Source organism: Pedobacter psychrotolerans (assembly GCF_004340665.1).
Taxonomy (GTDB): domain Bacteria; phylum Bacteroidota; class Bacteroidia; order Sphingobacteriales; family Sphingobacteriaceae; genus Pedobacter; species Pedobacter psychrotolerans.
Window position 1 is genome coordinate 115,344 of the sequence record NZ_SLWO01000003.1, and the last position, 57,671, is coordinate 173,014.

Annotated in this window: 53 protein-coding genes and 1 tRNA gene (2 of these 54 cut by a window edge); 14 read left to right on the forward strand and 40 right to left on the reverse strand. The window is 36.8% G+C overall.

The window, feature by feature from the left end:
• From pckA to EV200_RS07915, 3 genes are all read right to left on the reverse strand, one after another.
• A protein-coding gene (gene pckA, locus EV200_RS07905) for a phosphoenolpyruvate carboxykinase (ATP) (protein WP_132530908.1) crosses the window boundary here: on the reverse strand, nt 1-957 show its 5' portion. Its footprint begins 639 nt before the window's first position; only the first 957 of its 1,596 coding nucleotides appear in the window; it begins with the start codon at nt 955-957; the stop codon falls past the left edge of the window.
• 202 nt (nt 958-1,159) lie between these two features.
• Complete coding sequence (locus EV200_RS07910) at nt 1,160-1,513, reverse strand: translation initiation factor (protein ID WP_373287849.1); 354 nt, start codon at nt 1,511-1,513, stop codon at nt 1,160-1,162.
• Nucleotides 1,514-1,551: 38 nt separating this feature from the next.
• Entirely contained in the window at nt 1,552-2,433 is an 882-nt protein-coding gene (locus EV200_RS07915; protein ID WP_229676805.1) for a diacylglycerol/lipid kinase family protein, read from the reverse strand.
• Nucleotides 2,434-2,657: 224 nt separating this feature from the next.
• Between EV200_RS07915 and metK the strand changes: the two genes are divergently transcribed.
• The gene (metK, locus tag EV200_RS07920; protein WP_132530912.1) at nt 2,658-3,908 is read left to right on the forward strand and encodes a methionine adenosyltransferase; all 1,251 of its coding nucleotides are present in this window, start codon (nt 2,658-2,660) and stop codon (nt 3,906-3,908) included.
• Nucleotides 3,909-3,968: 60 nt separating this feature from the next.
• Here the strand turns inward: metK and EV200_RS07925 are convergent, their stop codons facing one another.
• Together EV200_RS07925 and EV200_RS07930 are read right to left on the reverse strand one after the other, a co-directional pair.
• Nucleotides 3,969-4,499 carry an ExbD/TolR family protein gene (locus EV200_RS07925; RefSeq protein WP_132530914.1) on the reverse strand — a complete coding sequence of 177 codons (531 nt, stop codon included), beginning with the start codon at nt 4,497-4,499 and terminating at the stop codon, nt 3,969-3,971.
• A gap of 96 nt (nt 4,500-4,595) precedes the next feature.
• A complete protein-coding gene (locus EV200_RS07930) occupies nt 4,596-5,132 on the reverse strand; it encodes a superoxide dismutase family protein (protein ID WP_132530916.1) in 537 nt (178 codons plus the stop codon).
• 115 nt (nt 5,133-5,247) lie between these two features.
• Between EV200_RS07930 and EV200_RS07935 the strand changes: the two genes are divergently transcribed.
• Nucleotides 5,248-5,595 carry a hypothetical protein gene (locus tag EV200_RS07935; RefSeq protein ID WP_132530918.1) on the forward strand — a complete coding sequence of 116 codons (348 nt, stop codon included), beginning with the start codon at nt 5,248-5,250 and terminating at the stop codon, nt 5,593-5,595.
• Between the two features lie 133 nt (nt 5,596-5,728).
• On the forward strand, nt 5,729-6,604 hold the full coding sequence (locus EV200_RS07940) for an EamA family transporter (RefSeq protein WP_132530920.1): 876 nt from the start codon (nt 5,729-5,731) through the stop codon (nt 6,602-6,604).
• Nucleotides 6,605-6,651: 47 nt separating this feature from the next.
• Here EV200_RS07940 and EV200_RS07945 read toward each other — a convergent pair whose 3' ends face one another.
• The 24 genes from EV200_RS07945 to tssO (EV200_RS08055) form a co-directional block, all read right to left on the reverse strand.
• On the reverse strand, nt 6,652-7,242 hold the full coding sequence (locus tag EV200_RS07945) for a hypothetical protein (protein ID WP_132530922.1): 591 nt from the start codon (nt 7,240-7,242) through the stop codon (nt 6,652-6,654).
• Nucleotides 7,243-7,244: 2 nt separating this feature from the next.
• The gene (locus EV200_RS07950) at nt 7,245-7,955 is read right to left on the reverse strand and encodes a hypothetical protein (RefSeq protein ID WP_132530924.1); all 711 of its coding nucleotides are present in this window, start codon (nt 7,953-7,955) and stop codon (nt 7,245-7,247) included.
• A gap of 271 nt (nt 7,956-8,226) precedes the next feature.
• Nucleotides 8,227-8,622: a type VI secretion system tube protein TssD gene (tssD, locus tag EV200_RS07955; protein WP_132530926.1), complete on the reverse strand. Its 396-nt coding sequence runs from the start codon at nt 8,620-8,622 to the stop codon at nt 8,227-8,229.
• 236 nt (nt 8,623-8,858) lie between these two features.
• Nucleotides 8,859-9,254 (reverse strand): type VI secretion system tube protein TssD, encoded by a 396-nt coding sequence (tssD, locus tag EV200_RS07960; RefSeq protein ID WP_029288480.1) that lies wholly within the window; start codon nt 9,252-9,254, stop codon nt 8,859-8,861.
• A gap of 520 nt (nt 9,255-9,774) precedes the next feature.
• Nucleotides 9,775-10,515, reverse strand: a complete 741-nt coding sequence (locus EV200_RS07965) for a hypothetical protein (RefSeq protein ID WP_132530928.1) — start codon at nt 10,513-10,515, stop codon at nt 9,775-9,777.
• Between the two features lie 95 nt (nt 10,516-10,610).
• Nucleotides 10,611-11,279, reverse strand: a complete 669-nt coding sequence (locus EV200_RS07970; protein ID WP_132530930.1) for a hypothetical protein — start codon at nt 11,277-11,279, stop codon at nt 10,611-10,613.
• A 70-nt stretch (nt 11,280-11,349) separates the two neighbouring features.
• Complete coding sequence (locus EV200_RS07975; protein WP_132530932.1) at nt 11,350-12,297, reverse strand: hypothetical protein; 948 nt, start codon at nt 12,295-12,297, stop codon at nt 11,350-11,352.
• Nucleotides 12,298-14,973, reverse strand: coding sequence for a hypothetical protein (locus EV200_RS07980; protein WP_132530934.1), 2,676 nt, complete (start codon nt 14,971-14,973; stop codon nt 12,298-12,300). It abuts the gene before it with no gap.
• A 2-nt stretch (nt 14,974-14,975) separates the two neighbouring features.
• Nucleotides 14,976-15,461 carry a DUF4280 domain-containing protein gene (locus EV200_RS07985; protein WP_132530936.1) on the reverse strand — a complete coding sequence of 162 codons (486 nt, stop codon included), beginning with the start codon at nt 15,459-15,461 and terminating at the stop codon, nt 14,976-14,978.
• Between the two features lie 18 nt (nt 15,462-15,479).
• Entirely contained in the window at nt 15,480-16,463 is a 984-nt protein-coding gene (locus tag EV200_RS07990) for a hypothetical protein (RefSeq protein WP_132530938.1), read from the reverse strand.
• An 11-nt stretch (nt 16,464-16,474) separates the two neighbouring features.
• Nucleotides 16,475-17,848 carry a T6SS phospholipase effector Tle1-like catalytic domain-containing protein gene (locus EV200_RS07995; protein WP_132530940.1) on the reverse strand — a complete coding sequence of 458 codons (1,374 nt, stop codon included), beginning with the start codon at nt 17,846-17,848 and terminating at the stop codon, nt 16,475-16,477.
• A gap of 1 nt (nt 17,849) precedes the next feature.
• Nucleotides 17,850-18,815: a DUF2931 family protein gene (locus tag EV200_RS08000; protein ID WP_229676806.1), complete on the reverse strand. Its 966-nt coding sequence runs from the start codon at nt 18,813-18,815 to the stop codon at nt 17,850-17,852.
• Nucleotides 18,816-18,886: 71 nt separating this feature from the next.
• Nucleotides 18,887-19,060, reverse strand: a complete 174-nt coding sequence (locus EV200_RS21740) for a hypothetical protein (protein WP_165877891.1) — start codon at nt 19,058-19,060, stop codon at nt 18,887-18,889.
• A gap of 2 nt (nt 19,061-19,062) precedes the next feature.
• Complete coding sequence (locus EV200_RS08005; RefSeq protein ID WP_132530944.1) at nt 19,063-20,901, reverse strand: type VI secretion system Vgr family protein; 1,839 nt, start codon at nt 20,899-20,901, stop codon at nt 19,063-19,065.
• Nucleotides 20,902-21,216: 315 nt separating this feature from the next.
• A complete protein-coding gene (gene tssD, locus EV200_RS08010; RefSeq protein ID WP_029281980.1) occupies nt 21,217-21,612 on the reverse strand; it encodes a type VI secretion system tube protein TssD in 396 nt (131 codons plus the stop codon).
• Nucleotides 21,613-21,735: 123 nt separating this feature from the next.
• On the reverse strand, nt 21,736-22,131 hold the full coding sequence (gene tssD, locus EV200_RS08015; protein WP_132530946.1) for a type VI secretion system tube protein TssD: 396 nt from the start codon (nt 22,129-22,131) through the stop codon (nt 21,736-21,738).
• A 303-nt stretch (nt 22,132-22,434) separates the two neighbouring features.
• A complete protein-coding gene (locus EV200_RS08020; protein ID WP_132530948.1) occupies nt 22,435-23,007 on the reverse strand; it encodes an NAD(P)H-dependent oxidoreductase in 573 nt (190 codons plus the stop codon).
• A gap of 208 nt (nt 23,008-23,215) precedes the next feature.
• Nucleotides 23,216-24,610, reverse strand: a complete 1,395-nt coding sequence (locus EV200_RS08025) for a DUF5458 family protein (protein ID WP_132530950.1) — start codon at nt 24,608-24,610, stop codon at nt 23,216-23,218.
• A gap of 19 nt (nt 24,611-24,629) precedes the next feature.
• Nucleotides 24,630-25,076: a hypothetical protein gene (locus EV200_RS08030; protein ID WP_132530952.1), complete on the reverse strand. Its 447-nt coding sequence runs from the start codon at nt 25,074-25,076 to the stop codon at nt 24,630-24,632.
• 55 nt (nt 25,077-25,131) lie between these two features.
• The gene (locus tag EV200_RS08035) at nt 25,132-27,648 is read right to left on the reverse strand and encodes an ATP-dependent Clp protease ATP-binding subunit (RefSeq protein ID WP_132530954.1); all 2,517 of its coding nucleotides are present in this window, start codon (nt 27,646-27,648) and stop codon (nt 25,132-25,134) included.
• 5 nt (nt 27,649-27,653) lie between these two features.
• Nucleotides 27,654-30,029 carry a type VI secretion system protein TssR domain-containing protein gene (tssR, locus tag EV200_RS08040; RefSeq protein WP_132530956.1) on the reverse strand — a complete coding sequence of 792 codons (2,376 nt, stop codon included), beginning with the start codon at nt 30,027-30,029 and terminating at the stop codon, nt 27,654-27,656.
• 38 nt (nt 30,030-30,067) lie between these two features.
• Complete coding sequence (locus EV200_RS08045) at nt 30,068-31,051, reverse strand: PKD domain-containing protein (protein WP_132530958.1); 984 nt, start codon at nt 31,049-31,051, stop codon at nt 30,068-30,070.
• Between the two features lie 35 nt (nt 31,052-31,086).
• Complete coding sequence (gene tssO, locus EV200_RS08050) at nt 31,087-31,572, reverse strand: type VI secretion system TssO (RefSeq protein ID WP_132530960.1); 486 nt, start codon at nt 31,570-31,572, stop codon at nt 31,087-31,089.
• Between the two features lie 9 nt (nt 31,573-31,581).
• Nucleotides 31,582-32,103, reverse strand: a complete 522-nt coding sequence (gene tssO, locus EV200_RS08055) for a type VI secretion system TssO (RefSeq protein WP_132530962.1) — start codon at nt 32,101-32,103, stop codon at nt 31,582-31,584.
• 177 nt (nt 32,104-32,280) lie between these two features.
• On the opposite strand from tssO (EV200_RS08055), the gene EV200_RS08060 reads away from it, so the two are divergent.
• Entirely contained in the window at nt 32,281-32,715 is a 435-nt protein-coding gene (locus tag EV200_RS08060; RefSeq protein WP_132530964.1) for a GPW/gp25 family protein, read from the forward strand.
• A gap of 27 nt (nt 32,716-32,742) precedes the next feature.
• Nucleotides 32,743-34,608: a type VI secretion system baseplate subunit TssF gene (locus tag EV200_RS08065; RefSeq protein WP_132530966.1), complete on the forward strand. Its 1,866-nt coding sequence runs from the start codon at nt 32,743-32,745 to the stop codon at nt 34,606-34,608.
• Nucleotides 34,609-34,627: 19 nt separating this feature from the next.
• Here EV200_RS08065 and EV200_RS08070 read toward each other — a convergent pair whose 3' ends face one another.
• Entirely contained in the window at nt 34,628-35,566 is a 939-nt protein-coding gene (locus tag EV200_RS08070; RefSeq protein WP_132530968.1) for a type VI secretion system baseplate subunit TssG, read from the reverse strand.
• Between the two features lie 115 nt (nt 35,567-35,681).
• Here EV200_RS08070 and EV200_RS08075 point away from each other — a divergent pair, with 115 nt between their 5' ends.
• From EV200_RS08075 to EV200_RS08090, 4 genes are all read left to right on the forward strand, one after another.
• Nucleotides 35,682-36,575: a TssN family type VI secretion system protein gene (locus EV200_RS08075; RefSeq protein WP_132530970.1), complete on the forward strand. Its 894-nt coding sequence runs from the start codon at nt 35,682-35,684 to the stop codon at nt 36,573-36,575.
• Nucleotides 36,576-36,593: 18 nt separating this feature from the next.
• Nucleotides 36,594-37,733 (forward strand): hypothetical protein, encoded by a 1,140-nt coding sequence (locus EV200_RS08080; protein ID WP_132530972.1) that lies wholly within the window; start codon nt 36,594-36,596, stop codon nt 37,731-37,733.
• Between the two features lie 936 nt (nt 37,734-38,669).
• Nucleotides 38,670-39,497: a glycoside hydrolase family 16 protein gene (locus EV200_RS08085; RefSeq protein WP_132530974.1), complete on the forward strand. Its 828-nt coding sequence runs from the start codon at nt 38,670-38,672 to the stop codon at nt 39,495-39,497.
• Nucleotides 39,498-39,616: 119 nt separating this feature from the next.
• The gene (locus EV200_RS08090; RefSeq protein ID WP_132530976.1) at nt 39,617-40,090 is read left to right on the forward strand and encodes a CAP domain-containing protein; all 474 of its coding nucleotides are present in this window, start codon (nt 39,617-39,619) and stop codon (nt 40,088-40,090) included.
• A 5-nt stretch (nt 40,091-40,095) separates the two neighbouring features.
• Here EV200_RS08090 and EV200_RS08095 read toward each other — a convergent pair whose 3' ends face one another.
• On the reverse strand, nt 40,096-40,380 hold the full coding sequence (locus EV200_RS08095) for a putative quinol monooxygenase (protein WP_132530978.1): 285 nt from the start codon (nt 40,378-40,380) through the stop codon (nt 40,096-40,098).
• Nucleotides 40,352-40,981, reverse strand: coding sequence for an NAD(P)H-dependent oxidoreductase (locus tag EV200_RS08100; RefSeq protein ID WP_132530980.1), 630 nt, complete (start codon nt 40,979-40,981; stop codon nt 40,352-40,354). Before EV200_RS08100 ends, EV200_RS08095 begins: the two co-directional genes overlap by 29 nt.
• Nucleotides 40,982-41,074: 93 nt before the next feature.
• Between EV200_RS08100 and EV200_RS08105 the strand changes: the two genes are divergently transcribed.
• Complete coding sequence (locus EV200_RS08105; RefSeq protein WP_132530982.1) at nt 41,075-41,977, forward strand: LysR family transcriptional regulator; 903 nt, start codon at nt 41,075-41,077, stop codon at nt 41,975-41,977.
• Nucleotides 41,978-42,035: 58 nt separating this feature from the next.
• On the opposite strand, the gene EV200_RS08110 is transcribed toward EV200_RS08105, so the two are convergent.
• From EV200_RS08110 to EV200_RS08120, 3 genes are all read right to left on the reverse strand, one after another.
• Nucleotides 42,036-42,109, reverse strand: a tRNA-Asp gene (locus EV200_RS08110).
• A 106-nt stretch (nt 42,110-42,215) separates the two neighbouring features.
• On the reverse strand, nt 42,216-43,289 hold the full coding sequence (prfA, locus tag EV200_RS08115) for a peptide chain release factor 1 (RefSeq protein WP_029281893.1): 1,074 nt from the start codon (nt 43,287-43,289) through the stop codon (nt 42,216-42,218).
• Between the two features lie 135 nt (nt 43,290-43,424).
• Entirely contained in the window at nt 43,425-44,174 is a 750-nt protein-coding gene (locus EV200_RS08120) for a UDP-2,3-diacylglucosamine diphosphatase (protein ID WP_132530984.1), read from the reverse strand.
• A 154-nt stretch (nt 44,175-44,328) separates the two neighbouring features.
• On the opposite strand from EV200_RS08120, the gene EV200_RS08125 reads away from it, so the two are divergent.
• From EV200_RS08125 to EV200_RS08135, 3 genes are all read left to right on the forward strand, one after another.
• A complete protein-coding gene (locus tag EV200_RS08125; protein WP_132530986.1) occupies nt 44,329-46,455 on the forward strand; it encodes a prolyl oligopeptidase family serine peptidase in 2,127 nt (708 codons plus the stop codon).
• Between the two features lie 420 nt (nt 46,456-46,875).
• The gene (locus tag EV200_RS08130; RefSeq protein ID WP_132530988.1) at nt 46,876-47,886 is read left to right on the forward strand and encodes an NAD(P)/FAD-dependent oxidoreductase; all 1,011 of its coding nucleotides are present in this window, start codon (nt 46,876-46,878) and stop codon (nt 47,884-47,886) included.
• 68 nt (nt 47,887-47,954) lie between these two features.
• Complete coding sequence (locus tag EV200_RS08135) at nt 47,955-48,272, forward strand: 2Fe-2S iron-sulfur cluster-binding protein (protein WP_132530990.1); 318 nt, start codon at nt 47,955-47,957, stop codon at nt 48,270-48,272.
• 327 nt (nt 48,273-48,599) lie between these two features.
• On the opposite strand, the gene EV200_RS08140 is transcribed toward EV200_RS08135, so the two are convergent.
• The 5 genes from EV200_RS08140 to EV200_RS08160 all read right to left on the reverse strand — a co-directional run bounded on the left by EV200_RS08140 (nt 48,600) and on the right by EV200_RS08160 (nt 57,119).
• Nucleotides 48,600-51,206 carry a glycosyl hydrolase 2 galactose-binding domain-containing protein gene (locus EV200_RS08140; protein ID WP_132530992.1) on the reverse strand — a complete coding sequence of 869 codons (2,607 nt, stop codon included), beginning with the start codon at nt 51,204-51,206 and terminating at the stop codon, nt 48,600-48,602.
• 76 nt (nt 51,207-51,282) lie between these two features.
• A complete protein-coding gene (locus EV200_RS08145; protein ID WP_132530994.1) occupies nt 51,283-53,541 on the reverse strand; it encodes a GH92 family glycosyl hydrolase in 2,259 nt (752 codons plus the stop codon).
• A gap of 112 nt (nt 53,542-53,653) precedes the next feature.
• Nucleotides 53,654-54,982 carry an alpha-L-fucosidase gene (locus tag EV200_RS08150; protein WP_132530996.1) on the reverse strand — a complete coding sequence of 443 codons (1,329 nt, stop codon included), beginning with the start codon at nt 54,980-54,982 and terminating at the stop codon, nt 53,654-53,656.
• Nucleotides 54,983-55,001: 19 nt separating this feature from the next.
• Entirely contained in the window at nt 55,002-56,693 is a 1,692-nt protein-coding gene (locus tag EV200_RS08155; RefSeq protein ID WP_132530998.1) for a S41 family peptidase, read from the reverse strand.
• Between the two features lie 210 nt (nt 56,694-56,903).
• Nucleotides 56,904-57,119 carry a hypothetical protein gene (locus EV200_RS08160; protein ID WP_132531000.1) on the reverse strand — a complete coding sequence of 72 codons (216 nt, stop codon included), beginning with the start codon at nt 57,117-57,119 and terminating at the stop codon, nt 56,904-56,906.
• Nucleotides 57,120-57,279: 160 nt separating this feature from the next.
• On the opposite strand from EV200_RS08160, the gene EV200_RS08165 reads away from it, so the two are divergent.
• On the forward strand, nt 57,280-57,671 hold the 5' portion of the coding sequence (locus tag EV200_RS08165) for a porin family protein (protein WP_132531002.1). 211 nt of this gene lie beyond the right edge of the window; 392 of the gene's 603 nt are visible here — the first part of the coding sequence; its start codon is at nt 57,280-57,282; its stop codon lies off the right edge, out of view.

Genomic DNA, 57,671 nt, shown 5'->3' on the forward strand with positions numbered 1-57,671 from the left:
ATTTTCAGTTTTTTCAATATTACTATAGTCTACTTGTTGCGTGCCAGGTAAGAAATTAACATTCTCCAGCAATGCTCCAAATTTGATTGCCTTATAAATTTGTGGCTCCTTTTCTTCAGTTAAGTCTACACATTTGGCATAACAACCTCCCTCAAAGTTAAATACGGAAGCTTCTCCCCAGCCATGTTCATCATCTCCAATTAATCTTCTTTCAGGATCTGCAGATAATGTTGTTTTGCCTGTGCCTGATAAACCAAAAAAGATTGCAGTGTCTCCATCTTTACCAACATTGACTGAACAATGCATAGGTAGCACTTTTTTATAAACAGGTAATATAAAATTCAATACGGAGAAAATGCCTTTTTTAATTTCACCAGTATATCCTGTCCCACCTATCAGAATCATTTTCTTTGAAAAATTAATAACCGAAAAATTTTCCTGACGTATTCCATCAGTGAGCGGATATGCTAGAAATCTGGGCGCTGCAATAATGGTCCATTCCGGACGCTCTCCTAAACTATCGTGTTCAGGGCGAAGAAAAAGATTATGGGCAAAAAGATTTTGATAGGCCGTTTCTGTAATTATCCGAATTGAAATGGCATCATCAGGATTGGCGCAGGCTGTAGCATCACGAACATAAATTTTACGATTATGCAAATAGCTTGTTATTTTATCAAAAAGCTGATCGAAATGTGACGGACTAATTTTAATATTTACATCGCCCCACCATACGGTATCTTCCGTTAGACTGTCATTTACAATAAACCTGTCTTTTGGAGAACGTCCTGTAAATTTACCCGTATCTACAGCTAAGGCGCCTGATGATGCCAATTGACCTTCCTTATTCACTAAGGCCTCATCAATGAGTTCCATTGGGGATAACTGATACTTTACAGCAATATTTTTGCCGAGATTTAAATAGCCTAAATCTGGCATTTGCAGTTTCTTTTTGCTCATAAACAATAAGTTGGTTAGGGCAGCAAAGATAAATAGTTATCTAGCAGAAAAACTAGCAATTAGGAGTAAATAATTACATATTGTAGCAATTACACTAACAATAAAACAACTGATCTACAGGATATTATATGATATTTTGAAGGTTAAAAAAAATAAGAAAAATACACTAAGACAGATTAAAAATGGATGATATAAGAGCAGATTAACCGCCGGCTTTTTTAACTTTATAGCCATCTTTCTGAAGAATGGCCATTACTTTATCTCTTACATCGCCCTGAATCATAATCTCTCCATCTTTAACCGAGCCACCAACGCCACATTTAGTTTTGAGCATTTTACCTAAAACATCAAGATCCTCCATACGACCATTAAATCCGGTAATTAATGTAACCGCTTTTCCACCACGATTTTTTTTATCCAACATCACACGCAAATCTTGCTTATTATTAGGCATAGTAGTTTGATCATCTACTTCTTCCTGGTATTCAAAGTCAGGATTGGTAGAAAACATAATTCCTCCAAGATCGCTCAAACTATTTTTTTTAGGTTTCATCATGCAAATGTAAGTGGGTAAATGATATAATAAAGAATCAACTAAGGAACAATGACTTTTAAAGACAGGGGATCGATTTTAGCTTCTATTTCTTTTCCCATTTGTAACGGTTCACCATCTACATGCACGGCACCATCAGCTTCTCTGCTAATCTGAATATGTTTCCCTTTAATAATTTCAATCATTTCTGAATTTTCGGCTTTACCTTTCAGCATCACATACCCCAAAAGCGGTAACTTGATTAAAGGAAAGGGCTTAATGATACAAATATCCAATAGACCATCTTTAATAGATGCGCCTGGGGAAATGAAAACATCATTACCATACTGAGAAGAATTGGCAATGCTGATTGCAAATGCATCCCTGATGTATTCAGTCCCATCGATGTTGATCTTATATTTCTGTGCACGATAACCAAAAACCTCCTGCAAGCCGAGTTTTACATAACCGGCTAGTCCTCTTTTTTTATCGTTTGAAAAAACAGAACTTAGGTGAGCATCGAAACCTATTCCAGCTAGATTAAAGAATTTTTTATTATTAAATGTAGCTGTATCAATCTGTTCAATTTTTAAGTGGTTAATGGCTAAGATTGCATAACGGAGATTTTTTGGAATCCCAAGAAATCTAGCCAGTCCATTTCCCGATCCTAAAGGTAAGATACCGAGAATCTTTTTATATTGAAGCACTTTGGTCGCCACTTCATTTATAGTTCCATCGCCTCCGGCCGCAATAAGAATATCGAAATTCTTATTTGCTGCTTCTTCGGCCAGCTCGGCTGCATGGCCGATGTATTCCGTAAATACAAAATTTGCGTTAAACTTCTCCTTATCGAGATATTTATCTATAAAATCAGGAATACGCAGCTTCCCCTTCCCACCGGAAATTGGGTTGATGATAAAAAGTATATTGTGCTTTGTGTGCAAAACGTAAAGAATGAGGGTACAAAATAATCTATAATTTTTGAAATAAAGAAAATATGCTAATTTTGTCGCATAATATAGTGGACTGATTTGCTATTTCGAAGAGATTCGGGACGGATTGCAACCACTTAAAAAAAAGTGCTAATACCTCCTTCAATCATGTAGAACCTGTTTCCAGGGGTCGTTGGCGCTTTTACAAATGTTTATTTATCATTAAAATTTAATAGATGTCGTATTTATTTACATCAGAATCTGTATCTGAAGGCCACCCAGATAAAATTGCCGATCAAATTTCGGATGCATTAATTGATAATTTTCTGGCTTTCGATCCAGAATCAAAAGTTGCCTGTGAAACTTTAGTGACTACCGGGCAGGTTATTTTAGCTGGTGAGGTTAAATCTAAAACTTATTTAGACGTACAGCAAATCGCCCGTGATGTGATCAAGAAAATTGGTTATACCAAAAGCGAATATATGTTTGAAGCCAACTCTTGTGGAATTTTATCTGCCATACACGAACAATCTCAGGATATTAACCAGGGGGTAGATAGAAGTAGCAAAGAGGAACAGGGTGCAGGTGACCAGGGAATGATGTTTGGTTATGCCACAAATGAAACAAAAGATTATATGCCACTGGCATTAAACCTTTCGCATAAATTATTGCAGGAGCTTGCTGTATTAAGACGCGAGAACGATGAAATTAAATACTTGCGTCCGGATGCAAAAAGCCAGGTAACACTTGAATATGACGATCACAATAAACCTGTTCGTATTGATGCGATCGTGATTTCTACTCAACATGACGATTTTGATGAAGAAGCTACAATGCTGGCTAAAATCAAATCTGATTTAGTGGGTATTTTAATTCCAAGAATTATTAAAAGCAATCCTCAGTATGCTCATTTGTTTAATGATCAAATTGAATACCATATTAACCCAACTGGTAAATTTGTGATCGGCGGACCACATGGCGACACAGGTTTAACGGGTAGAAAAATTATTGTTGATACCTACGGTGGTAAAGGTGCGCATGGTGGTGGTGCTTTCTCTGGTAAAGATCCAAGCAAGGTAGATAGAAGTGCGGCTTATGCCACACGTCACATTGCTAAAAACCTGGTTGCGGCGGGTATTGCTGACGAAATTTTAGTTCAAGTATCATATGCAATTGGCGTTGCAAAACCAATGGGAATTTACATCAACACTTATGGCACGGGCAAAATTGGTAAAACTGATGGTGAAATCGCGAAGATTGTGGAATCAGTTTTTGACATGCGTCCTTACTTTATCGAGCAACGCTTAAAACTACGAAACCCAATTTACAGTGAAACGGCTGCTTATGGCCACATGGGTAGAACACCAGAAACTGTTACTAAAACCTTCAGAACTCCAAATGGTGAAGAGAAAACAGTTACTGTTGAATTGTTTACCTGGGAAAAATTAGACTATGTAGATCAGGTTAAAGCTGCCTTTGGCCTTTAAAAGAATAAACGTAAATGAAAAGTCCCGATTTTCATCGGGACTTTTTCATTTTAATACTTTTTATAAATCATTCGTATCGATAGCCTTTGTTTCTAGTGGGTTGAAATGCTGATCATCAATGCTATAAGACTTAATGTCTGCAATTTTCATTTCGTCTATTACATCAACAAAATCCTGGAATTGAGCATTTTTGCCAGGTTTTATGATAACAAGCATATGTTTACCTTTATCATTATGATGGGCCTTAGCTACTGCTAATTTATTTTTCATGATTTGTTTATCAATTTCTCTTACAGGCATTAATTTCATATCGGCACCTTCTGGCGTGCCCAAAAAACTAATTGCCATATTATTATTACCGAGTAAAATGGTCATTGTTCTGGATGCAGGATAATCCGTAGTACAATCATTACAGGGATCAGGCTTAGCTACGTCTGCAGCATTTAAGGTGCCCAGAGAAGTAGTTAGCATAAAAAAGGTGGTTAACAGAAACATGAGGTCAACCATTGCAGTTAAATCCACACGAGGAGCTGTTTTTCTGGTTTTTCCTTTATGGGTCTTGCCCCGAGGAGATTCATTTAAAGTAGCCATATCTTATCTTTTTCATGATGATGACAGGCTTGTTAAAATTGCATAAAAAAAGCGATTAAAATTTTAATCGCTTTTCTGATGTAGCTTAATTATAGGTTACTTCTTGACTGCTTCAATAACGCCACAACCCACTCTCGGGCCTGAGTTACCAGTTGGCTGTGTTTTATAATCATCAGTTCCTCCATGAACAATAATGCCTCGTCCGATGATATTTTTTACATCTCCATCCTGCACACTCCATCGGTCTGTAGTAATTGATATTTCACCTTCTCCCTTTGAATCTAGCTTGATGTTACCTATATCGCCACTGTGGTATTCTCCAGACCCCCATTTTCCATGATCTTCTTTAGTAGGGTTCCAATGTCCATGTGTATTTTCACCCATGTCGCCACAATCACCATGCTCATGAAAATGTACCGCAACATTGCTATCAGCTCTTGATGCAAATTTTAATTTTAAATCCATTTTGATTTTGCCATCGCTTAATCCATAAAACTTCACTGTTCCAATACTTTTAGAAGGATCGGCAGTTTCTGAAAGATTAGCAGAAGCAAGTTCTGTTTCTTTTTGCGAGCAGGCACTTATTAATGCCATACTGGCAATGGCTAAGCCTAAAAAATAGTTTTTCATCATATTAAAATTTAGTTTTATATCAAACACATTGACAGTCATTTAGTTTCGGATTTAAAATTCGATTATAAAACCATTTACATTACATAGTGTTTATTAGGTATAAAATCATGTAACTATGGAACAGCCATTTGAAATGAACACTTTGAGTCAAATTTTAGAGAAATTGAGGCTGAAAGGAAGAGATAACGAGTTAAAAATGACCGATCACGGTAAGATGCAAAGTAAATCACTGAGTAAGATTTACAAGCCAGAAGACTTAACGATTGTTAAAACATATCGATTTGAAGGACCCTCAGACCCTGCAGACAATTCAGTACTTTATTTAGTTGAAGATTCGGAAAAAAATATTGGTTATATGCTAGATGCTTATGGCATTTATTCTGATAATATTGGCTCTGGATTCGACGACTTTTTAAAGAAAATCCCTACAGAGAATAGAGATGAACAGGAATTATTCTGCTAACTGAACCTAAAGTAATTTTAAAGGCATGGATTTGATCCATGCCTTTTTTGTTTTATAACAGAACCGACATAATTAATATTCGACTTATATTGTTTGCTATAAATATGTAATTTCGCCGCTCTTTAAATTTTTAATGAAAAGCAAATTTAATATTCCGCCTATTCCTGCAGTAATTATAGCCATCATAAGCGTTCAGTGTGGTGCCGCTATTGCTAAAGGACTTTTCCCGGAAATAGGTGCAGCCGCTACGGCATCACTTAGAATTGGATTATCGGCAGCCATCCTTTTAATTACTTTTCGCCCTAATTTTTTTAAATTTAACATCAAACAATGGAAATATCTTCTGCTTTATGGTGGTTCACTAGGCCTGATGAATATGATATTTTATTCAGCAATCGAACGTATTCCAATAGGCTTAGGTGTTACACTGGAGTTTGTAGGCCCTTTATTACTTGCAATTTTTGGATCTAAAAAAGCAATAGACTTTATCTGGGTTATATTATCTATCATTGGAATTGCTTTAATCGCACCCTGGACGAGTAACGGGTTAAATGTTTCAGGAGTTTTATTGGCCTTACTTGCAGGTGGATTTTGGGCTGCCTATATTGTATTGGGAGGTAAAATCTCTAAAATAATGAAAGGTGGAGAGGCGGTATCTATAGGTATGTTAATCGCTACGATCATCATTTTACCTTTCGGCATTTTTAGTGGAGGTTTGTATCATTTAACCCCCAAATTATTAGGACTTGGTACAGCACTTGCGTTACTATCAAGCGCTATTCCTTTTACTCTTGAAATTAGCGCGCTAAAACAGTTACCAGCCAAAACATTTAGTATATTAATGAGTCTGGAGCCTGCAATGGCATCATTGGCTGCATTTGTATTTTTAAAAGAGCACCTTTCTCTTACAGAATGTGCAGCCGTTACATGTGTCGTAATTGCATCCGCAGGCTCTTCATTAACGGCAAGAAAAACCAAACAATTAGATCTGAAGGTCAGTGAGGTTTAATGAATTATTTTTAAAATGTGCCGTCTTAATTATTTCAAATACATTAACTATTTGATGGGCCATTTTGCATAGGTTGACAGCATTTTAAACTGACCATTAACTTTACCAAAGATGAAGCTAAAATAACTTTCGGCTTGTGTATTGCTTTCCGGATACTGCATATAGACCTCATACATTTTACTGCCAGTATCTGTTAATTTTTTTAATGAACGATAATAAACCTCATCTGTTTTTTCATCAATTTCTGACAAATTATCCTCTTTACATAATGGTAGAATTCGCATCACATCCGCATTAAAAATTGCCGACTTATAGCTATCAAATTCTTTCAAACTAATCGGATCTGCAGGTATCCCTATTCCATTGGGTACTTCCTTATGACTGGTATAAAACGGATAATTTAATAAAGATGATATCTTTTTTAAATTCTTCTGCTTAAGTGTCTCTTTTAAGTTTTCGAGGGTTTTTCTAAATTCCTGTTCGTCAGTTAAACTTACCAAAGGTGTTTTCTGCGATGATTGATGCAATTTTTGATCTGCATTTTTATCCACTGTTTGCTGCCCCTGTCCGTTTTCTGGGGTGCAGCAGATTAAAAAGGGCAAAACAATCGCAATCATTAAAGTTTTAATCTTCATCATATTTAGTGCCTTGGAATGTATATTAATGCACGCTGCTCCATCCTTTTTAATATTACCGCAGCCCCCATTTGTTTGGAAACGGCTTCCGCATCAAACTTTCCATCGGCAACGTATTTTCCTTTCGCATATTGATTGGAATAACTCCATAAATAAGGAGAATTGATACTATGGTATTTAAAATATCCAAAACCATTATATGCTTCGAGTTTGCGTAATACTGTTGGAAGACTCCAATTAGAGATTTCATTTAGTTTCATGAACTTTAAGGCATCAACAGCACTCTCTTCAAAAGTAAAGGGTGGTCCATGTCCGACTTTTGGCCTATTTGCTGGTACTCTAACGGTATAACCTGAGAGTGGATCTCCATTATGTAAGTGCTTTTTAAAATCGAATGTACATTCAAGATAGTGTGCACAGGCAATGAAATACCATGGAATTTTAGATGAACCTACAACAAAATTCTTTAATGATTCTTCAAAAGTGTTTTTATGAAAAGCAGCAAAAGAGCCATCTATAGGCTTGGATAGATCTAAAGCATTAACTGGCTGAAACAAAGTACTAGGTGTTAATACGGATGTAAATGGCTTTATTACGTTACCAGCCACCTGATCAGATATGTCTGTATATCGATTTCTGTTGGCACTGACTTGCTCGTCTATAGCCTTATCAATCGTACCTATTTTTGTTGCATCAATCACGCAGTCATCGAACATTTTTATATATTCTAGATCTGTAGGTTGAGACGGCTTAACTATTTTTATTGCTTTTGTCTTTTTCATAGGTAAAACAACGCTTTAGGGGAACAATATGAATACTTAAACAGGCCTCTGAAAATTAAATTCAGGAATTGGCTAAAGAATAAGAGGTTTAGGGGTGAGCTATGTATAAACTTCTAACCCCTAAACTAATTTTAACTAGTTAGTTATATTGTAAGATTTCTAAATCTAAACTTATAAATCTTAAATTAAACTAATCCACAGTTTTTTATGCTTTTGGCCAATCGTTTTCATGTTCAGCATTACCCAATTTGAGCTTGCGTGCTGATACCACGAAAGTAAGAGTCATTGGCGTACTATCATTTACCGCAATGCCTTCGCTGTATTGGATAATGTAGCCATCCTCGAAAGTTAATTCTTTCATTTTTGCATCCTCTTCGCCTTTTTTGAAGATGATAGTTCCTGATTGAGGTTTATACTGGTTGTTTACCATTGATTCGATTACTGAAGTATCTTCTGTAGATTCGATTTCAATGTTGATGGTTCCACCGTATACCCCTGATGATGGACGACCCTTAGCGTCTACATCTCTGTTTAATGAAAAGCTGCACTGTAAAACATCAAATTCTTTTGAACCTAATGTTAATCTGGTTTTAAATGCCATTTTAATAAGTTTTAAATGTTTTTGAAAAATGAATTGTAATTAAGATGGGTTAAGTGTTTAGGCGGTTAGTTGGTAAGAACCTGAAAATGTTTAGATGGGTTATAAGGTTAGATGGGTTAGACTAATATTAAAACTTAACAACACTAACGCTAAACCATACTAAACCCTAAACTATACTAAACGAATCTAAGTTACTATACCAATTCAAAGTCCTTAACCCTAAACAATCACCCCGTCTACGCTTTAGGCCAATCGTTTAAATGCTCTGCATTTCCAAGTTTCAGCTTTCTGGCTGAGATCTGGAATTTCAGTGTCATCGGGTGATCACCCACAATGTTGATTCCTTCGGAATACTTCACAATGTAGCCATCTTCAAAATCAACTTCTTTCATTTTGGCATCTTCTTCAGATTTTTTAATTAGAAGGGTTCCGGTAATGGGTTTGTACTGGTTATTTACCATCGCTTCGATAATTGAGGTGTCTTCGGTTGACTCGATCTCAATATCGATGGTACCGCCGTAAACTCCGGAAGAAGGTCTTCCTTTAGCATCTACATCGCGGTTTAACGCATAGGCGCAATGAAGTACATCATACTCCTTGCCCGAAAAATTTAATCTAGCTTTGAAAGCCATAAGTTCTAAATTTAAGGTTAAATAATTTGGTTATCTCAGCATTTGCTGTTCTTAATTTACGCACCAAATACCAAGCCAAACTCAATGTATCTCACTCATACATAATGGCTAACAAGTGTATTTATTTAATAAAATTTAATTTAGAGCTTGTAGAACGAAGATTTTCTATTTGGTGATCAATGTGTTTTTTTTGAAAATAGCCGAAGTCTGATTTTTACTACATTGGATAGATCAAAAAATTGTAGCATTTTTGGACAAAGTGTTACTTTTGGCTACAGAATTATTACTATTCATTTGAGCTATATTAGATTCGTTAATGAGACTTCTCTGCTTGTAAAATTTTCTATAAATAGTTGCCCTTCTCAAATTCCTCGATTTTCAAAATTACTTCAGCTATAGCAGGAAATGCTTTACATTGTAGTAACACCTCTGTCATCTATTAATAATTCATAAATTGGTTTTGTAGCCATTAAGTTTTTATTAGTTACTGACATTTAGTTTAAAATTCATCGGTATAATCTTAATTTCCAAATTCCTTTAAATATCCTTTAGTGTCAGGATTTATGTAGGCAATCTTTAAGGTAAACGAATTTAAATCATCAGCTTTAGAAAAATACAGTTGTATTACTTTCTCCTCTGTAGTCCAACTATAGCTTGGAATTCCGTTTGATTGAGGATCCATCTTAATTTTTGCTTTCTTATTCTGCTTTTTTAATACCTCTAATAAAGTATTATATTCCTTCTCACCCGAATTATGCAAATTATTGGTTTCAAGAATTACCCTAATCAATTTGTTAGCTGGTGTAGAACTCATATACAAGCGACTAAACATAATTTCCTTCGAAGTCCAGTACCCGAAACTTCTTAAATCTGGATCTTTCATTCCAATTAATGGAGATTTTCTTTCTACAAAATCTAAATCACCATACATCTCTCCCTTTTTTATTATATAATTCTCAACATCTTTGTATTGATTTAATAGTCGTTGATCAGTGATATTATATAGTGTGAACCATTCAATACTTAGCACTTCATTTCGGCTATTTGTATGCTTATTAGCACCCATTTTATTTTCTTTTACATAAGCTAGTTTAGCAAAAAAATTATCTGGATTAAGTTTTTGAAAATCGACTTGAGCAAGATCAACCGGCTTGCCTCTTTCCAAGACAGGGGTGATTCTGTCACTTTTACAGCTGCTCATGCTTATTAAGCATAAAACGGAGCATAAAAATATTTTTAGCTTATTTTGTCTTTTTTTCATCTTGATTTGTATAAATTTTTTCTCTCCATATATTCGTTTTCTAGATATCTTCGGTCGGTTCTTTCCATAACTCACTATATAGGACTAATTTCCTTTTAGTTTACGCCTTTATTTCCTAGATAGCCTTTAATATTCAGAAATAGAAAAGAAAGATTAAATGCCAAACAAATTATGATCAATGCATCAGTCTTCATATCCAATAGAATCGAAATTAAATACAGAAATGCCGAAATCGGAACCGTTAACATAAACGCGAACAAAAAGCTGAAAAACTGGGTTTTTGCATGATCGAAAGCATTTTTAAAATCGTAATAAAAACCCAGCATATTAAGGCCTAAAAAAACCATAGCCATTATGAGTAAGCCTGTATTTTCAACGATATACTGGTTGGCTCCGGTAAGGATATCAAAAACACCTGCTAAAGCACTCTTAAATATCATGAACGGAATTCCAAAAACAACAAGTAGCACTCCAAAATATACGGTCCAAAAAAAAGCCTTTTTTGAAAGTTTTTTAGGTTCATCCACACGGTAACTTTTAATAATTGTTTTATTAAAGCGCGATGGCCGGAAACCGTAAATGACGATCAGGAAAAAATAAAACTCTAACTGGAAAATGGTGAGCTGAAAACCATCATTTGTTTTTCTGATCAGGTTTTCGTTAGATGCCTGAATGATGAAGGAATAAAATAAAGCACATACAACATAGAGCCTAAAAAAAAGGAAATAGCAAAATAGTGCAATTGAAATTCTTTTGGCTATCATAGCTTGTTCATAAAAAAGAACTACCTGTTCAGTTCTTTTTTAATTAACATAAATTTAGTCATAATATTTACTACCAAACCTGCAGTCCTTCAGCATTTTTTGGCAGGTACAGAAAAATCGGATCTCCAGCTTCAAATGACTTCGCTTCTGAGCCTTCTTTAGAGGAAGCAACTTCACCTTTTAAGTGTAAAATAGGGTGATGGTTTTTTTGCCATAAAGCTACTATTTTTCCGTTTGCATAATACTGAACCGAATAGTTCTGGATGGGCGTAAACGATCTTTTCTTTACCTGCGGATCAACAAGGGCAAGCAAATCACCAGAAGTTTCCTTTTCTTCGATCTGCTCCTTACTTGTGTATGTTGTATTGTAAACTAAGGCTGAAGAGTGCACCAAATATTTATTGTAAGCCAATGAATCAAAGTTTTCGCAGGCATTGCGTATCTCATTATATTTTTGTACTACTTTTTGTTCAATATTGGGAACAGTTTTTAGGTCTTTTGCTTCGGCCAGTTCTTTACTGTAATCAAAAGGTACCGTGGCCGCAAACTGGATCTTAGTTTCGTAATAAGGAAGTTTTTTTTCCTCCAGTCCAGAAGGAAGTTCAAATTCTGTTATTTTTTTATACTCAGACAACCTGCTGTTTTTATTGGGTGCGTGATAAAAAGTCAGTTTAACATGTGCATATTTAGATATAAATTCGTCCCCATCTTTTGGATAAATTTTAACAATGGCCGTTTGTGGACCGCTCTTGGTAATCATTGCATTAAGGGGCAACATCATACTTTCGCCATTGTTCTCCACCATCCTGTAATCTACGTTATCCTGCATTTCCAACACCATTTTGCAACCCTGTTTATTCATCTGAACAGTATAAACAGGTGTTTCGCTATGTGTTTTTACCTGGGATTTGATATCGCTAATAATTTGTTCCATTGTTTTTTTATCATTTTGTGCCTGACATCCAATATTCAAGAATTGAATTAAAATGGCGATGCCGAGTATAATTTTTTTGCTCATTTATTTGTTTTTAATATAGTAATAACGTCCTTTAAGCATATCTGGTTTAGGCTCTACCAATTCGTGGGCTTCATTGTCGACCCCAACCTTTGCCCTCCATATTTTTGCCTTTGCAGTTACATAAACCAAAAGTCCTCCAAATCCTATGCCAGCTTCAACATACATGCCTTCGTTGCTTGCACCGGTTTTACCAGAAAAGATAAGAGAGGTTTCGCCTCTTGCAGAGGCTTCGAATTCGACGCCCAGACCTTCACCCGAAGGACGTGAGTTAAAACTGATCTTTGGGACATCAGCTGCCGCTTTGATCCCTAATTCAGCCCCGATACCCACCGTAGTACTGGCCTCTAAGGGTTCCATACCATACTCTTGTCCCAATGTAATATTTGCCTTTAAATCTATCTGTCCAAACGCAAGGAGGTTAAACCAGATTTCTATTCCTGCAACATCGGCAGCGGTACGTATTGCTTTGATGACCTGCCCGGCAGCAGGAATAAATTCGGAACATGCGATTAAATCAAGTTTACCTGTTCCTTTTATCAATGGGGTAAAACCAAGGGATATGGCCCCTGTTCTCCTTACATTATATATTTTTTCCTTGTCCGGTTCAAGTTTCCAGGTTCCGGCAATCGATATTACGGGGTAATCCATCTGGAAAGTAATGGGCAACATTTTTATCGGCAGTTTTGAAGCCAGTTTTGCCGCCATTCCATTTTTGGCTTTGGTGACACCGGTTATATCATCCAATGTTTCTTTTACCTTGATTAAAGCCCTTAAAAAAGGTTCTATTTTTGCCGCATACCCGCCTGATATCTCCCTAGTAAAATCACCTGATTTTGCCTTAATAGCGAGATCGAATGATACTTCACCATTTAAAAATCTGCGGTTGTTGGAAGCGGCCAAAGTTTTTATCCTGTTCTGCCTTGAAGTAACACCGGTAGGCATATTTGTGTGCGAATAAACCTCTGGTGTATCGGAAGATAGCTTTAAACTAAACTCCCACTCCATATCTGGATACACGTTTATTTTTGCAATCTGGTTCGGGTATCTGCAAGTGCTCACTGGGAGATAATAACTTTGCGCCAACGAATCGCTCAACCAGAAATAGTTGAACATCCACATAAATTCAGAAGCTGCGTTATCCCCCAAACTCCTTTCCAGCCAAACTTTATTATAAATATAATTGAGCTTTAAAACAATCTGGTTATCACCTTTAAATTCACTTTGCAAAACCTGTACTTCCGATACGTCCTCAGAAGGCGCCTTGTTTTTATCCGGAATTACATCGGTATCATTCTCTTGCGTAGGATCTTTAATAGTAGTATAGCCTTTATCTGTTTTTTCTGCCGCAATGGCCCTATCCAATAAGAAAACATGGTTAGGGGAATCATGCTTTTGTCCGCTTGGAAGTAGTAGGCCATTACACGGTACATTTTTATTATGCAGGTTTTCTACCGTAATGGATACATCTTTTCTCTTTTCTCCGGCAATGATGGAAAACGGCTGACCAGTTTTGTCGCCCCCTGTGGTTAAAAGGTCTTCATCAAAGCAGGTAAAAGCACTTCTTTCTTTATCTCCATCATCTTTGATCACGATTTTTGAATAACCGCAGGGATCGAATTCCTTTTTGGTATACCTGATATCACCAATGTACTGGATCTGATTTACTTTTTTTGTTTCAATCCTGTCCAAAAAGTCGGTCATCAACTCTTCAGATACGATAAAGCGGCTTGAAATAGACGATTTATTGTCGATATCCTTTAGCCCTAATACTTTAGCATCATATGTAACCAGATCGGTGGTAGGCTCATCGGCAAAGTTCCTAAAAACTACCCGTTCTTCTTTTTCATTTGTACCGTATATTAATCCGGGTTCGGTGTGATATTTATATATTTCGAGTACTACGGTAAAATTTTTCTTTGCTTTTTGTTCCTTTTTCCAGGCAATTTCTATCGGAAAAGAAATTTTATGATAGCTGTTGCAATTGCTTGAACTTCCAGCATCCTGAGATATAGCAAAAACCTTTGGTTCTTTCCACAGGTTATTTTTTTTAAAATCATCTGTACCGATTAAACCTTTCGCTATATCTTCTTCCAATAGGTATACTTTTCCGCGATATTTGTTTTTCTTATCCAGGTTATAGCCGTGCAGCATGATTTCGAGGTTTGCAAAATCGCCATAACGCTTTACATCTTCACTTTTATTAAAGTAGGCATAACAGATGTTTGATTTGGTTACCGGTATCACATAAAAATAAAAGCCTGTACCCGGACTTTCGCTGAAAAGTTCTACTCTTTGTTTAAAGCCGTAATAATAGCTATAACCCGAAGGATTAAATAAAAAAGTGCTGCCAACTTTATATTTAAGACCCAATCCGTATTTACTTACCGGGATTTTTCCGTCGCTTAATGGCCCCCAGAGATTATCGGTAATTTCACCGGATTTTGCTTTTTCCAGGCTTTGAAAAAACACATCATATATGAACGCCCATCTGGCATTTTCAATGGTGTGTTTAGGATTGGTGGTTTTTCCGCCTACACACCTTTCATCAACTACAAATTCATTTTTATTTTCGGTATTTAGGTAAATTCCCATCCCCTTATCAAGCGAATAAAGTTTGCCGTTTTCCCTGAAATAACAATGCTGCAATCCTCTTGTATCTTCTATTTTATCTGGCATGACTATTCAGCGTTTAAAAATTCGTATAAACCGGCCTTATCCAGCTCCTTCATATTCACCAATGGATTAATCTGGGATTGTTGTTCCTCATCAGCATTATCGATATTCTGCTGCGAAGGCTGCCCTTTCTGCCCGGTTTTGGCAAAAAATATACAGGGCGAACCGCTAATGGTGCAAACACCTTTGCTATCTTCTACCAAAACCTGTCCACTGTTAATTAATACCATGTCTTTATACATGGCCTTCCATTCAGTTAGTGCAGGCACACAGGGTTTAAAACCACCTGGGGTTGGCTGAAGTTTACATTGTCCAAAGGTGTTTTTTTCAAAAGTCATCCCGATATCTACATGAGAGGCAATTAATTTTTGTGCACCATCTTTATCATTCACATAATGCTTTTGTTGTGTGAGTACTTTAAGCTTATCGGTTGTGGTACCAAACTGGCATTGGCAGGTGGCACCTTGTACAATGATTTCTTTCTGTGACATTTCTCTCCTGTTTTTACATTAACCTAATAAGCTCGCCCAAAATCCTTTTTTCTTTTTACTAGCAACGTTATCTGCTTCTATTTGAATCAATGCTTCCTGATCTGTTTTTGGAATGCTATTTTCAATTTCGTAGGCAGAGAATACAATACGTTTCGCACTCATTTCTTCGCCGTTTTCTTTTTTATACAAATTCCAATCAACACGGGCATGTTTAAGCAAACCTCCATTCTGATCTAAATCAAAGGCGGCATTTAATTTCATTTTTAAAGCCCCTTTTTGCTCCATCTGTATTTTTTGCTCTTCAGTAAGCTCACTTTCTGAAAAAAAATTCACTTTGAATGTTCCATAATCGGTGTAGTTGGGTTCAACAGACTGAATACCTTCGAAAGCCACGTTTTTATAAGCGATAACGGGAAAAAATAATGTGCTTTGCCGGGATAATGAACCATCATATTTTAGGTATTGGGGATGAAAAAATACATTCCAGAACATATCTGCCTTTAGTGCATATTCGAGCTCAAACCTATCCGATATCTTTTTCTCCATCTTTTCTAAATATAGCTCCGCATATCTACCTTCATATTTATCAGAGATTTTTTCGGCTACCTGTTTCCAGCGGTTTAGGATTTCTCCGTGATTAACAATCCCTCTAAATATTTCGTTCCTGGAATTCACATCAACCTTTAGGGGATATATTGCACCCATGCCCATGTTGGCCAGTTGTTCACCAACAAAATCAGGCTCATGCCTGTCTATAAAAAGGTCCGTTTTATCAAAGCATAACTGCCAAACTTTATTTTCATCTCTAAATTGGTTCACTTTGAGGTGGATCTGGTAATCTAATCTTTTTGCCACTTCTGTTTTTCCATCGTTATAGTATTTAATGGTAATGCCATAATTCCTTGTAGAACGGGGTTTGGGTGCAAAATCAATCGCATGGTCGATATTGAGCTTAATTTTGTCCTGAGCTGCAGAATTTGAAAGGCTACTTACTTTTTCCATAACCGAACGTATTAATAAGTAACCCTTTTGCCATCAGCATTTGGCGTCATAGGCTGTATGATGCCGTAAGAACTTTTTCTATCTGCCGACCAATGCAAATACTGGTTTCTCAATTTGCGCAGGTCTTCCTGCTGTTGCCGCTGCCCGGGATCCTTGGGTAATTCTGCAGAAAAAACATATTGTGATCCATTAGCCATTACATAATCTCTAAGCCTAGCTTTGACCTTAAGTAGCAAAGGATTGCCATTGATGGTGTATTTTGTTTCAGTTTTACTTTTAGCAAGCGGCAAACCATGATTCTGACTATGCTCTGCCATATACTGTAAGGGGATATAACTGTATTCTTTGTAAATAAACCTTCTTCCCTCAAGGGCCCAGTACATATTGCCACCAGTAACTTTCAATTGATCTTCCTTATACCAGGCTTCTTTTATAAGTTTTGCTTTAAAGGTATCAAGATTGCCTTTAAGGGTCCACGAGGTAGCCAATTCGGATACTACTTCCGTATCTGTTTCGTAACTTCCTCCAATATCACTGTGTACACCCGGAAAAACCCGTTCCCTCCCAACATTTGTATGTGTTAAAGAAAAATTCTTACGGTGCTCATTTTCAGCTATAAAATGGACAACATTTTGCGCACGACCAATCTGATTGAGGTGTAATTCTTCAACATCGTTGAAATTAGGAGATGCACTAAAATATTTTGAGTACGACGATACGGTATCAAAAATGCCCAAAAACCTAACCTTAATTTGGTTAGGAGCTATTTTAAGTCCCGCAGCGCTAAACATTTCGCCTAAACGGCCGCAGGCTGGCATTACTTCTAAACTTGTTGCTTCCCCATCCGAATCATATCTCGATACGATTCCTGTATGTGGGTCTGCAGTCATCCTAGACCGGTATTCATTTTTACTGATCTCATAAACAAAATTTCTTGCTGCCGCAGCCCCCCGACTAAAACCAAATACGTCGAAAGTAATACTTCTTAATTTCTTTTTTCCGCTGCTCTTTATCGCACTTTTCAGTTTATCTGTAAAAATTTTTTCACATGCCTTTCTCACTTTTCCCCTTATTCCTGTGCTTCCGGTACCGAAGGCATAACCCATTTGACTATCTTTTTGCCCATCTTCAGTACCAATACCCTCTAAATAAATACTTTTACTCTTATCGTAAATATCCCAAAGTCTGGCAACGTTCGACCAATCGTTCTGATAACTGCTATCGCTATCTGTTCCGTTACGCTGGTAGGTAGGTGTATTGGCTCTACGCTCTTCAGAGTTATTCATATTGTTTTTTGTTCCATCAAAAAACACACCTACAAAAAGATCTAAATACTCTACTTTATCGTTTGGCGGTACATAACTGCCCAATTTAACGCTCGTCATACTAATCCACTTTACTGATATCGATTTTCGCCCTGTTGAGCTGAATTTCTTCTGTACTATTTTTTAGCGATATTTTTGCTCCTTTCCCGTCAGCATTTAGCGATACAACGAGGTCTATCTCACCGGATTTTCCGAGTTTCTCAAAAGCAGCGATTGTTTCCTTTTCGTCAAAAGGTTTTATTTCAAGCCCATATTTTGTTCCGTTTTCCTTTTTCCAAACCAAAGTGATGTATTTCGGTACGGCCCTGGAAACGTATGGATTAGCTGTAAGATCTTCTCCAAACCGATTTTCTTCTTCACCGTTAAGGAAGTTGTAATAGCATAATATCAACTGATCTCCAACGGGTAAATGAACTTCTGGATGCCAAGGATATTTTTTGCGGTAAAGTTCATAAACAGCTGGATCTGGCATGCCTTCAGCTTTAATGCGTTCTAAAATTTCCGGCTTCATAATCATTTTATCTTCCAGTGTAAGTGTGATAAAATTCGGCTCCAGCATGTACTTTGCATTGGGATAAGCCTGTTCTTTTGAAATAGTTATTTCATTGGCCTCAAAAGCACCCACTTCCGTCTGGAAACCTGGGCCGCTAAGCCAGACCACTACCTTACCTTTTGGCGCCAGGCCAATTTTGATCAACGTGTAGTTATCTTTTTTATTGGTCATGTTATCCTTAAATCCGTCATGGAATAACTGGGCAATGCGGGCCTTATCTAATTTCCATTTACCGGTATAAAATTTCTTTTCCATTAGCGATAGCCAGGTAAAACTTAACGAATCCGGTGCTTCCATTTGTTTGGTCGTTACGCTCATCACGCCGCCGTCGTTTCCCCATCCAGTATTCTGCGTTCCCCAGATGGCATCAAAACTATAGGTAAAATCGTTAGCAATTAAAGCACCCTTGTATACTTCCATCGGATACTCTTCCGGAGCCGAGACTGTTCCCGTCCACTCAAATTTTTCTTCCATTTTTTGCCCTTTGCAACTTATTATAGCTAACATCGTTAGGATAAGCAATAAGTATTTGTTTATTTTTAAACTCATGTTTTGTTACCGCTTGAAACAATTTTTTTGTTGCTGGCGAGTGATAAATTTTGAGCAGTAGCTTCCACATTCATTATCTGCGCAATCTTTTCCAATTTAACGCCAACACGCAATTCGTATTTTTGGATAACCTCAATACTGATATTTTTTGCCTGCTTTATAATTGCCATACTTAGAAAAGATTAGATTTTTCTGCGCTGTTAAGCTCTACAATTTTACCGCTTTGCATAGTCATGTTTTCTTTTGCACTGAACATGCTTATTTCGCTTGCTATTTCGTTTGAAGTATCAGCTGTTCTTTTAAAATCTTTCGTAGCAAGCTCTGTTCTATTGTTTGAAGTTTCTGATACATCGCCAACTGCACTTAAGGAATAGTTATTTCCGGCGGTTGTTGCGATATCTTTGCCAGCATTTGTGGATTGATTTTGACCTACCTGAACATCCATATTCTCCCCTACGTTAATCTGCATATTCTTGCAATTCAGCGTCATGTTTTCTAAAGCTGTTATGGTAATATTATTCCCTTTGGTATCAATGTGGATAATGTTTTGGTGGATATCTGTAATCTTAATCCCCTGTGTATTGGCATCATCATCAAACTCTACCAAATGGCCACTTCTGGTGATGATACTTTTTAAGTGGTTTTTAATCAGCGGGCTGCTATCTACACTCGAGCTGTGGTAAACACTACCCATCACCACTGGCCGGGCGATATTTCCTTCTTCAAAGGCAATCATTACCTGATCATCAATTTCCGGAATGGCAAAGTAACCGCGGTTATTTCCACGTTCACCAACACCAGCACTTGGTGTAACCACGCGCAACCATTCGGTTACATCATTGGTTAAACATTCCCATTTAAATTTAACTTTAATCCGTCCTTGTCCTTTTGGGTCATTGTTATCAATCACATCTGCCAATTGCATATCTGGCTGTGGCTTATGGAAGTTTTTAACTAAAAGGCGTTCAGTTGTAGAGATTTTTCCCTCAAAAGTATTGTGGTATTTTCCATTTTCATTAATATGGTGATTAATGCTGGTGATCAAGAATTTACCCAAACTCTCTGAAACAAATTCCAGTTCTTTACGGAGGCTCATGGTGATTTCAGCTATACATCCAATGCTTAATTCTGCATTATCACCTTTAGCGGTAATCTTTAAAAGTTCACTGGTATTGGCCTTCTCTTCGTTTTCGACGAGGTTTTTAATATCATTCCCATTATCTACCCTAATTAATGATGGTTGATTAAAAGTTTTGCTATAAGTAAGGTTTGAAGCTTTAATGGCATGAGATAAATCGGGTGTACCATCTACTCTTCCCGTACTCTCGCCCTGAAGCATCTCATTCTGACCCGGATTATAGGAGAAGCGTTTATTTTTTATCGGCCCAATTTCCATTGCATATTGCATTTCCTGCACATCTCTTCCATAAAATAAAGAGACTTCATGCTGCACATTTGGCTTTCCAAAATTCAGTTGTTTACCATCATAGAAAAACCACTCATGGTATTCTGCCGAAAGCCGGTTAAGAAACTCAAAGTCGCTTTCTTTATATTGAATGATGTAATCAATTGATGAACTTCTGGCCGCATTGGCTACCACTTTTAAATCATTGGCGGGCGTATCTTTGGTGGCCAGTTTTACAATATCATTTAAATCTTTATCCAAGTAAGAACCCAGATCCGGACCCCTGTCAATTAGAATAGTAGGACTATAACCACTTACGATTAAAACGCCATGATAACCATGACTTTGAGAAAGTTCAACTTTGGATACCAGGCCTAGAAAATTTTGCATTCCTTCCTGTGAGTGCCCGAAAGAAGCAGTAAGGGTTTTGCCCACAAAATCACGACTGTCATCTAATGTGATCAGGCCGGGAGCGCCCATGTGATCATGATTAAAACGAAGCTCAAAATGATGATGATCATTAAAAGCCTGTTTTAAGCTGAAAGATGCGAAATGTGTAATTTCTTTTCCTTCTATATTTATTTCTGCAATGAGTTTCTTTTCCATATTGACGATAAATCAGTGGATCAACAATTACTTGAAACTTATTCAGAAAGGCATGCGGTGTTCATAATGAACAAAATCAATTCACGTACCGTGCTTGGTTTAAATAAGTGTTGACTTATACTAATTGTGCTCAATTATAAACATTCAAAAACTTTAGTATGTTAAATTCACAATAACATAAAAAAACTTAATTACACCATAATGAGGTATTTTATGATGTCTAGTAGATGAGCGTGTTCGATTTAAATAAAATCTGATATACAAAAGCGATTGGAATTCACCAATCGCTTTTACTCTTTTATATTGAAATACGAATTAAGCCTTAGGCCAATCGTTTTCGTGTTCTGCGTTACCTAATTTCAGTTTTCTAGCTGATACTACGAAAGTAAGTGTCATTGGTGTATTGTCGTTTACCGCAATACCTTCGCTATATTGAACAATGTAACCATCTTCGAAAGTTAGTTCTTTCATTTTAGCATCTTCTTCGCCTTTTTTGAAAGTAATGGTTCCTGACTGTGGTTTATATTGATTATTCACCATTGATTCAATTACTGAAGTATCTTCGGTAGATTCAATTTCAATATTAATAGTTCCACCATATACACCTGATGAAGGACGACCTTTTGCGTCTACATCTCTGTTTAATGAAAAGCTGCACTGTAATACATCAAATTCCTTTGAACCTAATGTTAATCTGGTTTTAAATGCCATGGTAATAATTTTTTAAATGTTTTTGGAAATTAATGGTTAGATGGATAAGGTGTTTAGCTGGTAATTGAATATTTGATGATGCAACATTCTAACTATACTAAACCCTAAACAATATAACCTCTTCTAAACTTTAGGCCAATCGTTTAAATGCTCTGCGTTACCAAGTTTCAGCTTTCTAGCTGAGATCTGGAATTTAAGTGTCATAGGATGATCGCCAACAATGTTGATTCCTTCGGAATACTTAACAATGTAGCCATCTTCAAAATCAACTTCTTTCATTTTAGCATCTTCTTCAGTTTTTTTGATCAGAAGTGTTCCTGTAATAGGTTTGTACTGGTTGTTTACCATCGCTTCGATAATTGAGGTGTCTTCAGTTGACTCGATCTCAATATCGATGGTTCCGCCATAAACTCCGGAAGAAGGTCTTCCTTTAGCATCTACATCACGGTTTAAGGCATAGGCGCAATGAAGTACATCGTACTCCTTGCCCGAAAAATTCAATCTAGCTTTGAAAGCCATAGGGTCTAAATTTAATGGTTAAGATTTGTTAATGTAGCTTAAGCTACGTTATCAAACCACACCCAAATATCAAGCCAGCAATAAGTTAAATTTTGGATTAGGATGAAAAGATTTAATAATAAAATTGCAAAAATGTTACATAAATCCCTTTCTTAAATACATCAGCACAGATTTATTTAATCACAAAAATTACAAAAAAATAATTTATTTCCGGTACGAACTTATCATTTGACTTACAAAAGTGTAGTTATTTTCCACAACATGTAGCACTTTAGGGCATACTCATATTGTAAATGGCTCGTGTTAGATTAACTGAGATCCGAATTTCTCCATTTTTGCAACCCATTTTTGACTATAATGGTTTTCTAAAGAATGTAATTCACCGATAGTATTGGTTAATACAGGACTCATTTTGCACTTTTCAAATACCGCTTTTTTGATGGATAGATAGGTTGTTTTCTTATTTGCTTTCCATTCTTTAAAAGTTGCTTCGTCTAAAATAGATACAATTCTTGCTGAACGGCCATTAAAGTTATTGTTGATATTTTGATGCTGCGCCATAAAAATCTGATCTGGCATAAATAGGCGATCAAAAAAGCCTTTGATTTTTGCCGGGATATGGTCTACGTAAACAGGACAAAAAAGAACCACATGATTACTCTGTCTGATCGCATTTAAAGCCTTTTGTAAATCAGGTTCAAGTTCAGCAATCTGCCTGTTATTAAAAAGCTTATTGGAATTAAAGATCAGATCAATAATGGCAATTTCCCTGATTGTTGCACCAGCACTTTCAGCACCTTTTTTATAGGCATTGATCAAAAAATCTGTGGATACCGTCTTCTCTATATCCCCATTCAGGATAAGTACTTGCTTCATTTATATATTGATATTTAGCTTTCGAGGCGGTAGATGTTACAAAACTATAAAGATTTTGTTAACCTATTGCATTAAAAACAAAAAAACCTGATCAGATTGATCAGGTTTCCATCTTAATTAAGAATATATTTCAAACATAAAGTTAAAACTGATTAATATTAGTTAGAATACCCTTAATATTATATCAGTATAGCTTTATATAAATGCTTTATTGTTGTTGATTATATTCAGATGCCCAGGTAGTACTTTCATCTTCACCTTTATGTCCATCTAATTTTACTACGAAGCTCTTCGCAGGAAAATATGGTGTAATGTGAATATCCAAATGGATTCTGTCTTTTTGTTGCTCATCGCGTTCAAAACGCATAATTTTAAACCTTTCAATTAATCGATCAGCACCTTGAATACCATCTAAAAACTTCACAATCTGACCACGTAAATCTTGTTCAGTTTTCGAAGTCCAGTTTTCAAATGCTCTTCTGTTTAAGAAATCGAACAACACTTTAGTAATGTAATCGAATACCCTTACAACAGAATAGGTTTGTAAACCGATGTTATCACCATTAAACAAAGTTTTAGCAGAGAATGCCATTACTTTTCCATATTCATTAACCATTGGCACTAATCCTACTCTTTCCAAATGTGAAATTTCACTTTTCTTCAAGTCGAATTTAACACCATCTACTTCATTAATGGCACCATGTTTTTTACCTGCAGTAACCTGAGACATTAAAGTATAGTACATTTTTCCCGCTAAGGCAGCAGAACCCGGAACTGTTAAATCATCTTCCTCACCAACTTCGGCAACTTTACCTCTACCTACCAACCAGTTACAAGTCATGATTACATTTGAACGGAATGCATCAGCGCCAGTGAAATTTGCAGCAGTGAATAAATCCAAAACATCATCAGGTTGATCTAAATCGGCAAAATCGGTTACCAGCATGGCTTTGTTGCTGTGTGCAATTTTACCCCAACGCTCTAGTACTTTATTTGATCCCATATAACCGGGAACAACCATTAATGAATAATTTTTTCGTAAATCTAAACGATCGTAATTTTGCTTTAATTCATCATCAACATAATCGATAAAACGTGGATTATCTAAATCCTTAATCTGATCCATGGATGCATTAAGCAACACTACATTTTTAAGTTTATCAGCTTCTGTATTTTTATAAAATAAGTGTACAGATCTGTAGGCTTGTTCCAGTTCTCTTGAACTTTCTAAAGCTGTACCAATATTTTTATTCAAATTTTCTTCTGCAGCGTTTAATTTTTCAGTGCTTTTTTCTACCATATCTGCAACAGAAGTAGAAGATTCAAGTACATCGATCCAAAGCTGAATTTTCTTTTTCAGTTCTTCACGTTCTTTTCTTTTCTCGTCTCCTGTTAAAAAGATTTGCTTTCTTGCTTTTCTTTCAGGGTTTAAATTCTGTAAGCCATCAACAGTAGTTTCCAACAAATCAAAACCGCCTACTCTGGCCAGTTTTTCTAAGTTATCTTTAAGTGATGTTTTCTCTGCGGTCTTACCCTCTGCTGGTCTGAAGCCTGCTTCCTGGGATATATTTTGGTCTGCGTTTAATTCTTGAGGATTTGACATGTTTTCTTAGCGTTTTAGATTATTTATTTTGCTCCAGTTCATCTACAAAATTTTTCAAAGCATTAATGAAAGCATTTTTAGTTTCTTCATCATCAAGGGTAGCTTTTAAGGTTTTGTTTGATTTTAATTGTTTGATCACATTGAGAGACATTTCCCTTTCAATGTTCACATTGGTAAGGTAGTTACTTTGGTTAATGATATTTTTCACACCAAAATCGCTCATATCATTAAAGTTGATCGTTTCACCAACGGTTGATCCGTCTTGCTTTTCAAAAGCCACTTTAACATTAGGCTTATAGTGATCAAATACTTCTTTAACCGTTTTTAAACCTTCAACCTTTTCAGGCTTGATAGGCTCGTTATCCGTTAATTTCTGTACAAAAAGTGTTTTATTAAAGGCAATTTCTGCGAATGCTTCTGATGTATCGATTTTCCGTTCGTTTCCACCAATTTCATAGTTAAACATAGTATGTTGTTTTAGGTTTAAGGTTCAATTTTATAAAGATATAGTAATTAACATTTTAACTCAATTTTTGTTCCAATATTGATGCTTCAGGCTGAATTATATTCCACTCCAACTGATCTTCTTCCGGATGTTTACTCACAACGATCTTTGAGCCTTTTTTAAGTTCACCGGAAATGATGTATTTTGAAATTGGGCGACGTAAAAGATTTCTAATAACCGCTGATAGCTGTCTGGCACCATATTTAGGTGTAAAACCATCTAAGGCAATCATTTTCTTAGCATCTTCTGCAATTTCAAATTCGATGCCCATTTTATTCAGTGATTGAATAAGGCTATTGAGTTGGATCTCAAAAATACGTACCACATTGCTTTCATTAATTGGGGCAAAAGGCACAATTTCTGAAATTCTGGCTAAAAACTCCGGGCGGAAATGGCCAGCCATTACTTCCATCAGCTGATTTGAAGCAGGAATAACGCCTTTACCGATTTGCTCCGCAATCCATTCGCTGCCAATGTTTGAAGTAAACAAGATAAGTGAATTGCTAAAATCTCCCTCCTTGCCCAATCGATCATGCATATGGCCTTCATCTAAGATCTGTAAAAACGTATCAAAAACGGAAGGATGTGCCTTTTCAATCTCATCAAATAACAATACTGAATACGGCTGTTGTCTGATTTTATTTACCAGCAAACCACCTTCTTCATAACCAACATATCCCGGAGGCGCTCCATATAATAAGGCGGCACTATGTTCTTCCTTAAATTCAGACATATCAAACCTGATCATCGCCTTTTCATCATTAAACAAAAATTCGGCTATTGATTTAGCAAGTTCAGTTTTACCTGTTCCCGTTGGCCCCAATAAAAAGAATGATCCGATGGGCTGTCCTTTTTTATTTAACCCACTTCTGGATTCCAATATGGCATTTGAAACTGCTTTAAGTGCCTGATCTTGTCCCACCACACGTTTTTTAAGGTATTGCTCCATATTCAGCAATTTTTCCTTTTCTCCAGCTTGTAGTTTACCCATTGGGATACCCGTTTTATAAGCTACAATTGAAGCAATATCCTGTTTAGTGATCCGGTCGCTTTTTTCTGCAGCGTATTTCTTTAATTCCTGAAGACTGCTATTGATATATCCCTGATATTCTTCAGCTGTTTCAAAAGCGTCTGTTTGAGTTTCATCGGTTAAGCGACCTAATAAAACAGGACTTAATTTATTCTGAAGCAATGAAAATAGCCATTTATAATCTGCAAACTGATCCGCTTCCGATTTTTCTTCATCAGCATTTAGCGCTTCTAAATCTGCTTCTAAACTGGTGATGACCTGATCGGAGGTATCATTCATCATCTTCATGGCAGCCATGGTTCTATCCAGCAAATCAAATGCAGAATCAGGCAACCTTCTATCTTTCATATAACGCTTGGCCAACCGAACACATTCTCCTAAGGCATCAGGTTCGATACTTAAGTTATGATGCTCTTCATATTTTACCGCCAGTTTCTGCAACATTTTGATGGTACTTTCTTCATTTGGTTCATTCACCTGAAGAACTTCAAAACGTCTGCTAAAAGCTTGCTCTGGTTCAATAATTTTACGGTATTCATCAATCGTTGTAGCACCAATTACCGTAATTTCTCCACGGGCCAATTCTGGTTTTAATAAATTGCCAATTCCGGCACCCAATGGGCCTTTGCTATCTAATAAAGTATGAATTTCATCAATGAAGAGTACTGCTTTTTCAAACTGTTTTACCTCTTTAATGATGTTTTTTAACCTATCTTCTATTTCTCCTTTGTATGATGCTCCAGCAATAAGGGATCCCAAATCAAGCTCAAAAAGCTGAACCGGTTTTAAACTATCTGGCACATTCTGATTGACGATATCGATCGCAAATCCATCAACTAATGCTGTTTTACCTACCCCTGCATCTCCTGTAAGAATCACATTGGGTTTGGTTCTGCGGCAAAGAATCTCCATCATCATCCGGGTTTCCTTATCTCTACCAATGATTGGGTCAGTTTTAGCATCCCGAACCATTTGTAACCGATCTATGCAGTACTTATACAAAGCATTACCTGTACTTTTATTTTCAGCTCCTGCAGCGGTTTTATCCGGAGAAACTACTCTTGAAATTTCCTCGTCTTTTACGTAAAGATCTAAGATCTCACGCTCTTTAATCGGAAATGATTTTAATTGATCTGGCTGAAAACCAATCCCAGGCTTTGCCAATGCGGTTAATACACAAACTGGTGTGATTAAATCCAGCCCTAGCTTAATGCGTACATTATCTGCCTCTTCAAAAATTACTGCAATTTCTGGTGCACCACTAACGGTATCGCTAAGACCTGCAGATTTTGCAAGCTCTTCAATCCGAACTTCTGCCCATTCGCTGATATATTCTTCATCCTTCCCTATTGAAGTAATAAAAGATCTTAAACCAACATCTTTATGCATTAAACCTTTGAGCAGATGCGCAGCGGTAAATACTTCATTTCTGTACTCTTTCGCCAGCGACTGTGCAATGTGCAAGGCTGTTTTTACTGACTCGCTTAAATTTGTAATTGCCATATCCCTTAGTTGGTTACTGGCAAAACTGCCGGATTAAAATTATTTTCAGTAATGTAGTAATATATTTTGCCGTTAGATAGAAACTGCTGTTCTATCTGCGTAGCTCTCTTAATTTGCTGAACGGATTGATTTAATAATTTGATATAATTTTCAAACTGATCCAATGGCATTTTAGAAGTGCTCTTCAAATCATTCACTTTATATTTAGCTAAAAAATCGTTATTCAGTGGCAATCCTGTTACCAATTTCACGTAGTCTGCAAGTGTCATCGCTTTTATTTCGCCTGAAGAGACCTTCATGCCCAATAATTGCTTTGGCATTCTAACATAATTCCTAACCAGCTTACTTCTAAAAGAAGATTGATCGGCTTGCAGGTTTTCGCCCAACATAATTGAAAAAACATCAAGAATCTGTTTGTATTCCATGTTATTTAACACAATTGCATATTGCAAAGCTGATCGGTTATTTTTGACCACATCAGCAGATAAGTTTGCCGTACTATAATATTTAAAGGCATTATGCGGCATTCTGTCGGCCACTTCAGCACCAACTAGTGGAGGCAATAAGCCTTCTACGTCAGCAGAGAGGTTTTTACGTGAAATGCCTGTTAAACGAAACGCACTATCCAATGAACTGATCTGATTTTCAATATCCATGCTGGTTTCTTTTACAAAACGGCGTAGGGCAATTGTCATGCTTTGATTTGAATTTACCGACCCTTTAGTTGGGAAAACCACTCCACCCTGAATCAAACTATTTTTAGGATAATCCAAATAATAAGAGATCGAATCCTGAAGGCTGGTGTTATATGGCTGGAAGCTTTTTAAGCCTTCACCTTTAACCATGGTATTTTTTCTATATTCAGCAGAACGGATAGCTGATTCTGAAACCAGTTTACGAGATTGAATTACAAAATTGTTGAATGATTGATTGAAATCGCTATATACCTGAAGTGCTAAAATACGAGCGTCTGCAAGGGCAACTTGTTCGCTCAATTCATTGATCAGGTAATTATTAGTGCCACCTGTGTTGCCAGTACTACCTACCAGAATGATCAGATTGGTTTCATTCTTTTTAGCTTTAAAAAGATTTAACCCTGTTTTTAAAGCATCAAAAACTGGCCCTTCATTAACCTCTCCATCGCACCTTAAAGTGTTTTTAGCCTGATTAGATAAGAAAGTCATCAATTTCCGGTAATCATTTTGAATCGGACTCACGAAAATTCCCTGAAGCGCACAACCTGCTTCACCGCGATATACCACACCGCCATAACTTACTTTTGCTCCCTTACCAAAATCGCCCATTGTATTTTCAAATGAAGCGATGGTATTGGTCATCCCAGAAAGATATTTCGTCATCGAGCTTCCACCATCAACTACAAACAATACGTTGATTTTATTTTTGTTTTTTCGAAGTTTTAAATAATCCTGATAAGAAAGTGAGGATCCATTAATGGTTAAAATTTTATTATCTTTCTTATTATAAACATCAGCTGCTACACCCACAGTATAATTACTAGCATCGTTGGTAATAACAGGCACACTTTTTAAAATCAGATTTTCTCTGGGCAATAATGGATCTACAACGAATGTCGTTCCCTTATCCATTCCACTTTTAATTGCTGTTGCGGTAGAATCATCACTGTCTTCATAACCAGGTTTGGCTGAGGTAATATACAGGCGATCTCCCCAGTTGTGCACCGCTTCAGAAGAAACCCAACCATAAATACTTTTTAGAGCCGTATCTGCAACCAACTGATCATCAGAACCAATTAAATATTTTTTCCCGTCCTCAGATTTTTTGTAGATATAAGAAATTTCATGCAATCTTACTTTCGCACGTCTGTCTTTAAGTTCCGGCGTATTATAAACTAAAATAGAATCGGTGGTATCAAAATAGAATTTTGGTTCTGTTAAGGCATTCTTACCATTTACAATACCAATCGCTTTTTCTGCATAACCTGTTTTTTGATTCGAGAATGCCCGTTGCCATAAAAGCAATTTAGACTTTGCAATCCAACCGTAACTGATGGCACTTTTTTTATCATTAATCTTCCTGCCTCTGATCATTCCCGCTTTATACTTAATTAGTTTCAAGTAACCATTTTCTTCTTTTGAAACATAAAACGGTTCCATAAAACCTATTTTTTTCATGATCAGGCTACCGCCTGGTGCGGTGGTTGTGTAATTATCTTCCCGATCTGAAAAAACAATCCAGGGTAAAGTGCTGCTGCTTGTATTTTCGTTTACGTTAATGGTTTCTGCAGGCCTTTCATATGCTTTAGGCATGTATTTTACTCTTTTGCCAAACGCCGCCGGCGATTGTGCCTGTGCAAATGATATTCCTAATAAAAGGATGGATAAGGCATAATATTTTTTCATAATCTATGTAGATGAGCTTTAGAGGTTAAGATGTTAATCTATTTGGTTTTATCAGTAGAGGCATCAGTTGTAGCTGTAGCGGCTGGCTGAACGGCTCCTGAGTGTTGTTTAATATTCAATAAACTGGCACAGGTAGAATTTGGCTTAATGGTCAATTGCGCTTCATCTACTGCGATTTCTCCACCAAAGGTTAGGCCCATGCAATATGAATAAATATCAGTTTGTTTCTTCTTTCCGTTCATTTCAACATTAACCGTCACCTTTTCATTGTTGCACATGTATTTGTTGATCAGATAATAATAGTTGGAATTAAAATCTGCACCATTGGCTATGGCCTGTAAACGGGCCCTGATATCATCAATTGTTTTGCGTTCACCATCACCTGGTGCTACAAAATCATCAACAATTTCTGCATTGGGATCGGTAATTAATATGGTTAAATATGCAGGTTTACGGGCTTTATCTGATCGTAGGCGAACAACATATTTTCCTGGAGCACGATAGGTATATAAAGCTGTTTTACCTTTAACATCTACCCTTCCGGTTTCTCCGAAAGACCACTCGAAATCTTTTCCTTCTCCATCGCCTTCTAATCTGACTTCTTCGTTAACCAAACCTGCTGTTGGTCCGCTGATGGTGAGCACACTATCTGCTACCGCAGTTTTCACCGTGTCTCTTACGGTAATAGGAAATTCCTGACGCAGCTCTCCATCCACTGTTAAGCGTACAATGTAGGTGTCAGGTTTTGTGTAATGATATGATCCTGTTTTTGTGGTGGCTCTTTCGCCATTACCAAATTCCCATAACCATTTTTTTGCTTTGGGTGTGTTATCGGTAAAAACTAAATCTTCATTTAAATAAATTTCATCTTTAAGAATTCTTGCGTCGATGTTTCGTTTTTCGAACAATGAACTTTTAAATAAAAAGATCAGGCCTGTTAGGAGCAATACAGCCAATAGGATGTATAAAATGACATAGCCTTGCGAATTTGAATTAACTTGCTTGGTGTTTGAGTCAGACATAGGTAGCGTTGGTTTTTTTGAGGTTTAGAGGTTTTTTATCTTGCGGAAATGGTTTGTTGCAATTGGCGCCTGTTAGTTATGCAGTCGTCCAGTTGTCTTTTGTGTAATTCAATATCTGATATATTTCTATTTTGTTCTTGTCGGTCATAAAACAACCTGTCATATAATTGTGCCGTTTGAACAAAAATTTTATACCTGGAATCTGATGCCTTGCGATCAAATGCGGATTTAATAGATCCTAATGAAAGCTGAATATCATTCTTTAAGAAAACAGCCTGAACATTTGGGTTATAGCGTGTAATTTGTTTAAAAGTGGTATCAATGGTTGGCATGGTTTCTTTTACCATATTTTCAAACACTTCGTTTTCACTGATTCTAACTTCGAGTTCTTCTTTTGAAATTTCATATCGTGATTTGTTGCTATAGAAAATTCCAAAACTTAGAAGTCCTACAGTAAAAACAAACAATGCCACAAAGAACAAAAACTGTTCACGCCTTTCTTTTATGCTTAATTTTATCATCGGTATAAATTATCGGCCGTATCGCCCGTTTCTGATTTTATTTGCTGCAGATTTGTTGGCCAACTGGCATTCGTTTATTTGCTCTTTATAACGCTGTATATCACCTCGTGATTGAATAAGTGAATCCTGCAAATCGGCCATTGCACCAACATTATTGTTTAGTTTACCATACAAGTCAAAACTTGGGCTTTGTTCACTTTTTCTGGAAATCAGGTCTTTAATCCGGTTGTTGGCTGTTTGAATGTCTCCCAACAGAATAGCTTGCTTACTCATTTCATTTGCATTGTAATCACGGTATTGAGCAAGTTCTTTAAAACGAACCAAAATCAGGTCGAAATTGGTATTGATGTCTTTTCTGAGATAAGATAGTTTTTCAGTTTCCTTTACTTTTTTGTCCAGCAAAGCATATTCATAATCAGAAGCTGCAAAAAAGAGGAAAATACAGAAAATGGAAAAAATGGTTAAAAATAAAAAACTCAGGATAAATTTCATATAAGAATTCCTGATTTCGATGGCGTTAATGGGTTTCATATAGCTTTAATCTCTCACTTAGTATGGGGTACAATAATTAATCTGACAATCAACATCACCTAAAATCACACAAGCTTCTTCAAACTAACTTTGGAAATAACAATTTTTTATATTTTGTGTTTGGTTATAAAAACGATTATTTTAAATTACTTTTAACAAACTTTAAGCCAATTTTATATGTCTGAATTTTTTTTCAATAAACCCTTCAGATTTAACTCCCTATTTTTAGGTAGTGGTTTTCAATCCACTGATCTTGGTAAATCTATATCGAACCATATCGAATTGATTATTTTTACCCGTTATGGTGAACACCGTTACCGTAATGATTTTGGATGTGAGATATGGGACCTTGATTTTGAGTTAATTGTGAGTGAAAGCCTATGGGAGGAGAAATTCCGCAAATCACTGCTAAAATCTATCACCGATTATGAATTTAGAATCGATCATATAGCCGTAGAAGTACGCATCACAGAGGTAGAAAATGTATACCCTTTACGCAAAATTACCGAGATCAAAAAAAAGGTAGATATCACGGTTAGGGCACAAATAAAAACCACAGGAGAGAAATATTTTTTTAATACAGCTTTATTCCTTAGCCCACTTTCAACCTAATCTAAAAACGACTCATTTATCCTACACATGAAACCAGTTTTTTATTCATCAAAAGATGAAATCCGAAATAGAATATTTAAGAATGCAGAAGATTTCTGGAATATTAAAGACAGTAATGACTTTGATCCGCTAGTAAAATTAATCATTGAAGCTTTAAGCAATGAACTTTTTAATGTTGCCAACGATGTTAAAAATTTGGAGAATAGAATCTTTGACAAGATCAGTAGGATCTTGGCTCCTGATCACCTGACTTCATCCTTACCTGCTCACGCCATCATGCATGCCAGACCTATTGAGGAGGAAGATTACCTTTCGCCATACACTCAGTTTGCCTTTAAAAAAAGTATTCAGCAGGAAAATGATAAGGCAAAAAAAACTGACATTTTCTTCAGTCCTTTGCACAATGTAAAAGTACATAATGCTGCAATAAAGTATATCGCAACTGGTAACACCCTTTTTAATATTGCAGAAACCAGTAAACAGCCTGTTTTAAATACGCTTCCAGGCTTCTCTGTGGAAAAGAATACGATGTATATTGGTTTCAGTGGAATCGAAAACTGGATGGATTTTAATAAACTGAATTTATTCTTTGACTGGAAGAATTATTCGGTGCCTGAGAATACTTACGATTTGCTCTCACTGGGAAAATGGTTCTATAAGGATAATGAACTCGCGGCTTACACGGAACGGTTTATGGATGAACCTTTAACGGGTAAAATCGAAGCCCCTTTCCACCACAAACAATTGCTTAACCTGATTAAGGCTGATATTTTACAGTTTTACAGCAACAGGTTTTTAACATTGGGCGACTTAAATGATTTCAATATTGATGATCAGCTAGAATTGCCTACAGCTTTAGCCAATATTTTTCAGCCTGCTGGTTTAAATCAGATCAGTAAAAATGTTAAATGGCTAAAAGTAGTTTTTCCAGCGGCGATTAATCAGGAGATGCTAAACGAACTTCATGTTTACATTAATGCCTTCCCGGTTGTTAATAAAAGATTAAGCCAAATTAAACACCGGCTTAAAACCATGAATAACATTATCCCGATTAAAACTGAAGCACTGGATCAGATGCTTGCGGTGGAAAATCTGAAGGATAATCATGGACATAGCTATAATGAGATTCCTTTTACCAACGAGAATGAAAAAGGCGATGGTTCATTTTCAATCAGATATGGGGGTACTGAGCGCTTCGATACTAGAAATGCAAAAGAATTGGTCGATTATCTTTTTGAACTACTCAGAGATGAAAAGGCTGCTTTCTCTGCATATGGGCCTGATTTTTTAAGTACAATACTGAAAAACTTAGAGCAAAACATTGCCCTTATAGAGCAAAAAAGCCGATCAGCATTAAAAGATATTAAAGAATTGCCAAGTTATATTCTATTAAAACCGATTGATGATGCCGATATTTTATTTGTTGATATTTGGGTAACACAGGCCGAAGAAGCCAATCACATTAACGCTGGCAGCAAATTAGTGGTTTATGAAAACAATAAGGTTAATCCTGAAAGCATCTTTTTCTTAAGTCAGACAAAAGGAGGGCGAACAAAACTGAACGCTACCAATAGGGTACAGGCTTATAAATATGGATTAACTACAGCAGACCGGATAATTACCAAAGCTGATGTGCTTAATTTTTGCCGTTACGAATTAGGCCAGAAGCTAAGTGGCATTACTTTGGCCAAGGGCATTATGATGGACAATAAACCAAATGCAGGTTTTATTAAAACAACTGATATTATTATTGAGCCTGCAGATAATTTAAAACTAACTGTTGAGGATTGGGAAGAATTATTGAGTTTAACCTTGGCTAAATTAAAACTAAGAAGTACCATGAACATCCATTACCGGATGTTATTAAAACCATCTGTTTACAAAATGGTATAACATTGTTTTGAATGCAAAGCTAAATATAAACGGTATAGCCCAGATAGGCACTTTCGCCGCCATCTGTTAATAAGGTCTCCTGAAAGTCGGTTGCGGTAAGTAATTCAACACTTATTTCAGCATCAAGCGGCATGAGGTAGCTGATGGCCATATCTAAAATTGCTCTATTTGGCTGGCCCGGAATAAATTTAATTAACTCCTGTGGTGTGGTTGGTCCAATATTGATGTGGTAGGCTTCATTATCGGGAATAAAACTATCTCCAATGATGGTATCAATACCAAGTGCACTGCCGCCCAATTGCATCTGCATATCGTCAGCAATTTTTACAGGGCTAACATTGGCAGTGGTATCTACCAGCAATATAGGTAAGTTAAATAGGGCAGTGAGCACTTTCGAAACAAAATCGATATCATTTCTTTTTTGTTGAATTTCTGGTAACAGATGCATCCAGATGATGCTTTGCTCTTTATTTAATAAATTAAATTCATCCCAGCCAAATTCAAAAATCTGGCTTAAATCAGAATAAGTTGTTTTTTTATCAAGCTTATTTTCATAAAGCTCGGTCATCATCCTTACATGATTTATTTCTGCATCAAAAGGTGTAAAAAATAACCGGGCATGCTTTTCTTCCTCTCTCCTATCCTTAATATCTTTAATCATGGATTCTTCATCCATCCCCGCACTTCCTGTTGGCGGTCTATGAAAAAGTCCCTCAGGCAGCATGTCATATAAACTCTCGCGATTGGTACTGATCCGAATACGGCTTTGCCTCCTTCTTTCAGAATAATAGCGCTCACTACTTTCTATATCTTTTGAAAAAGCTCGTTTATCTGCTCCGTTTGGAATAATTTCAATTTGGTCGGCATCAATGATGTTCCTTTCTATTAAATCAGCGGCATGTGCTATTGCTTTATAATCTGTAAAGAGTTCGTTATGAACCAGGGTTTCTTTTTTCATCTAAACTTTAAGCTTGATTAGTTGTTAAGGTTAAATTTACATTATTGAAAAAAATAGGATTACAATCAAATACTAAAGATACTATATTTGTAACACATCACATCTAAAAAAATTAATGGACGTTCAATCATTTTTTATTCGCTATCTTCTATTTCCGCTGATCTTCATTGTATCTGCAAGTGTACTTTCCATCGTTAATAAAAAGAACCAGTTTCTTAACAACAAACGACTTATTATAAGTGTTCTGTTGATTGGAATTATTTTAGCCATCCCGGGGTTTCTGGGATTTCTAAATTTCAATTTTATGCCTTGGGGTTACATTATCTGTTGTATCTACTACATTTTAACCGGGTCTGTTTTTGTGTACCTGCTCACCAAGCATTACCCTACAGAATTACTGGAGCGCAAAGTATTTATCTTTTTTGCCACCTTAATTTCTGCTTTATTGTCGGTTTATTTATTTCAGCTGGCCTTTAATTGGTTAAGTAATGTTCATTTTGGCTGGTGGGGCGCTGGTAGTATTGCCTGGTTTTTTGTGCCACTTATGTTTTGGTGGGCTTATGTTGCGTTGCTTAGCATCCCGTCAGAAATTTATAAGATCTGGAAATATCCTGCAACGCCTTTAGACATTAACATGGATCATGTAGATTTTAATAAACTATTGGTTTTGGAACTAGAACTTTATAAAAAAAGCAGTGACCCTGAACCACTAAAAGTGAAGGTGAAAGCCCCTGAAAACATGAATTTTGGGATCTGGTTCCATAAATTTATTGACGATTATAACCTCAAATTCGCTAAAAACCCTGTAGAATTCAGAGATGAAGACCAGGATGGTTACAAATGGATATTCTTTATTAAAACATCATTCTTTAAAAGGAACCTTTTTATAGATCCGGATTTAGATATCACAGAAAATGGCATCTCAGAAAAAATGACTATTTATGCCAAACGTGTATCTGAAAACATTAATAAACCTAATGAAGTAGGAGAAAGTGGTATCTTTATCTAACCTCTAAAAACATTTACTATGATTAAGCCGCTAAAACATAAATCGATCAACTGGGTTAATGGAATGAAATTATCCAGTAATCATTTTACTGCTAATGATCTTTATTTACAGGATTTTGTAAGGGATGCCGTATCTCTTAATATCCACAATGCCAACTACGGCTTTTTGCCACCTGTTGTTGGATATAATAGTTCTCATGATATTGAAGTCGTTGAAAAAGCGACCAATCATATCGAAGTAAGGGTAAGATATTGTAATGCCATTACGCCAGAAGGTTGTCATATTGATATTTTACAAAATGACAGCATGGGCAACCTGACACACAGCCATTATTTCGGTCAATCAGAACCCCGCAATTACTATATTCTTTTAGTTGTAAATCCTTTCAACAGAGTTCCTGCAGGCACGCCAGATCCGGAAGAAAGCCCTTTACGCTATCCTGAACTGGCTAAAGCTTATAGCATTGTGGTTCTTCCTGAAAATGAAATTGCAAGTGAGTTACCAGACAATTATTTTTTAACTATCGGACAGGTTTACCATGAAAATGGAAGAATTACCATTAACAAAAACTATATCCCACCAAGTTCTACCATAACCAGTCACCCAGCGCTAATTCGTTATTATGAATCGTTTAATAGCCTGCTTAATGATTTGCAGCTGGCTTCTTTTAAGATTATTGATAAAACCGGAGGAAGGGATAACATTACTCCTTTAGGTAAAAACATCAGGTTAATTTCTGAAAAAATAGTCGATTTTATTGCCAGAATTTTTTACGATTATAGAAACGTTGCTTATAGAGAATCGCCAACTGTTTTAGTAGGATATTTTTCTAGTCTGGCGCATATCTTTTTTACAGCCATTAAATTAATTGATTCTAAGGAAAGAGAAGAATTATTAAAGTATTTCTACGAATGGAAAGATGTAACGCCAGGAAATTTTGAAGAATTGCTGGCTAAAACGATAGAAATGGTTTATGATCACAAACAGATCAATCAATCTATGGTGACTATTAATGACTTTTTAAGTGTATTGGTTGCACTTTGGAATAAACTTAGCGGACTGGAATACATTGGTCAGCGCAAAGAAAATATTGTGGTTGCCGAACAGCAAGTGGTGCAACAGGTGCAGGCCAGAAAAACCTGGACGCTTTTAGATTAAACTAGAGCAGTAAACGATAACATATACCGATCAATATTAGATTAGTACATATTTGACTTAAGGAAAAAGCCTTAAATCATAGTGGCTAAAAATATTGATCGGTTTATTTTTATTTAGTCGAATCTAATAATTCTTTCATCTTTTCTCTTAAGGTAATCCCCCTCAAATCTTTAGCAATGATCATTCCTTTGGGCTCGATTAATAAGGTGCCTGGGATTCCCTTTATTCCGAAATATTTCACCCTGGAATAAATTGGAAGATTCTTAATGATTGCCTCATCGATGGATAGACCATATCGGCCAGTGATCGTTTAAGATCTACAGGCAAACTTAAGTAATGTGCAAGGTAAGTATAGGTAGATTAAAGGTGGCCTGGAGGCGGGGTAAAGAAATCAATTTGTCTTTTCAGCGATTTAACACTACCTTAAATATAGGGAGAATAATTAAATTAATTCTATAAGCTGAGTGTTCGATTAATGATATACTTTACAATACTATTTAAATAGGTTATGGCTATTAGTTAACCCCTATCCGCCTATCGGCACCTTTCCCCTGAAAGGGAAAGGACGAAAAAAATGTAACTCCACTCTTTCAGGTTAATAGTTATGGCTTAATATAATTTGGCTTCATGATCACTGCCTTCAGCCTTTCATAACATAATGAAAGATCGCTTATATAGATATTATTTACAGCCCATATTATTGATTAAAATAATACCTATATTTACTTACAGTAAGCAGAAATTAAAAACTACAATTATGTATCTTTTTTAGACTTATCATTGATCTACGACAATATTCTAATCAGATTTAATGGATTAAAACTAAATCAACCAGTTTCATGCGCTTATATGGCATAAATAGTTTAAGATAAAACAATAGGAACAAAACCAACATCAGCTTAAAAACTAACCAAATATTAACCAAAACTTTAAGAAATGATTGATCAAAAAACTTTCAAATCGATGGTATTATTGGCTTGCCTGTCGATAACACTTTTTTCTTGCAAAAAAGACAAAACACCTCAAACAGAAACGGGAAGCGTAAAAGCCTGGGAGACTTTAATCGATGGCGATTCTTTTGCCAGTTACAGTAACTTCGAAGCAAAATGGAATTATAACTATCCCTGGGGCACTGATCATAATGGATCAGCACGTATGGTTGGAAGCGCGACCAACCACAATCAAATCTCACTTAGTGGAAGTGAAATGACCATCACAGCCACCAGGTTGGCCAGTTCGCCAGGCAACAGTACAGCAAATGGTTTTACCAATGTAGCCATCTGGTATAATTCGGGCGCTTGTTATGCCAAACAGCAGGTACTAATTAACGATCAGTTTCCGAGCTATACCATCTCCGGAGATTTTGCCGTTCCTACATCAAGAGGAACCTGGCCTGCTTTCTGGATCACTGGTGTTAATTCATGGCCGCCTGAAAGTGACATTATGGAATTTAAAGGAAGTGCTACCAACTGGCAAAACACTTACGATGGTGGCTGGGAAAATAAATTAACTAATGTTGCCAATGCAGGTTCATACCATAATTACAAATGCTGGTATAACAAAATCAACGCAACTGATGTGGAATGCCATTATTATATTGATAATACCTGGGTAGCGAGGCATGTGATGAGCAATTCTGTTAACAAACCCATGTGGCTCATTATTAATATGCAAATGGAACGCGATAGTGGTTCTCCCGGCCCAAATGGAAATACATTATATCGCATCAAAAATGTATACATGGGCAGAGATAGAGCATTTTAACCAAGTTTAATTAGCAGGCTCCCTCTAAAGGAATTGAAGTAATCTAGATTTAAAATGATATAATATGGAGGTAGTGTTAGGACTACCTCCATATTATATATAAGAAAAGACTTCCAAAAATGAAACTCATCATTACGTGCATTCTTTCCTGTGTTTTATTGATGAGATGCAAGAAAGATGAAATGGTGCCACCGCAGCAAGATTTTCATCTGGTACTGGAGAAAATAAATTCATTGAGGCGGTCTGGCTGTACCTGCGGAACCGATTATATGCCGCCTGTAGCACCATTATCTTTAAACGTCCAATTAGAAAATGCTGCAATGGCACACGCAAAAGATATGGATCTGCGTAATTATTTTGATCATGTATCACCTGAAGGTACCAACCCTAAAGAGCGGGCGATAAGGGTCGGCTATAAAGGCATTGTTAAAGGTGAAAATTTAGGCAAAGGATATCTTAATTCAGACGAGGTAATTAACGCCTGGAAAAATAGCATAAGCCATTGCAAAGCAATGATGGATGCCAATAGTAATGAAGCTGGCGTTGGTTTCAGCCGGAATTACTGGGCAATATCATTCGGAACTTCATTGTAGAGAGCTTAAGCTATTTTATTGGTTTGATGAATTAGAATTTCTGTTGTCAGTTCACTCGATTTAGCCACGAAGTCTAAAAGATATTCCTGTTGATTATGGAGATCCAATCCGGCTTGATCGGCCCATTCTTCATGAAAAATAAATAGATCATGCACAGCATCTTCATGTAAATCATACTGAATACAAGCTGCCTCTTTTCTGGATTGTATAACCATATTGAGCAGAATTTTGCTCAACTCTTCTTTCGTTTCTGGTTTACTCTTAACGATTGCTGTCAGATAAATGCTCATATATTTCTGCGTTTAAAAATGTTTTTTCTAAATGTAACCTGTAAAGGTCTAAATCCCTAACAACGTTTGGGTTTTTTTCGATGTCATGAAAATGCATTCCCTCTAAACGCTCCATACCTATAAAGGCATTCATTCGGTGAAAACCAAATAATGGGCCATCATCTACACTGGTTTGCATAAAAAACTCTTCAGGTAGAGTAAAAGCTTCTTTAGGGGCATTCCAAGATGAAGTTACCATATATTTTCGTCCATGCAACATACCACCAGTGCCATAGTTCCTTGTAGGGTTATCCGCTTTACGACCGTCATTTATATATATTCCAGTTTTATGCCCCTCCGTAAAAACCACATCGATATATTGTTTAAATCCATGAGGCAGCTGGAACCACCAGATTGGTGTATGGTAAATTACCACATCAGCCCAAACGTATTTAGCCACTTCTTCTTTCGGGTTATAGCTTTCGTTTATATCGGTTGTTTTTACTTCAAAATCAGGAAGCTCTGTAAAGAAATCAGCTGTTGCTGCTGCTAGGGTTTCATTAAATTTCCCACCTGAATGGCCAAATTTCTGGCCTCCGTTAATGATGAATATTTTTGTCATTTCTTTTTATCTGTTTTGATGCTCAAAATTACCACAGACTTTTCTATTATTAAAACAAGTTAATTTATAGCTTTGTATCAGAATTATAATAGTATGGTTAATCTAGAATGGTATAGAAGTTTTAAAGCGATTTATAAAACAGGAACACTGACTGGCGCGGCAGAAAGTTTATTTATTTCACAGCCGGGTGTAAGCCTGCATCTAAGTTCACTGGAAAGCTATGTCGGATATAAGTTGTTTGAAAGAACCGGAAGAAAAATGGTTCCGACAGAAAAAGGAAAAATACTTTACAATTTCGTCGTAGAACCATTATCAAAATTAGAGGATGCCGAAAAACACTTTCAAAAAAGTACTGAGAAGCATACGCCTACAATAAGCGTGGGAATGTGTTTTGAAACTTTTCAAATTACCCTAGAGCAATACATCTCTACCTTGCCTTTTAACGTGATTATCCGCTTTGGCGAATATCCTGAAATGCTGGATCAGTTAGATAAAGGCATTCTGGATTTGATTATTACGCCACAGAAAGGAAATTCTCCAAACATAATGCATGAAGCTTTTTCATCTGAAACCATTGTATTGGTTGGCGGAGCGAATACTGATGATAATCAGTTTAATGCAGTGGTTAAAAAGAATGATTTGTCAGCAATAGAAATTTGGCTTAAGGAGCAAAAGTGGTATGGTACCGCAGGCGATATGGAGCACTTACTACGTTTCTGGCAATTGAATTTTGGTAAACACGCCGATTTTAGACCTAATTACATTGTACCAAACTTAAATTCCATCGTAAGATGTTTATCTGGAGGAAAGGGTCTGGCGATTATTCCAGATTTTCTTTGCAAAAAAGAGGTTGAGGAAGGCAAAATTAAAGTGATCTGGGAAGGAAAGGAAAAGCTTAAAAACACGTTGTATTTTGGCACCAGAAAGAAAACACAGTACACCACAGAAATTGAATTAATTAAAAAATTATTTAAGGAAGTGATGGTGAGTATTTAAAATACTAACTTCTTTGAAACAAAAAAGCCTTAACTTTTTCAAGTTAAGGCTTTTGTTGCGGAATGGACGGGACTCGAACCCGCGACCTCCTGCGTGACAGGCAGGCATTCTAACCAGCTGAACTACCACTCCGTTTTGTTTACTTTTTAAAAGTTTAAACCTCTTTCCCCTTTCGAGGTTGCAAATATAGAGACAAAATCCTTATTTACAAACTTTATTTTAAAATAATCGTAATCAACTAACCTACAGCACCTTCTTGCATCTTTTCTGCATTCTCAGCAAATTGCAGCGCATCGATAATTTCCTGGATATCTCCATCCATAATGGAAGGCAGGTTATACATGGTTAAACCAATCCGGTGTTCGGTTACTCTACCCTGAGGATAATTATATGTTCTGATTTTAGCAGAACGGTCACCAGTGGAAACCATTGTTTTACGTTTCGCAGCAATGTCTCCATTCTTTTTCTGTAATTCAATATCGTACAACTTACTACGAAGCATCTCCATTGCAATTACACGATTACCTAACTGTGAACGCTCTTGCTGGCAAACCACTACAAGACCTGACGGCTTATGGGTCAATTGAACCTTGGTTTCTACTTTATTCACATTCTGTCCACCTGCACCACCAGAGCGCGAAGTTTGTAATTCGATATCTGCGGGGTTAATGTATAAATCGATTTCTTCTGCTTCAGGCAAAACGGCAACAGACGCTGCAGAGGTATGAACCCGACCCTGAGTTTCGGTATCAGGAACACGCTGCACACGGTGTACACCACTTTCATACTTCAATTGACCATATACGTCATCTCCGTTCACTTTCAGAATCACCTCTTTATAACCACCGGCCGTACCTTCAGTTACATCAACAGTTTCTACCTTCCAGCCTTTGGTTTCGAAGTAACGTGTATACATACGGTATAAATCACCGGCAAAAAGTGCAGCTTCATCACCACCAGTACCACCACGGATCTCAAAAACAGCATTTTTGGCATCTTCAGGATCTTTAGGAATCAGCATCAAACGGATATTGCTTTCCATTTCTTCTTGCTGCTTCAACAACATATCCAACTCTTCCTTTGCCATTTCACGCATTTCAGCATCTTTTTCAACCGATAAGATTTCCTTGTTTGCATCAATGTTGCTCATCACATTTTTGTAGATTTTATATTCATCTACAATTTTGCCTAAGTCTTTATATTCTTTATTTAAAGCCGCAAAACGTTTCATATCCTGGATCACATCCGGATTACTTAACGATTCTTCTACATCTTCCCAACGCAGCTTTATAGCTTCTAATTTATCTAACATATTATTATTCGTATTGAATTTTCCACCAATTTGCCTAAGCAAAAATTCTGGAAATGCAAAAATAAGGAAAAAAGCTGAATTAGTTTAAAACTGAGAACCCTACAGTTTATTTAAAGCTTTGATGATTAAAGCTATTTACGATTTCGGGATAAAATATTCCAGTTTCAGGTCTACCCCATCAAAAACGCCATAAGAATTAGATTCAAGCCACTCGCCAATATTAACATAACGACTCCCATTGCCAAGATTTAAATCTAAAGGCAAATGCCTGTGACCAAAAATAAAATAGTCGAAATGCGCTTTCTGTAACTGCTCTCTGGCATAAATGGCTAACCATTCCTTGTCTTCGCCTAAAAAAACTTCCTTCTCTGTTTGCGCAGCTCTACTTCCCCTACTCCAGCCATTGGCAATACCAATTCCGAAATTTGGATGTAGGCGGGCAAAAAGCCATTGACACAATTTGCTTCGGAATATTTTTCTTAAGAATTTATATTTCGCATCTCCCGGGCCTAATCCATCGCCATGATGCAGGTAAAAATTTTTACCGTTTCGCTCGATAATCATTTCATCGCTAATGATTTGCATCCCGATTTCCTTTGTAAAATAATCACTAACCCACATATCATGATTACCCTTAAAGAAATAGATTTTGATGCCAGCATCTGCCATTGCAGCTAATTTACCCTGCAAACGGATAAATCCTTTTGGAATCACCTTTGCATATTCAAACCAGAAATCAAAAATATCACCCATTAAGAACAATTCGCTGCAGTTGGGCTCAATAAAATTTAACCAGCTTACAATACGTGCTTCCCGGGCACGGCTATCGGCATAATCCGGAGTGCCTAAATGAAAATCAGATGCGAAATAAATTTTTTTATCCATGTATTACTCAAAGGTAAAGGAAAAAGGCTAAAGCGGAAAAAGAAAGACTATTAGGGAGAGCTGAAAGACCAAAAGCAAAACTAAAGGCAAAAACAAAAATCATGTAATGATATCATCTGTGAAATCATATATTAGTAAATAAATGATTTCTACTATGAAAAACAAACTTTTATTTGGCTTATTTGCGCTAAGCCTTTTGGCTTGTAATCAAGATAAAAAACCAATAGATAAAATAACACGAATGAAATATCCTGATACCAGAAAAGATAGTACAACAGATCAATACTTTGGTAAAACCATTGCCGATCCTTATCGGTGGCTTGAGAATGATACCTCTGCTGAAACCAAAGCCTGGGTAATAGCAGAAAATAAAGTGACCCAGAACTACTTGAGTCAGATTCCCTATCGCGCTGACATTAAAAAGCGACTCACCGAAATCTGGAATTATCCAAAGGAAGGTGCACCGATTAAAGTTGGTGAGTATTATTTCTTTGGTAAAAACGATGGTTTACAAAATCAAGGTGTATGGTATATCAAAAAGGGTCTGGAAGGAAAAGAGGAGGTATTTCTTGACCCTAACAAACTTACCACTGATGGTACCGCTGCAGTTTCTTTACTTGGGTTTTCTCATGATAAAAAATATGTAGCCTATTCGGTGGCGCAAGCTGGTTCAGACTGGAGCAGTGTTTATGTGATGGATATTGCGACCAAAACCAAATTAAGCGATGAGTTAAAATGGACTAAATTTTCTGGTGCGGCCTGGAAAGGCGATGGATTTTATTACAGCCGATTTGATGCACCTGCAAAAGGGACAGATTTGTCTGCAACCAACAAGTTTCAAAAGATTTACTACCATAAACTGGGCGAATCACAAAAGGATGATGAGTTAATTTTTGAAGATAAAACCAATCCCAACTTATACTTTGGTGCTGATGTAACAGAAGATGAACGTTTCTTAATTATTTCTGCAGGCGCCGGAACATCAGGAAACGCATTATATTACCAGGATTTAAATGAGATAGGCAGCAAAATATCTGCGTTAGTAAAAGGTTATGATCACAATCATAATGTTATTGATAATAATGGAGATCAGCTGTTCCTCTATACAGATCTGGATGCAGAACATAAACAAGTGGTTTTAATCGATCCTAAAAATCCAGATCCTAAAAAATGGAAAAAAATCATACCTGAATCTGAACTTCCATTAGAGGCTGTAGCTAGCGGTGGTGGCTTTTTATGGGCTTCCTACCTGAAAGATGCCAGCACTAATATTGTTCAGTTTGCTTTAAACGGAGCTAAAATCGGCGAGGTTAAACTTCCGGAAATTGGCACTGTTGTTGGCTTTGGAGGCTATAAAGAGGATAAAGAATTCTTTTACACTTTCACCAACTTTACCACTCCGGGAACCATTTATCGTTATGACATTGCAAAAGCAACATCTGTGCTGCACAAAAAATCTGAATTGAAATTAAACATCAATAATTACGAAACCAGTCAGGTTTTCTACCCTTCGAAGGATGGCACTAAAGTTCCGATGTTTATCGTCCATAAAAAAGGGATTAAACTTGATGGCAATAACCCTGTTTACCTGTATGCTTATGGTGGTTTTCAAGTGAGTTTAACACCATCTTTCAGCTTATCCAGAATGTTGTTTCTGGAAAAAGGCGGAATTTATGTACAGCCAAGTTTGCGTGGTGGGAGTGAATATGGAGAGGCCTGGCATAAAGGGGGCATGTTGGCAAAAAAGCAGAACGTATTTGATGATTTTATTGCTGCTGCAGAATACCTGGTAAAAGAGAAATATACCAATCCGGCTAAAATTGCAATTTCCGGGGGTTCAAATGGCGGTTTATTGGTTGGTGCCTGCATGACACAAAGACCAGAACTTTTTAAAGTAGCTTTACCGGCTGTTGGTGTTTTGGATATGCTCCGCTATCATAAATTTACCGTAGGCTGGGGATGGGCAGTAGAATACGGCACCAGCGATAAAAAAGAAGATTTTGATTATCTGATCAAATATTCACCACTACATAACGTCAAATCCAGCGTTAATTATCCAGCTACACTCATTACTACAGCAGACCATGACGATCGCGTAGTTCCTGCGCATTCATTTAAATTTGCAGCAACCTTGCAGGAGAAATATAAAGGTGAAAACCCGATCCTCATCAGGATTGAAACAAAGGCAGGGCACGGTGCAGGAAAACCAACCACTAAGTTGATTGAGGAAGCAGCTGATGTTTGGAGCTTTGTGTTTCAGAATTTGGGAATGAGTTGGTAAATTTTTTACGATCATTTTTGATAATTCTTAAATTAGATGATTTCATAATATAAGTGTTTGATTCGACTTACGAAGTTTAGTTGGCCTGTGTGTTAGAGGAACTTCGTCAGTCTATTGAAGTTTTGAATCACGTTATTAAACTGTCGAAGTCTTTCTGCACTCCTGGCCTTTTAGACTTCGCAAGTTGATTTGCTTTTCTCTATTTAAAGCATTTAAACCAACCAGTAAATTCATCTCCCACTAAACCCATAGACCAATTATAATTTGCTTTAAAGCACACAAAACCTTTAACTTTTGTTTTTAATTAGTTTAAAGCATATAAAATACTGAATACAAAAAGCTTACAGAATTATCTAGAATATTTCTAAATAGAGACATTCATAAAAGTTTATTTTGTAACTTTGCCTAAATTTTTTTTGAATGATCTCTACTGATATAGCCATAATTGGCGCTGGTCCGGTTGGTTTATTTGCCATTTTTGAAGCCGGTTTATTAAAAATGCGTTGCCATTTAATTGACTACTTACCACAAGTTGGTGGTCAGCTTTCTGAAATTTATCCGAAGAAACCGATTTACGATATCCCTGGTTATCCTTCGGTATTGGCACAGGAATTAATTGATAATTTGATGGAGCAGGCTAAGCCCTTCCATCCTACTTTTACTTTAGGCGAGCGTATCGAAGGTTTAGAAAAACGTGGCGAAGCCGATTTCGTATTAACCACCAATATGGGTACCATTATCGAAGCTAAAGTAGTGGTTATTGCCGGAGGTTTAGGTTGTTTCGAACCCCGCAAACCTGCTGTTGAAAATTTAGAGAATTTCGAAAATGGTAAAGGCGTTAATTATATGATCCTTGATCCGGAGAAATACCGCAATCAAAGAATGGTAATTGCCGGTGGTGGTGACTCAGCTTTGGATTGGACTATTTATTTAGCCGAAGTTTGCTCGGAACTTACTTTAGTACACAGAAGCGAAAGTTTCCGCGGTGCCCCTGATTCGGTTGCTAAAGTAATGTCGCTAGCTGAAAGTGGAAAAATTAACTTAATCCTGAACAGCAATTTACAAGCTGTACAAGGAACGGATAAACTGGAGCAGGTTGAAATCGTTCAAAATCGTACGATGGAAAAAACAGTTGTAGCAGCTGACCATTTAATTCCATTATTTGGTTTAAGTCCGAAATTAGGTCCGATTGAAGGATGGAATTTAAACATCAGCAAAAGTGCTATTGAGGTAAATGTTGATGATTACTCAACCAATATTCCAGGCATTTATGCCATTGGTGATATAAACACTTACACGAACAAATTAAAATTAATCCTGAGTGGTTTCCACGAGGCTGCATTAATGAGCCACAGCGCTTATTCTTACATGAATCCCGGCGTGAAATACACCATGAAATATACCACCGTAAACGGGGTTTCAGAATTTTAAGGATTTTTTAATTTGTGTTTATAAATGCTCTGTAGTTTTAGTTAAGTTTGCGTTAATAAGTGAGCGAAATGGAAAACAACATAACAATATACATGCAGGAGCCGGATGGCTCTGTTACGGAACATGAAGCACCAACAGACATGGGCTTAAGTTTAATGGAATTTTTGAAAGCCTCTGAATATGATATTCTGGCAACTTGTGGTGGCATGGCTTTATGTGCTACCTGTTGTGTAGATGTGCTGGAAGGTGAAGAAAAACTTAACGAAATGACTGATGACGAATATGCGATGCTGGATACTTTGCCAGATTTATTGCCTAATTCTCGTTTAGCTTGTCAGCTGCAGTTAAATAATAACATGGATGGTTTGAAGGTAAAGCTTCACTAAGTTTTAGAAAGACAAACAATAAAGGCGATGCATGATGTATCGCCTTTACTGTTTCTAGTGTTTTTGTTTTCTAGTTTGCTGATTTGAAACGCGGATTAAAAATCCGCAGTAAGATTAGACGGGATTGCAAATCCCACCCAACTTCATCCATAAAATTTAGTGCTGGTCGAGATTTATAATCTCGACCCCCTAACTGCGGATTTTTAATCCGCTAAAAGATAAACCAACACCATTCACAGGTCAAAATTTAATCTGATTCATTGCAGATTGAAATTCACAATAAACAAGATGGGATTGACAATCCCGCCTAGCTTAATCCCTCAAATTCTACTGTACCTGAACTTTCATGCGCTCAACATTCCATCCGTATACTTCCACCGCTAAATTTTCTGGTGCTCCGGTATATTCAACCACAATAGTTTTATTTTCTCCCGGAAGGATGCTAATGTAGTTGTCATCATAAAATGCAGGAAGGATCCGCTTTCTAGTTTGTTGATCAATTAAAGCAACTCGGTTAAAAAACGCCACTGGATTACCTTCTTTATTACTGAGCATGACTTCTACTTTACCGGCCTGCTTCTGAGTAGCTGTAACCTTTAATGGTGCTGATTTTAGCTTTTGCAAACCGCTGTATTCACCATTTTTGTCTGTAAGCCAGTAAATATTTTCACTTAAGATATGCTGTTTCTGATCCAAAATCCGAAGCGATACAAATAAACCTTCTTTCTGATCTAGTTTTTTTAAGAAATCATTTATAGGGAAAAATCTGCGAACTGATGAAGGACCAATACTGTTAAAAGCCTGCGTGATGAAATGCTCTTTTCCATCCATGTCATATGCTTTTGCCTGAACCATTAGATTATTAAGACCTGTAAAGCCATTATTAACCACGGTAACCATGCTATCAACAGGATTCATCATCACATGTAAAGATTCACTTCCTTTTCTTAAACCATATAAACATGCATTTGGATCAAGATAATAATCGTACATCTGGCCACGAAGCGCAGTCCACGGATTTTGCGTTTTCCAGATAATTGACCCCGTATACCAATCCCACATTTTATTGGAGAAGCCTTCCATTAAAGCACGGTATTGATCGTAATTAACCAATTGTGCTTTCATGGCAAAATCTTTTACATCCTTAGCCTTTCCATATGGATTGATGTATTGCTCATAAGCAATGTATTTATGGTAATCCCAAACCGAATCTGGCTTTTCCTTAAACTGAGGAGCAACCATATTTTTAGCTGGGATAAACCTTTCCAATGATTCATAATCACCCACACCAACTGATCCCACTTCAGAATTGTATGGAAATGTTTTAGTACTCCAAAAGCTTTTAGGATCCTGAATACCATATGGCCCATCGCCATTGCCACCCAGGTCATTAAACGACATTTCATCACTGTTTGAAAAATCGAAAAACAGGCGGGTGCCATCTAAACGAGGTAATATGTCATTTTTAATCGGGTTTAAAATATCTTCCGGCGGCGTGATTTCATTTCCCCCACACCAAAACGCCAGTGAAGCATGATTCCGAATCATTTTCACCTGATCTTCAATCGCATCTAAAACCAATGGATGGTTATCCGGATAGTTTCTCCGAGTCCACTGATTTTCTTTTTTCATCGGATCAACCCAACGACCATTACAATCGCCGCTAAACCAGAAATCCTGAAAAACGAGCAAACCATATTTATCACATGCATTATAAAACTCTGGTCGTTCCAGGATTGCACCTCCCCAAATCCGAATCAAATTCAGGTTCATATCTTTATGGTACCTGATTTCGGCATCATAACGGGCATCGCTGAAACGCAACATGGCATCTGAAATAATCCAGTTGCCACCTTTAATAAAAATTTTCTGGCCATTTACATAGGCACCCATACTTTTGGTATGTTCATTCCAGATGTTATCAATCTGCCTGAGCCCTACTTTTAAACTTTCCTGATCAAAAACCTGGTTTGCGGAAAGAAACTGAATTTTAAGATCGTAAAGATTTTGAGCACCATAGCCGCTTGGCCACCAGAGTTTTGGATTTTCTATAGACAGATCTGCAAAGTTTACCGTTGTAGTTTTACTAGCCGGCAATGATATGGATTTGCTAATGGTTTTACCAGCAATCTGATATTGCACAACACCGGTAACCACTTTATTGGTTGGATTCTCTACCTCTACCGATACTTTTAGTGTCGCAGGTTTTTGTGCGCCAGTTGGCAACCTTTTACCCGGAACCAAAGTAACTACGTGGGGGTTTTTAACATTAATGGCTTTTGTTTTTTCGATGGTTACCTTATCCCAAATTCCGGTATTCCTATCTCGAATGGGCTGAATCCAATCCCACCCTGCGGTGTATTGCGTGGTTAATCCCTTTGCAATTGTTCCATCACCACCTTGCCCACCGTTAGGATTACCAGGAAAATCAGGTGGATAAACCACCACTGCTAATCTGTTTTTTCCTGTTGGCGATAAGAATTTTGTGATGTTGTATTCTGCCCGGATGTGCATCCCCTCGTGTGTTTTGGGGTTTAGTTTTTTTCCGTTCAGATAAAACTCCGCCTTATAATTTATTCCGCGAAACTGCAGCCACACTTGTTCATTAGCCACCGCCTTTTCAGAAAAATCTTTAACAAACCAATAGGTGTAGTGATCATTTCCGGTTTTATAAACATCCTCAATTTTTTCATTGTTCATGCCATAAAATGGATCCGGAACCTTTTTATTATTTAACAAAGTAGTCAGTACCGTTCCGGGAACAGTTGCAGGCATCCAGTTGTTAAGCGAAAAATTGGTGCTTGACAATTGCTGACCATTTACTTTAACCTCTTTGATGTTATTGCACAACCAGCCAGTGTTTAATTCGTAGCGTTGTTGTGCCTGAACACAAATGTTGGCAACTAATAAAAAAAATAAAAGCAATTTTCTCATATCATGTATACTATTGAAGATTTGAATTTATAGGATGAATATCGGCATATGGCTAACATTCATCCGATTACTAAGTTTACTTTCCGGAAACTGGTCTGTCACTCGCGGATATACCCCATAATTTAGATGGTTGATTTCCCATATAAATCGTCATATAACCACCTTCTACGATGGTTTTGTGTAGAATAAATGACTTGGTATAAGGCTTTCCATTTAATAGTATCCTCTGAATGTATTTGTTCTGAGCACTATTATCAATGACATTAATATCAAATGTTTTCTTGTTTGGTAAATTAATCGTAGCATTCTTAACCAGCGGTGTACCAAAAACGTATGCACCATTGGCCGGATTTACAGGATAAAATCCTAAAGCTGAAAACACATACCAGGCACTCATTTGCCCAACATCTTCATTTCCACATAGTCCATCCGGTTTTGAGGTATAGAAGTCGTGATCAATTTTACGGATTAAGTCGGCTGTTTTCCATGGCTGACCAGCATAAGCATATAAATATGGAATATGGTGTCCGGGTTCATTACCTTGTGCATAATTACCAATTAATCCAGAAATATCTGGAGAGCTTTCCTTACCTAAATCAGCGGGAACAATAAATAAGGAATCTAACTTATTTACAAAAGGCTTATCGCCACCGAAAAGATAAATTAAACCTTCTACATCCTGTGGCACCAGCCAAGTATATTGCCAGGCATTTCCTTCCGTGTAATCATCTTCACGGTGTTTCGCTGCAACAGGGCTAAATGGCGATCTCCATTTTCCATCTGCTAGCTTACCTCTCATAAACTGCACATCCTGATCAAAGTATTCAGCATACAAACCTGCTCTTTTACTGAAATACTGATAATCTTCTGTTTTGCCCAGTTCTTTTGCAAACATGGCAATACAATAATCATCAATAGCATATTCCAGTGCTTTAGCAACAGATTCATTTACTTTATCTGCCGGGATATATTTCAATTTCTGAATGTAATCAATGCCATCCGTTTTCTGCATGGCAGATTGTTTAACGGCTTCATATGCCAACTGTGCATCAAAACCACGGTAACCTTTTAAATAAGCATCAACCACTACGGGTACGGCATGATAACCCACCATAGTATTGGTTTCATTGCCCATTAAATGCCACACTGGCAACTTTCCCTGCTCTTTGTAAATCGCCAGCATGGTGTTTACCACATCATTCACTTTATCCTGATGAAGAATAGTATAGAGTGGATTTGCTGCACGATAAGTATCCCAAAGAGAAAAAGTAGTTAGGTTGTTAAAACCAGCTGCACGGTGTATTTTTTTATCTGTACCTAAATAATCCTTATTGACATCATTAAATAAAGATGGCGCAATCATGGTATGATAAAGTGCAGTGTAAAAAACTTTTTTGGTGGTCGCTGAGGCATCAATTTTAACTTTTGATAGTTCTTTTTCCCACTTCGCATCGGCGGCTTTAACTGTAGATGTAAAATCCCATCCTGGTAGTTCAGTTTTTAAATTTAACAGCGCATTCTCGGTACTCACTGGCGATAAGGCTACTTTAATCTGTAATTTATTTTGGCTAACTGATGCAAAATCAATTACTGCTTTGATTTTTTCACCACTTACATCAGTACCCTTTGCTAGTTTATCATCGCTATAGATAGAAAACTTCTGTAAAGGTTGAGAAAGTTTAATCACAAAATACAATCGCTGATCGTTGGCCCAGCCTTTAGAGTTTCTATGCCCTACAATTGTGGTGGCATCCAGTTGTTTAAATGATGCATTAACAGGCTTATCCCATCCAATTCCTTCAATCAAATCAATAATGACATGAGGGGTTTCTGCCTTTTTTGGGAAGGTATATTGATGAAAACCAACGCGTTCAGTGGCGGTTAACTCAGCCTTAATTTTATATTTATCCAGCAATACGCTATAATAACCTGCTTTTGCTACTTCATTTTCATGCGAAAACCTGGAAAGGTATCCATTATCTTCATCACCTTTTTTACCTTTTTGTAGGATGGTTTCTCCGGAGGCTGGCATAATGGAGATATCTCCAAGGTCTCCAATTCCGGTACCACTTAAATGGGTATGCGAAAAACCAGTGATGGTATTGCTCACATAGTTATAGCCACTACACCAATCCCACCCTTCAAAAACATTGTCTGGCCCCAGTTGTACCGCCCCGAAAGGAACATTGGTACCTACAAAAACGTGACCATGTTTAGCGGAGCCAATAATTGGATCGACAAACTGTGTTAAACTGTTTTTCTTTTGAGAAAAGGCGTTAACGGTAAACAGAGAGGATGTTAATAATAGAATAGATGAGATTTTCTTGAATTGCATGTGCTTATAATTTCCTACAATAGATTTAAAGTCTAAAAGTAAAACGTTTTACGTAAATTTCAAGCATAAGTGAAAAAGATTTAACCACAAACCATTAAAAAGTAATTTACGGTTAGTGATTAACCTCCAAAACAATCACTTGATCTGGCTCTGAATCATTTAAAGCTGTTTTAATTTCCAGATTCGAATTTTTGAAGGTATAATTCACTTTGCTTTTATCTTTAAGCAAATAAGCCTTCCTGATTTTCTTTGCAGGAAGATTATTTAACTGAAGTGTTGTGGTTTTTCCATCTAAAATATGGATATAAATTTTTTGATCGTTTTGCGTGATGCTGCCCCAATCCTGTGGTTTTATGTATCCGCCATGGGTATTGTAAATGCTTTCTCCATAAATTTTAAGCCAATCACCTAAGCCAGCCAAACGATCCTGAAATTCGGGCTGAATTTTGCCATTAGGCATTGGGCCAATATTTAACAAAAGATTTGAACCTAAACTTGCAGCCTTAACCAACATATGCACAAGGTCTTTCTTCGATTTATAAAGCGTATCACTTAAATTATATCCCCATGAATTTGAAATGGTTTCGCAGGTTTCTAAAGGCAACTTTTCGGAAGCCTTCTGAAAACTCAACCCCGACTTATTTTCCCCGGGAAGATCACGTTCAAACATTTGAAAATCTTCTCCTGCGAAAGGCATTAAATGATGGTTGTTACCAATCATACATTGGGGCTGAAGTTGATGGATCAATCCATAAATTTCATTGTATTTCCAGTCAATCCGTGATGCTCTGTCGCTTGATCCTTCAGGCGCGGTCTGGTCCCAGTGACCATCAAACCAAATGCCTCCAATTTCACCATAATTGGTTAACAATTCGGTTAATTGGTTTTTCATAAAAGCAAGATAGCTGGCGTAATCGCCTTTACCTTTCCTCCCTGAAAACTGACCTGTGCGACCAGTTTCGTGTGGGTAATCTTCTCTTCGCCAATCCAAAAGAGAATAATACAGGTATAACTTTATTCCCTGCTTGTGGCACTCATCCGCCATCATTTTCACAATATCTTTTTTATACGGGGTATGCATAATATTGAAATCTGAATATTTAGTATCCCACATACTAAAACCATCATGGTGCCGGGTAATCAGCGTAATATATTTCATGCCTGCCGATTTTGCCATGGTTACCCATTGCTCGGCATTAAAATCAATTGGATTAAAAAAATCTTGAAGATTAGTATAATTGTGTACGGTAAGCTTCCTTTCGTTCATTACCCATTCGCCACTGCCGGGTATACTAAAAGGTCCCCAATGAATAAACAAACCAAACCGGGCATCACCAAACCAAGCTCTTTGTTTCAAGTTATCTGCCGTAGGTGTATAATTCTGGGCTTTCAACCCCAAGCTTAGTAACAAACAAAGTGCTGCTGTTATTATTTTTTTCATTTGGAGATCTGGGTTAGGTTTAATCTACGGAGGCTGTTTCCTTCATTGGCTTACCAATTACCTTATAATTTCCTTCGCCTTTTAAAATAGCCAACATTTGAGGCTGATTACCGAATAAAGCTTTAGCCCCCATTAACTCTTTATCGTATTGAAAACTTTGTTCAATTCTGCCTTTTTCATAAAAATAGCGGCTAACGATTTGCGTTTCCAAAACTCTTTTAATTTCTGATTTGTGTACCGCCATATCAGTCTTTTTAGAAACGGTTAGCTTGTATTTCAAGTTTTCCAGATCGGCTTTAACTTCTGCTGATTTATTTTCTTTTTCTGCTTCAATGCGTAAGTCAGAAAGTAATCGTTCTGTTTTGCTTTGGTAAGTCAGGTCTTTATCTGCCAGCGTATTTACAAAAGCAGCATAATCCGCATCAGAAAGCTGAAAGGTTTTGGCAGATTCAAGCTTTGGATTGTTTTTTCTGTACTGATTGGCATAGTTAAAAAACAAGCTCTTGTTAATCATATTGATGGTTACCGGACTTAATTTATCGGCATTAATTACCACATCGGGATATACACCATTGCCGCTATATACATTCCGGCCAGCCTTGGTTTGAAACATCAACATAGTAGAATCTGCAAATCGTTCGGCAATTCCATCTGCATTTTTATGGGCATAATCCAATTTTTGAATGCACCTACCTGATGGCGTATAATATTTCGCAACGGTTACTTTCACCATACTATTGTAGGGCAGGTTAAAAGTTTGCTGAACCAATCCCTTTCCGTAGCTCCTTTGCCCAACCACAATCGCCCGATCAAGATCCTGCAGAGAACCAGCCACAATTTCTGAAGCTGATGCTGAATTTGCATTTACCAATACGACTAAAGGCAGATCAATAGAAACTGGTGGATATTGTGTTTTATAAGCAATTGTTTTTTCTACATTTTTGCCTTTCTGCGTAACAATAAGCTGATCTTTATTGACAAACAGGTTAACAATTTTTACAGCTTCCTGCAAAATTCCACCACCATTGTTCCGGAGATCAAGAATAATTCCTTTTGGATTTTGTTTGTTGATGTTTAATAAAGCATCTTTTACTTCCTGGCCAGAGTTTTCTAAAAACTTATCTAGCTTGATGTAACCAATACCATCGCCAACCATACCAGAATAGGATACATTTGGTTGCTTAATTTTTTCACGAATTATTTTCTTGGTGAGTTCCTTTCCTTCGCGGATAAAAACGAGATCTACCGGAGTACCTTTTGGCCCTCGTAATAACTGACTAATCTGGGCCCGTTCCTTTCCCTTGATTTCAATGCCGTTTATTTTGATAATCTGATCACCGGCCTTAATCTCATCTTTATAAGCAGGATAACCTTCGCTTACTTCATTTACAAAAAGTTTACCATCAATTATAACCGTACTGGCACCTATTCCACCATATTGGGTACTTACATATTTAAGCTTGTAATCTTCAATTTCCGATTCAGGAACATATTCTGTGTAAGGATCAAGGCTATCCAACATGGCATCTATGCCGGTTTTCATAAGTTGAGGTGCATTGGTATCATCAACATAATTGATATTGATTTCCTTATAAAGGGAGGCGAAAATATCCAGGTTTTTTGAAACCAGAAATAAGTCTTCCTTAAATGAAAAAGATAAAATTGCAATGCAACATCCTGCAACTAAAAAAGCATATCTTAAATTTTTCATCCTTTGTTATATTTAATGGTCATCGTGAATGAAGATTTATGTGAATGATTTATATGGAGATACTGCATAATAAAGCATTAACCACGAATAAATTCACGATCGTATAGGTGTAAATGTACAAAAAGAGATAAATATTAAAAATACTTATTCAGGCACAGCGTAAATAAAGCGTTACGAAAAAAAAAGGGGAATTTTTTAAGAAGTTTGGGGCTATAACCTGTTGCCTTTGGTATCGGCTAAGGCTTTCTGAATGGTAAATTCAATATAAGTACGATCTCGTTTTACCAATCGCATTAAATCCAGGATCAATTCATCTTCTTTACCAGGTGTAAATTCTAATGGCTCATTGGCTAAGTCGCGATATTTCCTTAAGAACTTTGTTTTTACTTTAAATGCGGTTTCATCGGTAAGTTGAAAATTAGCCATAGCAGATTTTATTTGATGCAAAAGTAAAAAATATTTGCGCACAATAATATCTTTTTTATCTGTTGAGGTGAAAAAATAGAGATTACCGAAATACCATGCATGATAATTTTGTTAAAACATCGTTATCTATCCTATAAAAAACACGCAAAAATTAAGAAAAATGAAAAAACTTATTCTCCCTATTGTTTTCCTGGCCTTAGGCTGGGCAACATCTCAAGCGCAAACATTTAACCTTGGGGTTAAAGCTGGTGTAAATTTAGCCAAACTTAATTCAGATTTTGCCAGTGAAGAAAATCGCCTGGGTTATCAGGTTGGTGCCTGGGCCAGAATTGGCGGTGCGAGTTTCTATGTACAGCCCGAAGCTTATATTGGTAGCAAAGGCAATAAATTCATCAGTTTTACCAATAACAACAATAACGAGGTTGCTGCTGAAGGCAAGGTGAGGTTTACCACACTTGATGTACCTGTTTTAATTGGAACTAAATTCGGCGCTAAAAATTTAAATTTCAGGGTAATGGCCGGACCTGTTATTTCGTTTATCCTGGCTGAAAA

What these genes read in the sequence shown, in the direction of transcription:
- EV200_RS07910 (WP_373287849.1), bottom strand. Translation starts at nt 1,513, where the DNA reads ATGATGAAACCTAAAAAAAATAGTTTGAGCGATCTTGGAGGAATTATG.
- metK (WP_132530912.1), top strand. Translation starts at nt 2,658, where the DNA reads ATGTCGTATTTATTTACATCAGAATCTGTATCTGAAGGCCACCCAGAT.
- EV200_RS07925 (WP_132530914.1), bottom strand. Translation starts at nt 4,499, where the DNA reads ATGGCTACTTTAAATGAATCTCCTCGGGGCAAGACCCATAAAGGAAAA.
- EV200_RS07930 (WP_132530916.1), bottom strand. Translation starts at nt 5,132, where the DNA reads ATGATGAAAAACTATTTTTTAGGCTTAGCCATTGCCAGTATGGCATTA.
- EV200_RS07935 (WP_132530918.1), top strand. Translation starts at nt 5,248, where the DNA reads ATGGAACAGCCATTTGAAATGAACACTTTGAGTCAAATTTTAGAGAAA.
- EV200_RS07940 (WP_132530920.1), top strand. Translation starts at nt 5,729, where the DNA reads ATGAAAAGCAAATTTAATATTCCGCCTATTCCTGCAGTAATTATAGCC.
- EV200_RS07945 (WP_132530922.1), bottom strand. Translation starts at nt 7,242, where the DNA reads ATGATGAAGATTAAAACTTTAATGATTGCGATTGTTTTGCCCTTTTTA.
- EV200_RS07950 (WP_132530924.1), bottom strand. Translation starts at nt 7,955, where the DNA reads ATGTTCGATGACTGCGTGATTGATGCAACAAAAATAGGTACGATTGAT.
- tssD (WP_132530926.1), bottom strand. Translation starts at nt 8,622, where the DNA reads ATGGCATTTAAAACCAGATTAACATTAGGTTCAAAAGAATTTGATGTT.
- tssD (WP_029288480.1), bottom strand. Translation starts at nt 9,254, where the DNA reads ATGGCTTTCAAAGCTAGATTAAATTTTTCGGGCAAGGAGTATGATGTA.
- EV200_RS07965 (WP_132530928.1), bottom strand. Translation starts at nt 10,515, where the DNA reads ATGAAAAAAAGACAAAATAAGCTAAAAATATTTTTATGCTCCGTTTTA.
- EV200_RS07970 (WP_132530930.1), bottom strand. Translation starts at nt 11,279, where the DNA reads ATGATAGCCAAAAGAATTTCAATTGCACTATTTTGCTATTTCCTTTTT.
- EV200_RS07975 (WP_132530932.1), bottom strand. Translation starts at nt 12,297, where the DNA reads ATGAGCAAAAAAATTATACTCGGCATCGCCATTTTAATTCAATTCTTG.
- EV200_RS07980 (WP_132530934.1), bottom strand. Translation starts at nt 14,973, where the DNA reads ATGCCAGATAAAATAGAAGATACAAGAGGATTGCAGCATTGTTATTTC.
- EV200_RS07985 (WP_132530936.1), bottom strand. Translation starts at nt 15,461, where the DNA reads ATGTCACAGAAAGAAATCATTGTACAAGGTGCCACCTGCCAATGCCAG.
- EV200_RS07990 (WP_132530938.1), bottom strand. Translation starts at nt 16,463, where the DNA reads ATGGAAAAAGTAAGTAGCCTTTCAAATTCTGCAGCTCAGGACAAAATT.
- EV200_RS07995 (WP_132530940.1), bottom strand. Translation starts at nt 17,848, where the DNA reads ATGACGAGCGTTAAATTGGGCAGTTATGTACCGCCAAACGATAAAGTA.
- EV200_RS08000 (WP_229676806.1), bottom strand. Translation starts at nt 18,815, where the DNA reads ATGGAAGAAAAATTTGAGTGGACGGGAACAGTCTCGGCTCCGGAAGAG.
- EV200_RS21740 (WP_165877891.1), bottom strand. Translation starts at nt 19,060, where the DNA reads ATGGCAATTATAAAGCAGGCAAAAAATATCAGTATTGAGGTTATCCAA.
- EV200_RS08005 (WP_132530944.1), bottom strand. Translation starts at nt 20,901, where the DNA reads ATGGAAAAGAAACTCATTGCAGAAATAAATATAGAAGGAAAAGAAATT.
- tssD (WP_029281980.1), bottom strand. Translation starts at nt 21,612, where the DNA reads ATGGCATTTAAAACCAGATTAACATTAGGTTCAAAGGAATTTGATGTA.
- tssD (WP_132530946.1), bottom strand. Translation starts at nt 22,131, where the DNA reads ATGGCTTTCAAAGCTAGATTGAATTTTTCGGGCAAGGAGTACGATGTA.
- EV200_RS08020 (WP_132530948.1), bottom strand. Translation starts at nt 23,007, where the DNA reads ATGAAGCAAGTACTTATCCTGAATGGGGATATAGAGAAGACGGTATCC.
- EV200_RS08025 (WP_132530950.1), bottom strand. Translation starts at nt 24,610, where the DNA reads ATGTCAAATCCTCAAGAATTAAACGCAGACCAAAATATATCCCAGGAA.
- EV200_RS08030 (WP_132530952.1), bottom strand. Translation starts at nt 25,076, where the DNA reads ATGTTTAACTATGAAATTGGTGGAAACGAACGGAAAATCGATACATCA.
- EV200_RS08035 (WP_132530954.1), bottom strand. Translation starts at nt 27,648, where the DNA reads ATGGCAATTACAAATTTAAGCGAGTCAGTAAAAACAGCCTTGCACATT.
- tssR (WP_132530956.1), bottom strand. Translation starts at nt 30,029, where the DNA reads ATGAAAAAATATTATGCCTTATCCATCCTTTTATTAGGAATATCATTT.
- EV200_RS08045 (WP_132530958.1), bottom strand. Translation starts at nt 31,051, where the DNA reads ATGTCTGACTCAAACACCAAGCAAGTTAATTCAAATTCGCAAGGCTAT.
- tssO (WP_132530960.1), bottom strand. Translation starts at nt 31,572, where the DNA reads ATGATAAAATTAAGCATAAAAGAAAGGCGTGAACAGTTTTTGTTCTTT.
- tssO (WP_132530962.1), bottom strand. Translation starts at nt 32,103, where the DNA reads ATGAAACCCATTAACGCCATCGAAATCAGGAATTCTTATATGAAATTT.
- EV200_RS08060 (WP_132530964.1), top strand. Translation starts at nt 32,281, where the DNA reads ATGTCTGAATTTTTTTTCAATAAACCCTTCAGATTTAACTCCCTATTT.
- EV200_RS08065 (WP_132530966.1), top strand. Translation starts at nt 32,743, where the DNA reads ATGAAACCAGTTTTTTATTCATCAAAAGATGAAATCCGAAATAGAATA.
- EV200_RS08070 (WP_132530968.1), bottom strand. Translation starts at nt 35,566, where the DNA reads ATGAAAAAAGAAACCCTGGTTCATAACGAACTCTTTACAGATTATAAA.
- EV200_RS08075 (WP_132530970.1), top strand. Translation starts at nt 35,682, where the DNA reads ATGGACGTTCAATCATTTTTTATTCGCTATCTTCTATTTCCGCTGATC.
- EV200_RS08080 (WP_132530972.1), top strand. Translation starts at nt 36,594, where the DNA reads ATGATTAAGCCGCTAAAACATAAATCGATCAACTGGGTTAATGGAATG.
- EV200_RS08085 (WP_132530974.1), top strand. Translation starts at nt 38,670, where the DNA reads ATGATTGATCAAAAAACTTTCAAATCGATGGTATTATTGGCTTGCCTG.
- EV200_RS08090 (WP_132530976.1), top strand. Translation starts at nt 39,617, where the DNA reads ATGAAACTCATCATTACGTGCATTCTTTCCTGTGTTTTATTGATGAGA.
- EV200_RS08095 (WP_132530978.1), bottom strand. Translation starts at nt 40,380, where the DNA reads ATGAGCATTTATCTGACAGCAATCGTTAAGAGTAAACCAGAAACGAAA.
- EV200_RS08100 (WP_132530980.1), bottom strand. Translation starts at nt 40,981, where the DNA reads ATGACAAAAATATTCATCATTAACGGAGGCCAGAAATTTGGCCATTCA.
- EV200_RS08105 (WP_132530982.1), top strand. Translation starts at nt 41,075, where the DNA reads ATGGTTAATCTAGAATGGTATAGAAGTTTTAAAGCGATTTATAAAACA.
- prfA (WP_029281893.1), bottom strand. Translation starts at nt 43,289, where the DNA reads ATGTTAGATAAATTAGAAGCTATAAAGCTGCGTTGGGAAGATGTAGAA.
- EV200_RS08120 (WP_132530984.1), bottom strand. Translation starts at nt 44,174, where the DNA reads ATGGATAAAAAAATTTATTTCGCATCTGATTTTCATTTAGGCACTCCG.
- EV200_RS08125 (WP_132530986.1), top strand. Translation starts at nt 44,329, where the DNA reads ATGAAAAACAAACTTTTATTTGGCTTATTTGCGCTAAGCCTTTTGGCT.
- EV200_RS08130 (WP_132530988.1), top strand. Translation starts at nt 46,876, where the DNA reads ATGATCTCTACTGATATAGCCATAATTGGCGCTGGTCCGGTTGGTTTA.
- EV200_RS08135 (WP_132530990.1), top strand. Translation starts at nt 47,955, where the DNA reads ATGGAAAACAACATAACAATATACATGCAGGAGCCGGATGGCTCTGTT.
- EV200_RS08140 (WP_132530992.1), bottom strand. Translation starts at nt 51,206, where the DNA reads ATGAGAAAATTGCTTTTATTTTTTTTATTAGTTGCCAACATTTGTGTT.
- EV200_RS08145 (WP_132530994.1), bottom strand. Translation starts at nt 53,541, where the DNA reads ATGCAATTCAAGAAAATCTCATCTATTCTATTATTAACATCCTCTCTG.
- EV200_RS08150 (WP_132530996.1), bottom strand. Translation starts at nt 54,982, where the DNA reads ATGAAAAAAATAATAACAGCAGCACTTTGTTTGTTACTAAGCTTGGGG.
- EV200_RS08155 (WP_132530998.1), bottom strand. Translation starts at nt 56,693, where the DNA reads ATGAAAAATTTAAGATATGCTTTTTTAGTTGCAGGATGTTGCATTGCA.
- EV200_RS08160 (WP_132531000.1), bottom strand. Translation starts at nt 57,119, where the DNA reads ATGGCTAATTTTCAACTTACCGATGAAACCGCATTTAAAGTAAAAACA.